We start from the raw sequence: 52885 nt of genomic DNA, 5'->3' as shown, positions 1-52885 counted from the left end.
GAGCATCTCCGGGTTCTGCGCCGGATACAGGAAGCTGATCAGGGTCTGGCCCTTGCCCATCAGCTCGACGCCATAGAAGCCGAGCTCCGGGTGCGGGCTCGGCGGGCGCACCTTCATCACGATGTCGGACGAGTGCCACAGCTCTTTCGGGTCCTCGACGACCTCGACGCCAGCGGCGCGGTACTGATCATCATCGAAGCTGGCCTCCAGGCCAGCACCGGATTCGATGGCGAGACTGAAGCCAAGCTTCTGCAGCTGGGTCGCCACCTCGGGCGTCAGCGCTACGCGCTTTTCGCCCTCGTCGATCTCCTTCGGGACGCCTATTCGCATCTTTTTGTTCTCCGAATTACAAGGGGTATTGATTCCGGCTTGCGTCGTCTCCTGCCGCAAGTGTCGGCAATCTAGCAGCTCGGACCATTTAACACAACATGTGTTATTATTTATGTTCCTTCTTGACCGAGTCGCGAGATACCCATGCACAAGCCCGGATCCGATAACATCAATGCCTTGCGCCGCGCTGGCGCGTGCAGCCAATTGACAATAGCCAGCGGTCGCGGCCGTCCAATAGGCGACCATGAAACGAAACGAGCAAGGCTGCTGTCGGCTGCCATAACCGTGCTGGCGCAGGAGGGTCATGTCGGCGCCTCGTTACGGAAGGTGGCGAAGCGCGCGGGGTGCACGACGGGAACCGTGACTTACTACTTCCGGAACAAGGAAGCGATGATCACGGCGATCGCTAAACGGCTGTTCGAGGAAATCGAGAAGCCACTGGAGGCAGGCCTGGAACCTGTCGACATCCGGGCCATCATCAACAGGTGCCTGAACTGGACCAGCAGCAACGATTCGGTCTCCTGGCTGGTACCCTTCCAACTGCTGGACTACGCTAGGCACGAACCCGTGTTTGCCGCCTATGTCCGAGAGCGGTACGGGCGGATTCGGGAACTTTTCACGTCCATTCTGACGCGGGCGCAGGCCCAGGGGCGGGTTCGCAACGACATACCCGCCGAGCTGCTCGCGGAGCAGCTCGGCGCGATCAGCGACGGCTGGATGATGATGTTTCCGATCGAGCCCGAAAGATTCCAGCCGACACGCATTCGCGCGTTGCTGGACGCCGCCATGGCCCTGATCGAGCCGCCATCGTCCAACAAGCCTGAAACGGGCGCCTCAGGGGAGTGACATCCCAAAATCTCGATATCACCTATCTCCCGCAGGAGCGACGCCTCGGTGCGAATGGTCTAGAGTTGTTCGCCGCGAGATGCGGCTCCTACAGGCGCTCGGAAGATCAGGGCGTAGAACACCGGCAGCACCACCATGGTGAGGACGGTCGCGAACAGCAGGCCGCCTATAATGGTGATCGCCATCGAAACGAAGAAGGCATCGAACACCAGTGGTATCATGCCCAGCCCGGTCGTCAGCGCCGCCATCGCCACAGGCCGCAGCCGGCTCGCTCCGGAGTCTAGGATCGCAGCGACCAGATCCTTGCCATTGCCGAGTTCGAGGTTGATCTCGTCGATCAGCACGATAGCGTTCTTGATCAGCATTCCGATCAGGCTCAGGAAGCCAAGCAGCGCCATGAAGCCGAACGGCTGGCCGGTGGCCAGCAGGCCCGCGGTCACGCCGATCACCGCCAGCGGAACACACAGCCAGATCACCAGCGGCTGACGCAATGAATTGAACATCATGACCGTGATCAGAATCATCGCGAAAATGAAGGCCGGAATGGTTGCCGCAAGACTGCCCTGGGCTTTACCGGAGTCTTCGTACTCGCCCCCCCACTCGAGCGTATAGCCCGGCGGCAACGGCAACGCCTCGACCCTTGGACGCAGACGCGCGAACAACTCACTGGCGGTGCCCTTGGCGGGGTCCGCAAAAACAGTGATCGTACGCTTGCGATCGCGACGCTGGACGATCTCGTCCTCGAACCGGGTATCGAACGATTGCACGACCTGGCGCAACGGGATCATCTGCTCGGCAACCGGACTCCACACCTGCAAATTCCCGAGGCTGTCGATACTATTACGCGACGCTTCGTCGGCCCGCACGACGATCGGCAGCAGAAGGTCGCCTTCACGATAAATCCCTGCCGTCACGCCCTGGAAGCCTTCCCTGATCGCCTCGGCAACCATCGGGCGGGTGATGCCGTTGACATTGGCCTGCTCCTCCGCCAACGTCGCCCGCACCACTTTCACCCGCTGTCTCCAATCGGTACGAATCGATTTGGCGCTGCTGTCGCTGCGATAGATCGCCTGCACCTCGTCGGCGAGCCGCCGCAGTTCATTCGGATCGGGTCCGCTCAACCGGGCCTGAATCTTCCCGGCTGTTCCGGTCCCGAGCTCGAACGGCGAAGCATAGACGAGCGCATCCGGAAACCGTTCGGTGATTTCGGCCTCGACCGCCGGCATCAGACCGGCAATATCCCGGTAATCATCCACACTCACCAGGAACTGCGCATAGCTGCTGTTGGGCTGCTCCGGCTGATAGGTCAACAGGAAGCGCAGCCCTCCCTGACCGATCGTGGTCGCGACCTGGCTGACTCCGTCCTGCCGCAGGAGTAATTGCTCCACTTTTTCGGCATCCCGGCGGGTGACGTCAAGATGAGTGCCCTGCGGCAGCCAGAGATCCACCATGAACTGCGGGCGTGTCGAACTCGGGAAGAAGCTCTGCTCCACCAACGTGAAACCCCATACCGCTACCGCGAACACCGCGGTAACCGTGGCCGTACTCAGGTAACGGTGGCGAATGCAGGCACGCAGCACCTGCTTGTAGCGACGATAAAAACCACCACTGAAGGGATCCGCATCCGACTCGCCAACCGGCGGGGATTTCAGGAACATAACGCACAGCAGCGGCGTCACGGTCACCGCCGTTACCCAGCTAAGCAGCAGGGATACCGCCACGACCTGAAACAGCGATCGGCAATACTCGCCGGTTGCATCACTCGAGGTGCCGATTGCGGCAAACGCGAGTATCGCGATCAGGGTCGCCCCCAGCAACGGCCAGGCCGACTGCTGGACAACGCCGCAGGCCGCCTGCTCGGCACTTTCGCCTTTTCGCATGCGGATCAAGACGCCGTCGACCACGACGATAGCGTTATCGACCAGCATACCCAGCGCGATGATCAGGGCGCCCAGCGATATCCGCTCGAGCGCGACGCCCATCGGATCCAGGAACAGAAACGACCCTATGATGGTCAGCACCAGCACGAAGCCGATCAACAACCCGCTGCGCAGCCCCATGAACAGCAGCAGCACGGCCACCACGATGGCAACGGCTTCCAGCAGGCTGTCGACGAACCCCGATATTGCCGTGGTAACCGCTTCCGACTGCAGTGATACGATGCCGAATTCCATGCCGACAGGGCGCCGACCCTCGAGCTCCGCCATTCGCGCCTGCAAGGCTTCGCCCATCCTGACGACGTTGCCGCCGGATACGGTGGAAATGCCAACGCCAATACCGGCCCGGCCGTCGAAGCGCATCTCGGCTTCCGGTGGATCGACGTAACCGCGCCGTACATTGGCGAGATCGCGCAGATAGAACTGCCGGCCGTCGTCACCACGTATCAGCAGCGATTCGAAGTCTGCAACCGACGCCAGTCCGCCCGACGGGGCCAGGGTGACGAACGCCGACCCCACACGGGCGCGGCCTGCATCCGCTACCACGCCTTTTTGTCTCAGCTCATCGATGATAAGGGATGAGGGGATACCGAGTTGCGACATCCGGTCACGGTTGAACTCGACATAAATCGCTTCTTTCCGTTCGCCGAACGTGGTGATCTTGCCGACGTCCTTCACCAACAACAGCTCGCGACGCAGGAAATCCACGTAATCCTTGATCTCCGCGTAGCTGTAGCCATCACCGGTGACCACGACGAAGACACTGTAGACATCGCCATAATCATCGATGACGATCGAAGGCCCGGCGCCGGGCGGCAGATCCTGCTGCGCATCTGCGACCTTTCGGCGCACCTCGTCCCAGACCTGGGGTAGCGTATCGCTGTCGTAGCGGTCCTTGACGGTAACCGTCAATGTCGACAGTCCACGCTCTGACTTGGAGCGCACGCGCTCCAGCTGCCCAAGTTGCTGCACGGCCGTTTCCAGACGGTCGCTGACCTCCTGTTCGACCTCGAACGCGGACGCACCGGCATAGGGGGTCACAACCAGCGCATCCTTGATGGTGAACTCGGGGTCTTCGAGACGGCTCATGCCGCTGAATGCCGACAACCCCGCGACGAACATCACGACCGTCAGTACCAGGGTGACCGTTCGATTCCTGATGGCAATGGCGGCAATATTCATTACTTAATTCTCCATCGGGTGCACGGAAAAGCCCTCGGTGAGGGTATGCACACCGGATACCGCGATACGTTCACCGGGCTCCAGTCCCTCCAGCACCTGGATACTGGCACCGGTCAGCTCACCGGTCGTGACCAAACGACGTGACACCACACCGGTCTGCTCGTCGTACACCCAGACGGAGGGCTTGTTATCGAATGTGGCGACGACGGCATCTGCGGGAATGAGCAAACCGGCTTCGGCGCCTTCCGCCGGCATCTTATAGACGACGCGCCCGGTCATGCCGGGACTGACGATCAAGCCATCCGGTGACTGGAAACCGACGGTCACCTCGAAGGTGCGCGTCACCGGGTCGGCCGTGCTGGCGAACTCAGTGATTCTGGCCGGTATCGGCTGGTCCGGCAGCGAGCTCAGTAAAACGCTGATATTGGCGTTGATCTCGATCTGAGCCGCGGAATCGACACGCTTGGCACGCACCCACTCGGACTCTGGCACGTTGACACGCATCTCCAGAGCCCCTTCGCTCTGGAGAATCATCACGGGTTGCTTGGCCTGTACATTGGCGAAGTCCTCCACCAGCATGCGCGCAACACGACCGGCAAAGGGCGCGCGCAGCACCGTATCGTCAACGGCCTTTTCCGCGCGCTGCAGCCCGGCCTCGGCGACCCGCAGGGCCCGCCGGGCACGGTCGAGTTCCTGGGCGGTGACGGCGTTCGCCTTGAACGCCCTGTTGTAGCGATTGAAATCGGCCCGTGCGGCACTGAGTTCCGCCAGGGCCCGATCCCGTTCTGCCTCGAAGTCTCGCGGATCAAGTCGGGCGAGAACCCTTCCCTCCTCGACCAGTTCGCCCTCGGTGACCGGCTTCTCGACAATTCTGCCGGAGACTTCAAACGCCATATCGGATTGCTGTGCCGCCATCACGCTGCCGGGAAACTCCAGCGTGCGAACCGATGCGGCTTCGCCCACCTTGAACAGTTTGACGGGACGCGAAACCGGGTCCGACATCGCTGGCGGCGTCTTATCACAACCGGACAGGCCCAGCGCCAACGTCAACAGGAGCAACGCCGGCGAGACGCGGCGAACGAGTCGGGTCATATGGGCATCCATAAAGGTATTCCGCAATTCTGGTTGAATGGAGCTAATGCTGTATTTTCGAAGTAGCTATCGCTGGAAGCCTGTTAGGCTCAAATCCAGCGACAGCGCCCTGCTGGGGACCGCGATGGGTCGTCAGAACAGAGCGCCCACCGCACCGAGCCTGTCGAAACCACCGGATCAACGGGCTGCAGGGGCAGCCTTGGCGCGAGCCAGCGCACCGTACGCGTAGTAAAGCTGGATCAAGGTGTAACCCCAGGTGGTCAGGGCGAAGATCATGAAGAGCATCTTGTCGTCGTCTCCCGGGATCGGAAAGAAGTCGTAGACAACGGCGATCGCCAGTCCGGCAGCGGCTCCCAGCGCCGTGAGCAACGCCTGGAACGATTCTTCTGCACGCAGCAACTGCCAAGTGAAGTAGACAAGATAGAGCGTGTAGCACGACCACATGATCAGGTAGAAGTATGGCAGCGGCCCTTGGACGAAGTCGGCCAGAACCAGCACGAAAGTGGAAGCAAACGTGATCCCGAAAATAACAAGGTCCTTGAAGACTGAGGGCTTGAAATTATGGCTGACGGCCATCAGACCAAGCACCGCCACAATCGGGATACCGAAACCGCGTGAAAATGCATCAAGAAAAAACGAAATGCTGTAGTTAACCTTCCAACCCGTAAAAAGGAATATCAGCAGGTTCGTGGCGGAAAAGGCGACGATCAGCCACTCGAAGCCAAGCAGGTAATTCTTCCTGTGCTTGACGAACTTGAAGCCATAAACAATGCCTGCGAGGATCAAAAACAGGCACGAAAGGATTCCGAAGATTTCTTTCATTTCCATGGTAGTACTCTCTGTCTGTTAGTTCTCGGCAGGGGCAAGTGCCGCGAGATAGTGGGCCAGCGCCCTGCGATCGTCCGCGGACAAGGTCGCGGCGATGGCGGACATCACGCCACCAGGGTCCTTGCGGCTCCCCTGTGCAAAGGCGTTCAGTTGCGCCAACAAATAGTCATGCCCCTGGCCGGCCAGTCGCGGAAACTGGTCATGCCCCATGAGATTGTCGCCGTGACAAGCTGCGCATCCGGCTGTCGCGGCAAGCTGTTCGCCCCGGGCAACCAGCGCGGCCTCCGGTTTGAAGGACCCGTTGCCGATGGCGGATTGCCTGGCGAAATACCCGGCCAGCTGCTGAATCTCATACTCGGTCAGCGTCATTGCCAGCGGCCCCATGTTCGGGTTGGAGCGCTCACCACTGGCAAAGCGCCTGAGCTGCGACGCGAGGTAGGGCGCCGGCTGGCCGGCCAGACTCGGATACCCCTGGTGCAGGGAGTGCCCCTGCCGGCCGTGACAGCCGATGCAGGCGTCTGTCAGACGCGGCCAGCTTCCGCTGTCAGCCTCCTTGGCTTCGGAAGAGGTGGCGATATGGTCCATCAGTCGATACAGTCCGAGGGCGTCACGACCGTAGCAAGCCAGCAACGCGACAAAACCTGCAACGACACCCAGCACGATCAGTTTCTTCATTTTCTTCTCCTACGCCTGTCGCAGGGCGTTCAGCACCTGCAGGGCACTCTGATGACCCGAGCGCACGGCACCGTCCATGTAACCGGCCCAGATATCGGCGGTTTCGGTGCCGGACCAGAACAGATTGCCGCAGGGCGGGTGCAGCGCCTCACCATGGGTGGACCAGAACCCCGGCGGAATGGCCGAAACACAGGTGAGCGACCAGGGATCGTGACGCCCCCAGTCCTGATCGTGGTAAGCCACTGGCTGCAAGGCTTCGTCGCCCCAGGCGCGGGCGAAGATGTCCATCAAGGTGCGCCTGGCGGTTTCATGATCCGAGGGCAGGTTGGCGTTGGAAATAAACGCATTGACGATGCCGATCTCGCCATCGGGCGGCGAATTGTCCCAGGCCCAGATGATGGGACCATCCAGCATCAGGATGTGACCGTTCAGTCCTTTCTCCCGCCAGAACGGGCGGGAATACACCATCGCAATCTTGCGCGCTGGGGAGTGCGCAGGCCAGGCACGCTGCAGCGCTGCACGCGCCGCCGGCAACGCCGGTTCGTACTCGATCTGGTTGCACAGCGCAGGATGGATAGCCATGATGACTTTGCGGGCGCGCACCCTTCCCTGGTCCGTATGCAGGGTGACGACCTCGCCATCCCAACCCGAAATCCTGCGGACCGGGCACTGCAGTCGAACCTGGTCACCCAGTACCCCGGCCATCTTGCTGCTGAGAATCTGCGAGCCGCCGATCAGGCGCGTGCCCTGGGCGCTATCCTTGATCGAATCGAGCTTTTCATAGTCGCAATCGGCCGAATTGATCATCGATAGATAATGCAGCAGGCCCATTTTGCTGACGGAAACTCCGCCAGTCAGTGTCAGGGCAGCATCCCAGCCGGACTGGTCCTCCGGCTGGACATTTTGTGTTGCCAACCAGTCACCGACCGAAAGCCGGTCCCACTCCGCGGCTTTCGGCGACTGCCAGGGCGCCCCGGAAGGCACTTCGTGGGACATCTCGCTCAGCTTGTCGGCGATGGTCATGTCGGTGCCGAAGGTGCCGCCGAGGTCGTACTCGAGTCGACCGTCGCCGCCCATGACGACGGTCCGCCCCTCGTAAAATTGCGGAAAAGTGCCGACGTCGAGCTGACGGGCAAGGTCTTGAACCGCTGTCTGACCAGGCCCGATCCACTGACCACCCACTTCCGAAACGTGGCCGTCGCCCACCTCGAAGTTGAGGGTACGTCCGCCGACTCGATCCCTGGCCTCCAGTACTAGAAACGAGCGGTTGCCCGCCAAATGCAGATCCCTGGCGGCCGTCAAACCGGCCAGACCTGCGCCGATAATAGCAACATCAAGGACATCCTCAGCATCATCGCCGGGCCGGGTGCTTTCGCTGGCACTTGCCAGTCCTGAGCACAGACCAAAGCCACCTATGGCCGCCGAGGCGCCAGCGAATTTCAGCATCTGCCGTCGTTTGAGATCGAGATAAGGTGTTGAGGTGCGTTTGCCAGCCATACTCCTAGCCTCCCACTGTCATTGTTGGCGTTGCGCCTGGCGGTCAAACGTCACGGTCGATTGCCGCTCCGGTATTGAGCTGGAATGCGCAACCGATACGCCGCCCGTTGGCGCGGGTGTATTTCTGCTTTATGTATTCAGGGCCGCGCGCTTGCGACGAAGCCTGGCCGCCTGCTCAGCAACTGGGTCCCGAACATGATCAGCCACAGCGGGAACACCAGCACGACGACGACCAGCAGCGCTCTGTTGACCTCGTCCAGTTGCGCAAAGAATCCCGTCACGAAAAAGAGGCCAAAACACCAGCCCACCAGCGTCAACGGCCAGAGAATGGATTTGCCCCAACCCGCCGCCTTGAGCTGTTTGCCGACGACCAAACCCCAGAACAGAACCACGGGGCCTTCGCACCACCAGAGCCCCTTCTGGCTGCCAATGGCAATGCTGCTCCAGGCCGCTTCAGCTGCCGCCCTGGCTGCCGCATCGCCGGCTGCGTGAAGGTCTGCCAGCGGGTGCAGCGTCGCCAGCTGCAGGCTCGCGCCAGTGACGCCCAGCATCACGTAAAGGAGAATCGCCAACACCGCCATATCCCCCAGGGGGCCGGCCTGTTCACGAAAACTGGCCCAGAAATAGCCGCCGATGACGACCATCGGCAGATAAAAACCCAGTACATCCGCAAACATCGAATAACGGAACAGTTCACGCGTCTCGGCCGGCAGACTCAGCATCGCGGCACCATCGAACGTCATTCGCATGTCGCCCTGGGTCACCATCAGCATGAAAGCCACATTCAGGTAGGCGAAGATGCCGCCCACAATTGCGGCCCAGGCCGTTAAACGCACTACTTCTATAGATCGGGTATTCATACTGTCTCCGCGAGCTGCCACGGCATAAAAGCCGAAACCATGGATGCGGGACGCACGCAAGAGGTCGCCCGCTTTTCAATTGCCAATATTCAGAGCCTGCGCCCGGCGATGCTTTTCGCCGGGTGTCAGGCCCGCTTCCGGACCTTGCGGTTGATGCGGTCGTCGAGCATGTTCGTCATCGCGAGCGCCGACTTGACGGCGCACCACTGCAATGGTTCGGGTAGCGTCGACGGCGTCTTGTGGCGCAGAGCCGACAGCAGCGGATGTTCGCTACCGCGAATCCGTTCGGCCAGCAGCAACCCCATGAGCGACTGGGTGGCGACGCCGTGCCCGCTGCAGCCGGCGGTATGGAGTATGTTTTGTTGGGCGCCGGTTTCGCCGACCACCGGCAGCGCGTCGTAGGCCATGCTGACATAGCCGCTCCAGCAGGCGCGGATGCCCAGTCCCCGCAGCGTCGGAAAGCGCTCGTTCAGCGCCCCGGCCAGCGCACCATAGGCGGCGGCGTCCGGCACGTTCGGCGTTTGCGAGCCGTAGGCGTAATCGAGCCGTTTGGTGGTGACGAGCAGCGTATTGCGGGCGGTCAGGCGATGGCTCTCCATGGTCCAGTGCGCGGTAATCAGGCCTTCCCGTCCAGGCCACCCCAGGGTGTCCAGCTGTGCCGCGGACAGCGGGTCGGTCTCGATGGCCGACACCCGCAGCGGTACTACCTTGTCGCGCAGCAGGCCGAGCTGCGGCGTGTAGGCGTTGGTGGCCAGCACCAGGTAGGGGGCGCTCACGCTGCCCCGTTCCGTGACGCACTTAACAATCGAGCCTTCGCTGTAAGACAGCAGCGGCGTGTTCTCATAAAGCTTCACGCCCGCGTCGAGCGCCGCCCGCCTGAGCCCCATCACGTATTTCCCGGGATCGAGCGTGCCACCGTGCTGCTGGGCATAGCCGAACAGAAACGCCGGTGGAATTCCACGCGCGCGCATCTCGGCCCGGTCCAGGAACTGCGTTTTGGACCCGAGCTCAAGGCCGAGCTGCATGGCTTTGCGGACTTTCTTCTCCTGGGACGGATGGACGCCGACGCGGATGTTCCCCGAGGCGTTGTAATCGCAGTCGATGCCAAGCTCCGCGAGCCGCCTTTCCACGTAGGTGACGCCCTCGTCGTAGAAGCTCACAATCTGCCTGGCTTTTTCGTGACCGACCCTTTTGTGGAAGAACTCGAACTCGATACCCAGGCTGCCGCCGAGGTAACCGGCATTACGCCCGCTGGCGCCGAAACCGGCGAAGTCGCGTTCGAGAACGACGACCTCCGCCCCGCCCGCGGCCAGTTCCAGCGCCGTGGACAGCCCGGCGAAACCGGCGCCGACCACGACGACATCGGCGCTGATGTCACCCTCGAGTGCGGGCTGAAGGTCGGTCGGCTTTTCCACCCAACCGCCGAGGGAGCGATAGGCCCCGGTCACGGTATCGACGTTAGCCTCAAGTACCTTGTTCATGACTTTCTACCTCAGACCTTGCTCAGTATATGGACCGCGACGGCCGCCTCCTCCACGCCCTGGAGCCCGCCGCCGTTTTCCTGGATGGCGTGGCGCGCACCCTCGACCTGGCGGGGGCCCGCCTCACCACGCAGCTGGGTGGTCAGCTCGAACAGCTGACCGATACCGGTGGCACCGAGCGGGTGACCCTTGGATTCGAGGCCGCCGGACGGATTGATCGGGATGCGGCCGCCGACGGTGAAGTCGCCGCGCTCGGCGCAGGGGCCACCCAGGCCGAGGGGGGCCAGCCCCAGGTTCTCCGCCTGGATGATTTCGCCCATGGCCGAGGCGTCATGCACCTCTGCGACGTCCATATCCTCCGGGGCGAGGCCGGAGATCTCGTACGCCTGCAGCGCCGCCTGGCGGCTGACGTGCAGCTGCGGCGCCTCGATACCGCGATGGGTGAAGCTGCGGATTACGCTGGCGGCGATCCGCACGCAACGCTTCGGGTCGGCACCGAGGCGTTTCAGACCCGCCTCGGTACAGAGGATCGCCGCCGCGGCGCCGTCGGTCATCGGCGCGCACATCGGCAACGTGATCGGATAGGTGATCGGCGGCGCCGCCAGCACTTCGTCGACAGTGAAGGCCTTGCGGAACTGCGAGTAAGGGTTGTGCACCGAGTGGCCGTGGTTCTTGGAGCAGACCGCCGCAATCTGCCGCTGGGTGGTGCCGTAGGTCTTCATGTGCCAGCGGCACATGGCGGCGTAGATGTCCATGAACTTGCTGTACGGACGGTCGGACCGCGACCCCGGCGGAGGCACGACGCCTTCCCCCATTTTCACCAGGGTTTCGTAGTTCTCCTCGGCGCTGGAAACGTCCCAGCCCGCCTCGAACAGCGCCAGGGTTTTCAGCTTGTCGTCGACCACCATCTTCTCGGCGCCCAGCGCCAGCGCCACGTCGGTCGTGCCGGCGCGCAGGCTCTGCACGGCCAGATTGACGGCAGAGCTGCCGGACGCACAGGCGTTTTCGACGTTGTAGATCGGCACCCCTTCGATGCCGATCTTGCTCATCACCACCTGGCCCGGGATCGACAGCTGCCCCTGCAGGTGCCCGTTGGTGATGCCGGAATAGAAGACGACGCCGATATCGGTGCGTTGGGCGCCGGCATCAGTCAGGGCGCCGTTGAGCGCCTCCTGTGCCAGATCCTGAAGACTGCGCCCGGGGTGACGCCCGAACTCGGTCATGGCGATACCGGCGATATAAATCGGTTCCATTGGCTAACTCCTCAGATCTGCCGGTTGGCGCCCTGCCAGTAGCGGGCGCGCAGGTCCTTCTTCAGCACCTTGCCGACGGGGCTGCGCGGCAGGGACTCGACGAAGTCGACGCTTTTCGGCGCCTTCACCGAGCCGAGCCGGTCCTTGCACAACGCGATCAGCGCCTGAGCGTCGGCGGTTTGGCCTTCGTTCAACTCGATGACCGCCTTGACCGCCTCGCCCCAGGTGTCGTCCGGCACGCCGATCACCGCGCAGTCGCGCACGGCGGGATGGCCCCAGAGCACCTGCTCGACCTCGCTCGGGTAGACGTTGAAACCGCCCGAGATGATCATGTCCTTCTTGCGGTCAGTGATGTGCAGGTAGCCGTCGGCATCGAGATGCCCGATATCGCCGGTGTGCAGCCAGCCGTCGATCAGGGTCTCGGCGGTTTTCTGCGGGTCCTTGTAGTACCCCTTCATGATCAGGTCACCGCGCACGCAGATCTCGCCGGTTTCGCCCCGGGCGAGAATCTCGTTGTCGTCGTTCATGATCTCGACGCGGATCAGCGGGTTGGGCCGCCCGACGGAGGACAGCCGCTCGTCACCGGCAAGCTGACCGTCCACGAAGTGCTCGCCCGGCGTCAGGTGGGCGATGGCGCCCGGCGCCTCGGTCTGGCCGTAGCCTTCCATCATCACCGGTCCGAACACCTCCACGGCCTGGCGCAGCTTCTCGACCGACATCGGCGCGGCACCGTAGAGGAAGTAATGCAGCGACGAGAAGTCGACCTTCTTGTTCAGGTCGGGAATATCGAGCAGCCGGTAGATGACGGTCGGCGGCAGGAAGAATTCCGTCACCCCGTAGGCGGGGATCGCCGCGAGCAGCAGCTGCGGGTCCGGCTTGGTGATGACGACCACCGTGCCGCCCCGGGCCGTGCAGGGCATCGACAGCATGCCGGCGGTATGGGTCATCGGCGCCGCCGCCAGGTTGACCGGCCGAACGTCGGACGGATAGGGCGTATTGATCATGAAGTGCGCAAAGCTGGTCTGCACGCTGCGGTGCGTGTTCATCACGCCCTTGGGCAGGCCGGTGGTTCCCCCGGTCGGGCCGAGCCAGATCACGTCGTCCGGGTCGACGACCACCTGCGGGTCCTTTGCCGGCTGCTGCGCGATAAAGCGTTCCAGCGACTCGGCGCCCTCGACCTCAGCGTCGATACAGACCCACTGGCGGACCTTGGGCAGCTGCGGTCGCAGCGCTTCCACGGTCTCGGCGAACTGGCGCTGGAAGAACAGCACCTCGCAGTCGAAGGCGTCCAGCACGTAGCGGTTGTCCTCGGGCGCGTTGAGGGCCCCTACCGGAATCCAGCACAGGTTGGCGCGCCACAGACCCAGCGCGCACAGCCAGGCGGTCACATCGTTGGTCGCCCAGACCGCGCCCTTGACGCCAGACGTGAAGCCCTTCGCCAGCAGCGCGTTGGCGATGCGGCAGGACATTTCCCCCGCCTCGGTAAAGGTCGTGACCTCGCCGTCCTGGATATAGGCCGCGCCATCAGGGTTGCTGCGCCAGCCGCGGTCGAAGAAATCGATAATCGCCATGTCCGCCTCCTCAGAGCTCTTTCACCGATGCGCGCGCCAGACCGCGCTGCTCCAGGAAGCCCAGCATGTAGTGGTGCCCGAACGCCTGCGACGACGACGCGAAACCCGCCTTGTTCAGGTCGTTGTCCAGCAGCTTCGCCACCGCCGCCGCGTGCAACGCCCCGGTCGCGATGTACGGCGTGATGCCGTGTACCGTCGCCCGCACCGACGTCAGCTGACCCCGGCCGATCGCGAAGTCCACCGTGCGCTGCAGCGTGCTGCGCTCGCGCGGCGGCATCGCCGGCGTCGTCGAGTCCACCAGGTTCTGGATCACCGCGTCCTGCTGCTCCTTCGGCAGGTGCTTGTACTCCGTCTCCCACTTCTCGCCCAGGCCATGGACCATCTTCATCACCGGGTTGTCGTAGAAGCCGACGCAGGACATGCAGCTGCGCACCCGACCGTCGCGCTCGAAGAACACCGGCAGCGAGGTGCCGCCCCAGGGAAGACAGAACACCGACTCCAGCAGGTCCGGACAGACGACGTTGAAGCTCGAGCTGGGCGCGTACGGCACCAATTCCTTCTCCCACAGGTAGGCGCCCGGGTGACGCATGCCCTCGAAGATGGTGGCGGTCGATCCGACGGTCACCCCGGCGGCGCCGACGCGCGGCCCACGGGTCAGGGTCGCCGTCTCCAGGGAATCTACCCCCGGGGTTTCCAGCGCCAGTTCCGCCGCGATTTCGGCGTAGGTGTACATGTAGGCCAGCGACGGCGACAGCAGCAGCCCCGCCTGACGATAGAGTTCGCCGAATTCATCGCGCAGCGCCTTGATGTGCGCCTGCTCCCCCGCCGGATCCAGGTAGTGGCAGCCCGCCTTCAGCGCCGCTTCCACCGCCGTCAGGCCGAAGTTGACGAAGGGGCCGACGGTGTTGCAGACCACCTTGGCGCCCTTGAACACCTCGACCAGCGCCTCGACCTCGTGCGCGCACTCGACGATCTCGTAGGTGGCGGACTCCAGCCCCACCACCCGCTGCGCCATCATTTCGCGGGCGCGGCCGGCGTTGCGGGCGACCGCGGTAAACGGAATGTGCTGGTCGATCAGCCAGTCCATGATCAGCATGCCGGTGTAGCCACTGGCGCCGTAAACAACAACTGGATATTTAGCCATCGAGTGCTCCTCGCTTCTTATTGATGATCGGTGTTGGGTGGATGCAATGGACGATCAAGGTCCCGTGAGCGAAGGCGGGTCTCCAGGGGAATCCTGTGAGGTCCGCCTCGGCGCTCTCGCGATTGGCTGCATCATAACAAGGCGTTTTTATTTTACGCAACACTTGTTATGTATTTATTTTTTGGCCTGTCCGGAAATGCTCTACGCCACAGCCCCGCTCAGGAGGCGAGGTGTCAGATGGCTAAGCCAATTTATCATAACATCTGTTGCGTTAATATTATCCAGCTGATAGGCTCAACGTCGATAGCGTGTTCAGCGGCGTGAAAACCCGGCAAAAGCAGCACATTGCGGGCGCTTTCACACAGGTCCGCGCTTCCCCACCCAGAACGCCCCCACCGGGAGAACAGGACAATGGCAATAGAACGTTTTTCGCTGGAAGGAAAAGTTGCGCTCGTCACAGGCGCATCAAGCGGTATCGGTTACCGTCTGGCCCAGGGCCTGGCGGCAGCCGGAGCCACCGTGGTGGCCGCGGCCCGTCGGGTCGAACGGCTAGAAGCACTGGTCAGCGGCATCAACGGCGCCGGTGGCCGCGCGATTGCCGTTGCGCTTGATGTGACTTCGCCCGAGAGCGTGCGCAGCGCCTTCGACGCCGCCAACGCCGAAGTCGGTCTGTGCGATATCATCGTCAACAATGCCGGCATCGCGGCCCCGCGCCCCTTTCTGGACATCGACGAAGCGTCGCTGGACAGCGTGCTGGATACGAACCTGAAGGGGGTCTGGCACGTGTCCCAGGAGGCCGCGCGCCGCCTGGTGGAAGCCCAGCGACCGGGGTCCATCGTCAATATCGCCTCAGTGCTTGGCCTCGGCGCCAAACCGAGCTACAGCACCTACGCCACCTCAAAGGGCGCAGTCCTTCAGTTGACGCGATCGCTCGCGAACGACCTGATGCGCTACGGCATTCGTGTCAACGCCGTCGCCCCCGGCTGGTTCGAAACCGAGATGAATGCGGACTTTTTCGCCAGCGAGAAAGGCCAGGCCTACATTCACACCATGCCCGCGCGACGCCTGGGCCAGCTCGACGAACTGATAGGGCCTGTCATGCTGCTCGCCAGCGACGCCGGCTCATTCGTAAACGGTGCGGTTTTACCCGTGGACGGCGCCCTTCACACCCGGCTGATCTAGGGAGCCCATGAATAAGCCCCTAGTAAGGGCGTACAGGACCAACACCGTCGCGCCGGATAGATTGGAAAACTATAATGAACCAGTACGCAACTATCGCTCTGAGTCATACACTCCCCAAAGAAATGGTCGCTCTGTTGGCGCCTCTCGGCCATACAAGGATCGTGCGCGGAGAGGTCTCACATGGAACTCGAATTTTTGTCTGCGGTACCGGGGATCCGATCGACGGAAGCCTGATCAGGCGATTACCCGCTTCGGTCCAGCTCATCGCGGTCGCCGGCTCCGAAACTGACCGTATCGATCTGGAGGCCGCCCGAGCCTGCGGTATCAAGGTCAGCAATACACCGTTGAATGCGCGCAGCGTTCCGTTGAGCCTGATAGCCAATATTGCGGCGTTCATCGACCGCGGCTTCCCACTCGATCGCGTCTGCTTGCATGCGCCACTTCGGCCCCCGCGCCAGGCACTAAGGAACGAAAACTCTCATTTGAATGTTATTACCCGAGAATAAACGTATTCACGACATGAATAATGTTGCGATCGGAGTCATTGCCCATGCGTCTCTCCCGGGTTGACCTGAACCTTTTTATCGTTTTCGACACCATTTATAACGTCCGCAACTTGACGCGTACGGCTGAAATATTGTCGATTACCCAACCCGCGGTCAGTAATGCGCTTTCGAGACTGCGCAAGACCTTTGACGACCAACTTTTCGTTCGCACACCCAAGGCCATGGTGCCTACACCGGTAGCCGACAATATCGCCGTTCAGGTTCGCGAAGCCTTGCAATTGCTGAACCTGAGCATCCAGGAAGGCAATCACTTCAGCCCGGGAACATCGGACAAGGTGTTTCGTCTCAGTATGAACGATCTGCCGGAAGCCTTATTGCTGCCGGCGCTCGAGGAGAAACTGCAGGCCAGCGCGCCAGGCCTGGGCATCCAAAGCCACTACCACAGCAGGAAGGAGTTCCCGGATGCACTCGCAAGCGGCACCCTCGACCTGGCGATCGATGTGCCACTGCTGAACGACCCCCAACTGTGCCATCAACCTTTGTTCACTGACGAGTATGTCTGCATGGTCCGCAACGACCACCCACTGGTGGGTGAGGAACTGACACTGGAAACCTACCTGGCACTGGGACATATATTGGTATCGAGCCGCCCAAGTGGAGTTGGGCAGGTTGATGCCGCCGTCAACAACCTTGGACTGGCCCGCAAAATCAAGCTACGCGTCAAGCACTATATGGTCGCTCCGTTGGTAGCACTGCGCACCGATTTGGCCCTGACCGTACCGTCGCGCCTCGCCAGACAGTATGACGCCCGCATACTCAAACTGCCGTTTGATATGCCTCCGCTTGAATGGCATCTGTACTGGCATAAAAGCGCAGACCTGGATCAGGCCAATCGCTGGTTTCGGGAACAGCTTCTGAAATGAAACCTTCAACCAGATTGACATACGAGCAGGCCATTATCGTCGATTATATATGCCTATAAATAAAATAAAGTTACGGATTCTTCTTAAATTATTTAAATTAATCCTGTCGCCAACCTCACCCCAAGGCGCACTCCAGGTTTCAGGAACGAAAGCTTGGATTCCCATCTTCAGCGGCCGCGATTTAAACTCCACCCTGCACCAAGTGATCACTTAAGGGCAGTTTACGCGGCCGTTTTTTTATTATTACTTTTGTAATCGCTGGGCTTGTTTTCATAAACGGATTTTACCGAACCAATCGCACTGCGGCCGGCCTTCCAGACGTAACCCTATGGACAAAAGCGCGTTCCAACCAACCCTGAGTTCAGAAGATGAAAAGAATTCGAAGGGAAAATCAAGAATCGAGAAGCAGGTGCACCTGTATTATAAGCCAAGAACAGACAGCAGAAATAATGCCTGATCGGGAATAACCATCAAGCACAGGAGGATTTTCTGAGAGCGGGTAGCGGGAATCGAACCCGCCTCGCAAGCTTGGGAAGCTCGAGTAATAACCACTATACGATACCCGCCGAGCGTTCCATTAATGTACCGCTGACATCCTTTGCCCGCAAGCCTTTGATATTGATCTCACGGGAATTTTTACCCGCCACCATTCTTGAGACGGGTGACGCACGCACAGCGGCCTCGAAGCTCTAATCCTGCTCGGCGAACGGTAGCCGTTCGGTCGTTTCCCGGCGTACCTCGAAGACATTCAGCGTCATCGCCACCAGGGCGTAATAACCGTAAATGCCGATCAGCTCGACCAGCGCGCTTTCGCCGAACTGATCTCGAGCCTGCGCATACAGCGCCCCGTCGACCCTGCGAGTCTCGTAGAGGCTGCGGCCTATGCGGTACACCAGGCGATCGGTCTCATCGTGGAATTCGGGCTCCTGGCCGAGCCGCAACGCCTCGATAACCGCCTCGCCGACTCCGGCATCGCGGGCGATCGGCTCATGGATCTGCCATTCGGCCTGCGACTGCCACCAGGCTGCGGTCACCAGTATCGCCAGCTCCGACAGGCGCAACGGCATCCGGGTGTGATAGCGGCAGAAAGCGCCGAGGGCCTGAGCGCGGTCCGCGAGTTCCGGGCTGTGAATCCAGGCCAGGAAAGGCCCGTCGAGGTTGCCCCGGGGACCACTCAGAATCGCATCCAGCACTCGTTGCTGTTCGGCACTCATCTCGCGGCGCTCGAGGGCGGTCAGTCGGGATTTCATCAGTTTCCTCCACAGACGGTTTTCAGCGCAGAGCCGATTGCCGTATCGAGCTTGTCGACCACCTCGTCCAGATGGAACTCTTCGAGGATGAACGGCGGCGCCAGCAGGATATGATCACCCCGCTGGCCGTCGATGGTTCCGCCCATCGGATAGCACATCAGACCATTAGCCATTGCCGCCTTCTTGATCACGGCATGGAGTTTCAGCGCCGGGTCGAACGCTACCCTGGTGTCGCGATCCCGTACCAGCTCGAGCCCGAGAAACAGTCCCCGCCCGCGGATATCGCCGATATGCGGATGCGCGCCGAAGCGCTCCCGCAGACGCGCCTCGAGACCCGCTCCAAGCTCGCGTACGCGCGCCAGCAGCTGTTTCTCTTCGATGGTGCGCTGTACCGCAAGCGCAGCGGCGCAGGCGGTGGCGTGACCAATATAGGTATGGCCATGCTGAAAGAAGCCGCTGCCTTCTTCAATGGCACGGTAAATCTTTCCGCTGACCAGGGTCGCGCCGATGGGCTGGTAGCCGGCGCCCAGCCCCTTGGCGATGGTGGTGATATCGGGACTGATCCCCTCCTGCTCCACCGCGAAAAGGGTACCGGTACGCCCCATGCCGCACATCACCTCATCGAGGATCAGCAGCACGCCGTAACGGTCGCAGACCTCGCGCACCTTGCGGAAGTACCCCGCAACCGGTGGAACCGCACCCAGGGTTGCGCCGACAACAGGCTCGGCAACGAAGGCCATGACTTCATCGGCCCCCAGGCGCAGAATCTCGTCCTCGAGCTCCTTTGCCAGCCGCGTGGAGAAGTCATCATCGCTTTCGCCGGTCAGACGTTCGCGGTAGGCATAGCAGGGACTGACGTGGCTGACACCGGTCAGCAGCGGCTCGAACTGAGCCCGCCGCCACAGGTTGCCGCCGGTTGCGAGCGCCCCCAGGGTATTACCGTGATAACTCTGGCGGCGCGCGATCAGGTGACGCCGCTGCGGCTGTCCGATTTCGGTGAAGTACTGGCGCGCCAGCTTGAGCGCCGCCTCCACGGCTTCCGAGCCACCGGACACGAAATACACCGACTCCAGCCCCTCAGGTGCGCGGTCGATGAGGAATTCCGCCAGTTGTTCCATCGGCTCGGTGGTAAAGAAAGAGCTGTGCGCATAAGCCAGCTGCTGCACCTGCTGCTGTACCGCCTCGATCACCTCCGTGGCGCTGTGGCCAAGGCAGGACACCGCCGCACCACCGCAGGCGTCCAGGTAGCGGCGCCCGTCGCTGTCAATGATATAGGGCCCCTCGCCGGCGACGGCGGTGGGATAGGATTGACGCAGGCTGCGATGAAATACCCTGGACATGCTGATGGGTTCCCGGCTGATTGCACTTGATGCAAATATATTTGCGCCTCTGTCTTTTAGCAAGTATTTTTGCATTTATGTTTAACAAGCGCCCGCAATGGCAAGCCGACGGGCATTTGACGATAATGGCCCCCGCGAACGACCGGAGCCTGAACGATGAGCCACACAGCACCCGAATCACTGGAATCCCTGCGCGCGCGCCTGGGAGGGGCCGAGCCGCCGGTGCGTCCGGGCAGTCACTCGCACCGGGTACTGACCGCAATGCTGCAGGAACCGGGCTTTGCCGCCATGGCCTCTATCACCGAGCTGGCGCAGCGGTTCGGCGTCAATGCCTCGACGCTGTCGCGACTCGCGAAGCGTCTGGGGTTCGACGGTTTCGGGGCTTTTCAGGCGCTGTTTCGCAATGCCGTCAGCGGTGCCGGCGGGCACTTTTACAGTGATCAGGCCAGCCTGCTGCTGGAAGCGGGTACCGGCCAGCCCGATCTGCTGCACCGGATCGGCCGCGAAGAAAGCAGCAATATCGCCAGCATGCTGGACGGCGTCGCCCCTGCCCTGTTCATGCAGGCTGCCGAACTGCTGGCCGGGTCGCGGCGGGTGCGTATCCACGGCCTGCGGCAATACCATGCGCTGGGTTATTTCATGGCATACGGACTGGGGATGATACGGGCCGATGTCTCGACCCTGGACAGCGGCGCCCGGGGACTCGCCGACGCGCTCGGCCAGCTGGAAGCGGGCGATCTGCTGGTGGTCGCCAGCAGCTTTCCCTATACCCCCGCGGTCATTACGGCGGCGCAGGCGGCAAAACGCCGAAACCTGAAAGTGATAGCGCTGACCGACTCGTCCACCTCGCCACTGGCGCCGGAGGCCGACTGCTGCTTTGCAGTGCCGAACCGCAGCAGCTTTTACAGCAACGGCATGGCAGGGTTCTTCGTGCTGGCGGAGTCTCTACTGGCGGAGACCGCACGACTCCTGGGCGAACAGGCGCTGGAGTCGCTGCGACGGCGCGAGGAACTGATCGGCGAGCTGGCACCGATCACCTGAACTAGTGGCGAACGAAATGTCCGCAGGACCCCACACCTTAATTTTGGTTCTTCGCGGATTAGAGTGAAGTCCGTATTCATCATGCAGTTGCCTTGTATCCTCTAGCGGCTCGATAGACTTGCCAGGTGACGAAGGTTTTCCAGTGAGCTTCAGCCGGCACCCGGGTCCCGTTTGAAGCCAACGAGCACTGGGAGGCTTTTCCGGTCAGGCCCGACAGGGGCGTGGCATGGATGCCGAGCCGCCGATCCGGCACAGGGATGTGCCGTAAGCGGCGCCCGGAAAAGGCTTCCAGCGCACAGTGATCAGGCTTCTTCGGGCGTGCTTTCTTTTACTTACTTTTCTTTTGCACGAGCAAAGAAATGTAAGTCGCCGCCAGGCGAAACCCGTGCTTTCAGGCCACGATAACGTTGGACTCCACACGAATGAACATCGGTGCGCTTCGTTACACTCAGGGCACCCTACACGTGTTTCCCGCTAAAGCGCGATTAACCTTAATTCTCCCAGCGCCGCAGTATCATCACCGAGCAGTGGGCGTGCTCGACGACGCGGGCCGAGCTCGAGCCGAGCAGCGCATGATCGATGCGGCCGCGATGATGCGCCGACATGATGATCAGATCGGCGTGGATTTTTTCCGCCTGCTCCACGATGCGCTTGGCCGGGTGCCCCTGATGCACGGTGAGATGGTGAGGGGTATCGGCGGGAAGCTCCTTGTGGGCAAAATCGAGCAGGTGCTGATCGACCGCCTCATGGGCCTTCTCGACCGTCGCCGGATCGAAATAGGACGCCACCAGCGGCGAGGCGAAACCGGGGATGACCGTCATCAGATGCACGCAGCCGCCGTCCGGATCGCGCTCCCGCAGCGCCACCTCGATGGCCGGACGCGCGAAATCCGGCTCCTCGAGATCCACGGGTATCAGTATGTTCTTGAACATGTTTAACCTCCGCTTGCTTCGGCCCGGACAGCCGGCTCTTCACTGCGCCGCCGGCGACGCTGCAGCGCCACCACCGGGACCAGCAGCAGCAACGCCGGAATGAAGATCAGTTCTTTCGGTGGCTGCCACTGCGGCACTTCGACGCGCTCGATCACCTGATCGAACATCAGGCCGGCGTCTTCGGCGCGGCTGCCGAAACCGACCATGTCCACCAGCACCTTGCCGTCGCTATCCAGCAACTCCAGGCCGGCATCCGCCAGTCGGTCAACGGTATTGTCGCCCTCGCCCAGGGTCAGCACCGCAACGAAGCTGCGCGGATTGCCGATATCGTCGACACCCTCGATATGCAGCCGCAGCCTTGAACCTGCGTCTATGTCACCCGAGCCGTCCAGCAGCACCTGTCCCGGTCTGGACTCGTAGGGCGGTACGATCATGTCCATCCAGAAGCCCGGCCGGAACAGCGAGAAGGCGATGAGCAGCAGCAGCAGCGTCTCGTACAGACGGTTGCGGGCAAAGAAGTAGCCCTGGGTGGCGGCGGTAAAGAGCAGAATGCCAATGGTCGAAATGACGAACACCGCAATTCCGTGCCACCAGTCGACATTGATCAGCAGCAAATCGGTATTGAAGATGAACAGGAACGGCAGGATGGCGGTTCTGAGACTGTAAAAGAAGGCAACGAAGCCGGTGCGAATGGGATCGCCGCCGGAAACCGCCGCGGCGGCGAAGGACGCCAGCCCGACCGGCGGCGTCACGTCGGCCATGATGCCGAAGTAGAACACGAACAGATGCACCGCAATCAGCGGTACGATCAGCCCGGATTCCTGCCCCAGGGTAACGATAACCGGCGCCAGCAACGATGACACCACGATATAGTTGGCGGTGGTCGGTAGCCCCATGCCGAGAATCAGGCTCAGCACGGCGGTCAGCAGCAGCATCAGCAGCAGGTTGCCGAAGGACAGCACCTCGACCAGGTCCGCCAGCACAGAACCGACCCCGGTCTGGGATACCGCGCCGACGATGATACCGGCGGTCGCGGTGGCGATACCGATGCCGATCATGTTGCGCGCACCGCTGATCAGGCCGTCGATCAGCTGTGCAAGCCCCAGCTTCCAGGCCTCTTGGAGATTGCCGCTGCGACGGAAAACCGCGAACAGCGGACGCTGGGTCAACAGTATCACGATCATCAGCACGCTGGCCCAGAACGCCGACAGCCCGGGCGACAGGCGCTCCACCATCAGGCACCAGACCAGCACCACCACCGGCAGAAGATAATGAAGCCCGGACTTGAATGTCGGTCCGGTTTCCGGCAACTCGATCACGTCGGCGTTGGGGTCATCGAGCTGAAGCTCCGGATAGCGTGCAGCAAAGGCGATCATGCCGACGTAAACGGCCCCCAGCAGCAACGAGATAACAGGTCCGGCGGCACCGCCGAGCAGCGGTTTCAGCCAGCCAAGACCATAATAAACGGCAAGCGCGATACCGGTGGTAATCAGGAAGCCCAGCAGGAAGCCCATCAGCCTTGCCTGCCAGGTCTTGGCGACGCCGCGCCGCGGCAGTCCCTGCATGCCCAGTTTCAGCGCCTCGAGATGGACGATGTATACCAGCGCGATATAGGAAATCAGCGCCGGCAGAAAGGCGTGGGTAATGACCTCGACATAGGACAGCCCGACATACTCGACCATCAGGAAGGCCGCGGCCCCCATGACCGGCGGCATGATCTGGCCGTTGACCGACGAGGCCACTTCCACCGCGCCCGCCTTCTCGGCGCTGAAGCCGACTTTTTTCATCATCGGCACGGTAAAGGTACCGGTGGTGACCACGTTGGCGATGGAGGAACCGGAAATCAGGCCGGTCATGCCCGAGGAGACAACCGCCGCCTTGGCCGGGCCGCCACGCAGGTGCCCGAGCAGCGAGAACGCCAGCTTGATGAAATAGTTGCCGGCGCCGGCCTTGTCGAGCAGCGCGCCAAACAGCACGAACAGAAACACGAAACTGGTCGAGACACCGAGTGCGATACCGAAGACCCCTTCAGTGGTCACCCACTGGTGATTGACCACCTGGGCCAGGCCCGCCCCCTTGTGCGCGATGATATCCGGCATATAGGGGCCGGCGAAGGTATAGACGAGAAACACCACCGCCACGATGACCAGGGGCGGTCCGAGCGCGCGACGGGTGGCTTCGAGCAGCAGCACCATGCCAACGCAGGCCACCACTATATCCTGGGTGATCGGCGCCCCGGGCCGTGTCGAAAGCTGCTCGTAGAAAATAAACAGGTAGGCCGCCGTGAAGGCCCCCACCAGCGCCAGCACCAGATCCAGTACCGGTACGCGGTCGCGCGGCGAGCCGCCGAGCGCCGGGTAGGCGAGGAATGCCAGGAATACCGCGAAGGCGAGATGGATCGAGCGCGCTTCGGTATCGTTGAAGACACCGAAACTGCCCACAACCGGCCAGTCGTAAAACGGCAGCGGCGACGCTATCCAGATCTGAAACAGCGACCAGCACAGAGCGGTACCGAGAAGCAGTACCTTCTGCCAGCCGGATGGATTTCGGGCACCACTGTCAGTGGCCGCCACCATGTCCTGCAATTCGGCATCGTCAACTTGTTTAGCGTGGTTTTTCGGCTCGCTCATGGGTCCTCCGGTCGTCTGGCAGCAGTCCGCGGATGGCGTCGGGACAACGCCTGTGCGGCGGCAAACGGGTGCCTCCCTGACACCCGCCCGCCGCAGCCGGGCTTACATCCAGCCACGTTCCTTGTAGTAGCGCACGGCGCCTTCATGCAGCGGCGCCGAGAGGTTGTTCTTGATCATCAGCGCCGGGTCGAGGTTCTCGAACGCCGGGTGCAGCCGCTTGAAGCGGTCGAAGTTGTCGAATACCGCCTTGACGATCTGATAGATCACCTCGGGGTCTGTCTTGGTCGACGAAACGAAGGTGGCACCGACACCGAAGGTCGGGGTGTCAGTATCGGTTCCCTGGTACATGCCCCCGGGAATGATCGCCTTGGCGTAGTAGCTGTTGTCCTGGATCAGCGCATCGATTTCAGGGCCATCGACCGGTACCAGCACCGCCTCGCAGGAGGTAGTCGCTTCCTTGATCGAGCCATTCGGGTGGCCGGCGGTGAAGATGATGGCGTCGACCTTGTTGTCGCACAGCGCCTGCGACTGCTCGGACGACTTGAGCTCCGACGCCAGCTTGAAATCATCCATGCTCCAGCCTTTCTTCTCCATCACCACTTCCATGGTGCCGCGCTGGCCGGAACCCGGGTTGCCGACATTGACGCGCTTGTCCTTGAGGTCGTCGAAGACCTTGATGCCGGAATCCGTCCGGGCCACCACGGTGAAGGGTTCCGGGTGTACCGAGAACACCGCACGCAGCTCGGTGTTGGGACCCTGCTCGGCGAACTGATCGGTGCCGTTGTAGGCATGGTACTGCCAGTCGGACTGCGCGACACCCATGTCCTGGTCGCCGGCACGAATGGCGTTGAGGTTGGCAACAGAGCCACCGGTGGAAGGCGCGGTACACTTGATGCCGTGTTCCTCGGCGCCGCGGTTAACGAGACGACATATCGATTGCCCGACGACGTAGTAGACACCTGTCTGACCACCGGTACCGATAGTGACGAAGGTTTGTTCAGCGGCGGCACTCTGGGTTGCCGGAGTCAGCGCCAGGGCAGAACCCAGCATGGCGGCGGAAAAGATGTTCTTGAGGTTCATCTTCATGGTTATTCCCTTGTTGTTGCCCAACGATCACCGGAGACGTTCCGCGCCGGAAGCAGCCGACTGCTCCTCCCGACCCGGGGCGGTCCTGCCCGGTGGGTGATTACAGCAGGGAGCCGCATCGCGTCTGCACCGCCGGAAGTCTGCCGGCCGGTTCCGGAAGCTCCGCGTCACAGCCGCGCGCGGCCATTTGCTGTTTACAGCATAGGCACAGACCGGACCAAGGGTGAAATAAGAGCTAAAAACTTCTAGGAATCAGGTGGATGGCGTCGACGCCAGCGCGGTTGTGGCGCCGTAGTGCAGCGCCGCATCCGGACATCAGGCAGCAACACCCGATTCAGCCCGCTTGAGCAGATCGAGCGTGCTTTCCACCCAGCTGCCGCGATCGCCGCGAATCCACAGATCCGCCAGCAACTGGCCGTATCGGTCGACCCAGTCATGGGCGGCCAGCCTTTCCGACGGGCGCAGCAAGCTATCGCAATGCGAGAGCAGAGAAAACTGCTCCGGCGCCAGATCTCCGCGGTCAAACAGCAACCGGGCTACCGCACGCAGCTGCTCTGCAGTGGCATTACGGGTACTCAACCCCAGCGTTCGGAACGCCTGGCTCGGCACGCCGTAGCCAGCCCGAAGGCGCGATCCGCCGATAGCCAGCAACAAAGGGTTCTGCCCTCGCGCAGCCAGCTCGCCGTACTCGAGCGCATTGAGACCCTGCAGATTCCAGGCCCACTTGAACACCAGGCCGGTATAAGCCTGAAGGTCCCCGGACTCGACGGCGGTCGCTCGCGTCTGCCCGGTCTCACGCTCGATTTCGCAGACACTGGCGGCCAGCGCCCAGGTTCTGGCCGGCCGGCACAAGCCTTCGACCCGCTCACGGGCGTCCGCAAGCCACTCGAGCATTCTCGTCTCGGCAAGCCAGAGCTGCCCGAAATGCAGGTCGCAGCACTCAAAGCGGCTCCAGTCCAGCTGCACTCCGCCGACCGTCACCCGAATATCGATCAGGCCGGCAATATCGAGCGTCTCCAGCTCCCGGTTCAGCTGCGCAGCGCCATCCATAAAGGTGCTACGGGCCTGCTCGGTGCGCGCGACTACCGCCTCGGGTTCGGATACTGCGGCCTGGTAATCATCGACCGGCCAGCATCCGAGCAGGACCTGCTCCAAAGCCGTTATCCCCGGCTCGGACGCATCCTGCGACAGCTCCTGGATGAGCGCGTCGGGAATGCCGGCGTGCTGCAGCATCCGGCCGAAACCGCGATCGAACCCGCCGTCGGTGACGGCATCCGCGCAAACGTCGGCAGCAGCGGCCTCGCGAAACTGCTGTTCAGACGCCATCATCGCGCTCCGATATCCGGCCCGGGGCCGTGCTGATCTGCATTATCCTGTTCAAGCCTTTGTGCCTCCTTGCTCTGTTCGCGTACTGTCCGACCGGCGTCCTCCGGTTCCCACAGGCAGGCGCGCTAACAGCCACACCCGTTCGATCCGATCAGTATAGACCGCCGCAACAGGACCGGCGTCTCCGGCCGTGCCCAATCAGATGCAGAATACCGCCCAATCGTCGCCATTTACAGACAAAATCACCGCAGCATGCATGACGCTTCCCAAGTTATAACTCATGCTGATACCCTTGCCGCATGGAACTTTCGCGCATCAATCTGAACCTGCTGCCGGCGCTTTACCGTCTGCTGCAAAGCCGCAGCGTCAGCCAGGCAGCCCGGGCTCTGCACGTCAGCCAGCCGGCGATGAGCCGCAATCTGGCGCAGCTGCGCGAACTGTTCGGAGACCCGCTGCTGGTGCGCGTCGGCAACGAAATGCAGCTGACGCCGAGGGCCGAAGCGCTGGCCGGCCAGCTGCCATCGCTGCTGGTGCAGATCGAGAGCTGTCTGGTACCGAGCCAGTTCGACCCGTCGCTCTACGACGGCCGGTTCAATATCGCCATTACCGACTATATCTCCGAGCACATACTGCCCCCGCTCGTGGCGGCACTGTATCGCACCGCCCCAGGCCTTCAGCTGCACTTCCACCTCTGGGAGCCGTCGATGATCCGGGACCTTCGCGAAGGTCGCATGGACCTGGCCGCCTGCGTGCTCGATGATACCTACGACGATATCCATGGCCGCGAAGTGGGTCAGGACGACTACTGCTGCCTGCTGCGTCGGGGACACCCGCTGCTGTCGGATGACGCGCTGTCGCTGGAAGACTATGTCGGCGCCGACCATATCAGTATCAGCGGTGGCGGCGACAAGAACCGGCCGCTTAACAGCGCCCTGGCCGCACTCGGGCGCCAGCGGCGCATCCATATCACCGTGCCGTTCTTTCAGTCTGCGCTCGCCTTCTGCGCCAGCAGCGACTGCCTGCTGACACTGCCGACGCACATGGCACACAACCTGCTTGGGCTGGATGAGGGCCTGGCGCTGGAACAGCGACCATTGCCGTTCGACGTTCCCAGGGTTCAGTATTCGCTGATCTGGCACCAGCGCCAGCAGCACGACCCTGCGCACCGCTTCCTGCGGCAGCAATTCTACGAGGCACTGCGCAGTTCGCCCTTCTCCCGATCCGGTTATAACCAAAGCTGATAACCGGAATCAGCATTCGGCATTCGGCTTCCGGACATCCGCGCCCTAAAATGCCCTCCAGCCGCAGGATGACTCAAGCGGGACACGGAGACGCACTGATGACCGAATGGATGCTGTTCGCCGGCATTTCACTGCTGGGCGCCATGTTGCCCGGCGCCAACATGGCAATCGTATTGCGCAATACCCTGAACGGCGGCCTGCGTAGCGGCTTCGTTACCGCCGCAGGCCTTGCCACCGCGCTGCTGATACATGCGTCACTGTCGCTGGTCGGCATTGCGGCCCTGATCAGCCAGTCGCCGGCGCTGTTTGGTGCCATCCGCTGGCTCGGCGGCGCCTACCTGCTGTACATGGGCGTCGTCTACCTGCTGAGCAGCCGCAAGAAGTCGCCGGACGCGGTATCCGATGTGCGCACAGGCGGCCGCAACGCCTTTGCCGAAGGCCTGCTGATCAGCCTGTTCAATCCCAAGGTGCTGCTGTTTTTCCTGGCGATGTTCTCGCAGGTGCTGGAACAGGACCTGAGCCAGGCCTGGCTGGCGCTCTACGGCCTGACACCGGTGACGGTCGAGTTCTGCTGGCTTGCCCTGGTGGTGGTGCTGTTGACGCGCCCGCCGGTGCAGGCCTGGCTCTCCCGGGTCCGTCACCGCATCGAAGGCACGGTGGGCGTTGCGCTCATGGCGCTGGGAATCAAGGTGGGGCTGGGCTGAGGAAACTCTAAGCACATCGCCTGGATACAGGAGCTCGCTCCGCGAGCGATAATCTTCGGTGCCGTCACAATTCGCCCACGGAGTGGGCTCCTACGATTCGAGCTGCTTCTTTTTTTATGTAGGAGCTCGCTCCGCGAGCGATAAGCCTCGGTGCCGTCACAATTCGCCCACGGAGTGGGCTCCTACGATTCGTAGCTGCTTCTTTTTTTATGTAGGAGCTCGCTCCGCGAGCGATCGCGACACCCCTTTACCAGGACGTTTCGCCCCGAGAACAGGGCTCCTGCGGGTCTAGTCCTGAAGTGATGAGAGCCGCCGGGCTTCTCGCTCGTTCATCTTCTGCAGCAGGCGCGACACCGCCACGAAGCCGAAACTGGCCGTCACGCATACGGAGGCGCCGAAACCGCCGTCGCAATCCAGCCGGGTGTTGCCGTCGCTCAGGGTTTTCTGCTGACAGACGCTGCCATCGGGCTGCGGATACACCAGCTGCTCGGTGGAGTAGACGCAGTCGACGCCGAATTTCTTCGATTTGCTGAAACCATAGTGGCGACGCAGGAAGGAGCGCACCTTGGCCGCCAGCGGGTCCTGCGATGTCTTGCTCAGATCCGCGATCGCGATACGGGTCGGATCGGTCTGGCCGCCGGCGCCACCGACGGTGATCAGCGGTATCTTGTTGCGTTTGCAGTGTGCAATCAGCGCCGCTTTCTCGCGCAGACTGTCGATGGCATCGACCACGTAGTCGTACTCCCGGCTGATCAGCTCCGGGATGTTGTCGCGGGTGATGAACTCCTCGATCGGCTGCACCCGACACTCCGGATTGATCGCCTCGATGCGCTCGGCCATCACCAGGGCCTTGGAGCGACCGACGGTCGAACTCAGCGCATGGATCTGGCGGTTGGTGTTGGTCACGCAGACATCGTCCAGGTCGATCAGGGTGATACGACCGATGCCTGTGCGCGCCAGTCCTTCGGCGACCCAGGACCCCACGCCGCCGATGCCGATCACGCAGACATGGCTGCGGCGATAGAGCTCGACCGCATCCTGACCATAGAGCCGGCGACTGCCGCCGAAGCGAAGGTCGAAATCGTTGGACACCTGGGTCAAGCTCCTTCAGAAGTCGTCATCGGTGAGTTCGGTCAGCACCGGCTGCCCGCAGCGCCGGCAGCGCCCCTCGATAAACACGATGCCCTTCAGCTCGTATTCCACCGGATCGGTCATGCCGAGGTTTGCCTGCTGACAGTTGTCGCACCAGGTCTGTTCCAGAAATGCCGCTTTATCGGCCTCGTCGCGGGCATCGAAATCCCGCGGTTGTCGCTCATCCGTCATCTTTTACTGCCTTGTTGCCTTGTGATGCGTCCTGTGAGGCCGGTGTGTGCGCCGATGGCACCCGCGGCCAGGGCAGCGACCAGGGATCCTGCCAGGCCTCCAGCGCAGACTGCAGCGCCTCGGTCTGAAAACGCTCGCCGATCTGAGGATCGCTGCGGTAGCGATAGCGGCGCCCGTTGAGTTCGAACCCCAGCATCCAGGCGTGCAGGTATCCGCGAGTCTCCGGCGCGGCACTGCGCTCATGGTAGGCCGGATCGCCGATGATGGGCGCACCGAGGCTCTTGAGCGCAACCCTCAGCTGATGGGTGCGACCGGTGAGCGGACGCAACAGAAACAGACGTTCGCCCTCGCCTACCGAGACGCTGAAAAACTGCGTAACGGCCGGATTGACCAGGGTTTTGGCCAGACGCCAGCCACCACGGCGGCCACGGGTCATGTCACCGCGCACCAGCCCCTGCTTGCGCGATGGCTTGCGATCCGACAACGCGAGATAGAACTTGTCGACCTGGCGGGCACGAAACAGCTCCCCGAGCTGCGCCGCGGTTTTCGCGTTGCGCGCGAACAGCATCAGACCGGAGGTCATGCGGTCGAGCCTGTGCACCAGATGCAGCGACTCGCCCCGGTCCCGCTCCAGCAGCATCGTCAGCCCTGCGTCGGTCTGATCCCGGTGCACCGCAATCCCCGGAGCCTTGTCGATGACCAGGAAATCCGGCTGTTCGTCGATCAGTCGATACATGGGCATCCTGTTGCACACGGAAGGTAGCGGGAAGCGGCAATCAAAGCCGTCGAAATCAGCATAGCAGTCGCCGCCGGCTCCGGCGCTACCAGCCCATCTCCTGCTTGATAAAGGGAATGGTGATCTTGCGCTTGGCGCTGAGAGACGCCCGGTCGAGTCGCTCGAGCAGCTGGAACAGATCGCCCATATCGCGGCTGGCATGGTGGATCAGATAGCGCACCACTTCGGACGAAAGCTGAAATCCACGGGCGCGGGCGCGCAGCTGCAGCGCCCGCTCCTTGTCTTCGTCCGGCAACGGGTGCAGCTGGAACACCATGCCCCAGCTCAGGCGCGACAGCAGGTCCGGCAGGTTGAGCCCGAGCTGACGCGGCGCCCGGTCCGCCGCCACCACCAGCCGGTTGTTCTGCGCCCGGATCCGGTTGAAGAAGTGGAACATCCCCTCTTCCCACAGACGGTTGCCGGCGATCAGCTGGATGTCGTCGATGCAGACCAGATCGAGGTGTTCCATACCCTCGAGAATGCCGGGGCCCAGATGCATCAGCTCGGCCAGCGGCAGATAGACCGCTGTGCGACGCGCAGGCTCCGCCGTGTGGCAGGCTGCCTGCAAAAGATGGGTACAGCCGACGCCCTGGGTTCCCCAGAGAAACAGCAGCAGCTCACCCTGCCCCTGGGCTGCCTGCTGCAGCATGGCGCAGGCCAGGCCGTTGGCGCCGGTCAGGTAATTCTCGAAGCGTGCGTCATCGCGGAGCGAAACGCCCAGCGGTAACTGAAAAGGTGCCGTGTTATTCATCCGGTTCTGTATTGCGCAAATCCACCTCGGCAACGGTTGCCGAACCATACAGCGTACTGCTCTTGTACCCCCGGTGAAGATGGCGCAGCAGCACCATGATCACCGCCGCCACAGGCAACGCCAGCAACACGCCGACAAAGCCGAACAGCTGCCCGCCCGCCATGATGGCGAAAATCACCGCCACCGGGTGCAACCCGATGCGATCGCCCACCAGCAGAGGCGTCAGCACCATCCCCTCGAGCGCCTGCCCGATGCCGAAAACCACGGCTACCCATACCAGTATCGTCGGATCCTGGAACTGGATAAAGGCCGCGACACTGGCCGCAACAATGCCGACGATAAAGCCCAGGTAGGGTACGATACTGGCAAGGCCGGCCAGCATACCAATCAACAGCGCAATATCAAGCCCCACCAGCCAGAGACCGATTGCATAAATCGCGCCGAGGGCCAGCATCACCAGCAGTTGCCCCTTGATAAACGCCCCCAGCACCTCGTCGCATTCCCGCGCCCAGAGCGACACCCGGGGTTCGAGATAGAGCGGCAGCAGCACCCGGATGCGCGCCATGACGATGTCCCAGTCCCGCAGCAGATAGAACATCACCACCGGTATCAGCACCATATTGGCAGCCCAGGCGGCGACTGCGAGTCCCGATTTGGTGATGCCTCCGGCCAGTTTCGCCATCAGATTGCCGGTTTCCTGCCAGTTGCCCAGCATCAGCGTTTTCAGACTGCCAAAATCCAGCGCCGAGGTGTCGACACCGAGAAACGCCTCGACCTGCGGCAGCAGGCGCTGTTCGAACAGTTCGATCACCACCGGCACGCGATCGATCATCACCTGAACCTGGCGCCCAAGCTGGGGCAGCAGCAACAGCACCGACACGACCATGAGGGTGGTCAGCAGCACGAACACCAGCACCACCCCTCCGGTACGGCTCATGCGCCGCTCTTCGAGCCGGTCGACGAGCGGATCGAACAGATACGCCAGCAGCCCGGCTATCAGAAAGGGCGACAGGATCGGCGCCAGCAGGTAGACCAGCCCCCCCAGCACCAAAGTGCAGATCAGCAGGAACCAGCGCTGCGATTCCGTCATTGCGCCGCCTCCCCCAGCCCGCTCCAGCGATACTGCAGCAGCCCGGTGTCACCGGGCTGTGCGCTGCCGAACTGCGGAATCTCCTGCAGTCGCGGCTCCAGCTCCAGGGTCTGCTGCAGCCGCGCCACACTGGTCTCCAGCTGAACGCGCAGTTGCAGTCTTCCCTGACTGAAGCGTTCGGGAAAGACTGCTGACACCCCCTCGGTGCCGCGCAACAGACTGATCAGCTGCAGATAGGCCGACTGCGAATCGACGCCCTCAATATCCAGCACCAGCCCCCTCGGGCGGTAGCTGAACGCCTGGCGCGGCGCACCGCCGAGCAACAGCAGATCGGCGGCGCTGTCCGCCGCCTCCGCCATCTGGGCCGCAAGGTCACCGTCGGGCGCAAGCGTGCGGCTTTCTCCCTGCGCCAACAGATTGAAACGGCTGTGCCAGACGCCGCCTTCGGCAAACACCCAACCCATCAGGATGGCGTCCGGCCGGTACCGAGCGGAGGCCTCGCGCACCGCCGCATCGGAGAGCTCCCGCAGCGCCTGTGGCGGCAGTGCCACCTGATCCTGAAGATCCAGCAGCGGCTGCTGCAACGGCAGACCACGCTGCCGCGCCCTGCGCTCCAGCGCCAGCAGTGCCGGGTGATCCGGCGGCGCATAATCGAGGCGGCCGCTGTCATCGACCGCCAGCCACAACAGCACCGCCGGCCGCTGCGTGCCGGGGCCGCGGATACCGGCTTCGCTCAGCAGCCGGTCAAGCGCCGGCGCGTCATACTTGAGCTCCAGCAACGCGCCATTTTCCTTTGGCCGGAAGCGATACTGGCTCAACAGCATCGGCGCCTGCTCGAGGATGCCCCGGTACCCCTCGCTGGAGGCGACGTCACGGCGGCCGCTGAGCTTGACCAGCACCTGCGCCAGACCGTCGAGCGTCTGCTGCGGCGTCGGTTCCGTCTCCAGCTGCGCGACTTCGAGCTCGGCACTGTGCAGCCCGACCACGGTCAGGGCCCGGGCCTGCCCGCCACAGAGCAGCAGCAATACCGGTATCAGCCACAGCAGCTGTTGCCGTTTGTGGAACAGGCCGAACCGGTCAATGCCGACAGCCCCTAACAGCCTTTTGACAGTCATGAGGTAATCCTTCGCGCTCATGTATCGGAACAGTATTCCGGCTGACTGTACCATAGTTCCGTCTGCCGTTAGGACCTCGCCTCCTGGCTTCGCAAGGGCCCTGAAGATGCACCGACGGCCGCACCAGGCCCGCCGTGCAATGCGCTCTTTCCCAGCGCCGGAATAAACGGGACTTGTTCGCAGGTTCCATAGCCGCCCCGGTAGCAACCTGATAGAATACCGCCTTATTTTTCCGCACCATTCCAGTTGCTTAAAGGTTACCTGATACATGTCTACCGGTTCCGACAAAACTTCCCTGAGCTACAAAGACGCCGGCGTCGATATCGATGCAGGCAATGCCCTGGTTGAGCGCATCAAGGGTGTTGCCAAACGGACGGCACGTCCAGAGGTCCTTGGCGGTCTCGGTGGCTTTGGTGCCCTGTGCGAAATTCCGGCGGGCTACCGCAAGCCGGTCCTGGTATCCGGTACCGACGGCGTCGGCACCAAGCTGCGCCTGGCGATGGACCTGGGCAAGCACGACAGCATCGGCATCGACCTGGTGGCCATGTGCGTTAACGACCTCGTCGTCGCCGGCGCCGAGCCGCTGTTCTTCCTCGACTACTACGCCACCGGCAAGCTGAACGTCGACACCGCCGCCGACGTCGTCACCGGCATCGGTCGCGGCTGCGAGCTGGCCGGCGCTGCTCTGGTTGGCGGCGAAACTGCCGAAATGCCGGGCATGTACGAGGGCGACGACTACGACCTGGCCGGCTTCTGCGTCGGCGTGGTGGAAAAGGACGAGATCATCGACGGCAGCCGCGTGCAGGCCGGCGACAGCCTGATCGCCCTCGCCTCCTCAGGCCCCCACTCCAACGGCTACTCGCTGATCCGCAAGATCATCGAAGTCAGCCAGGCCGAGCTCAGCCAGCCGATGGGTGACGCCACCCTGGCCGACGCCCTGATGGCGCCGACCCGTATCTACGTCAAGTCGCTGCTGCAGCTGATCAAGGAAAGCCGGGTCAACGCCCTGTCGCACATCACCGGCGGCGGTCTGCTGGAAAACATCCCGCGCGTGCTGCCGGAGTCGGCCAAGGCCGTCATCGACACCCAGTCCTGGGAACTGCCGCCTGTGTTCCAGTGGCTGCAGCAGCAGGGCAACGTCGATGCCCGCGAAATGTACCGCACCTTCAACTGCGGTGTCGGCATGGTTATCGCTGTCCCGGCCGAGCGCACCGACGAGGCTCTGGCACTGCTGGGCGGCGCCGGTGAGCAGGCCTGGGTCATCGGCCAGATCGAGAACGCAGCCGACGGCGAGGAGCAGGTCGAACTGCGCGGTCTGGAGGCCTGAGCATGGCCGCCAAGCGGATTGTCGTGCTGATTTCCGGCAGCGGCAGTAATCTGCAGGCGCTGATCGATTCGACGCTGAGCGGTCGCATCGACGGCCGCATCGTTTCGGTGATCAGCAATCGCCCCGACGCCTTCGGGCTGGAGCGAGCCCGCCGTGCCGGTATCCGGGCAGAGCCACTGGACCACAAGGCCTTCGACTCGCGCGAGACCTTCGATGCCGCACTGCAGGAGCTGATCGACAGCCACGAGCCGGATCTGGTGGTGCTGGCCGGCTTCATGCGCATCCTGACACCGGAGTTCGTCAGCCACTACCTCGGACGGATGTTCAACATCCACCCGTCGCTGCTGCCGAAGTACAAGGGGCTCAACACCCACCAGCGGGCGCTGGATGCGGGCGATACCGAGCACGGCTGTACGGTGCACTTCGTGACCCCGGAACTCGACGGCGGCCCGCTGGTCGTACAGGCGGCGGTTCCGGTCGAGGCCGGCGACGATGCCGACAGCCTGCAGCAGCGCGTTCACCGGCGCGAACACGAGATCTACCCGCTGGCGGTCGAGTGGTTCTGCGCCGACCGTCTGCGTCTTCTGCCTGAGGGTGTCGAGTTCGACGGCCAGCACCTGCCGCAGACCGGTCTCAGACTGGAGCCCTGATCATTTGCTGTCATCCCGGGCCCCGCCCGGGATACCCCATGCCGTCGGAGAGTATATGTACCGCTGGATTCGACAGTTACTCTGTTCAAGCCTGTTCGTCGCTGCCGGCCTGAGCCACACGGCCCAGGCTACCACCGAGCTCAAGCCCTTCCGTGCACTGTACGAGTCCCGTCTCGACATCGGAATGCCGCTGCAGGTGGATGCCGTGCGCGAGCTGCGCCAGCAGGCGGACGGCCACTGGCTGCTGACCAGCACCGCCGACGCCGGGATCGCCGGCGTCACCGAAAGCACGCGCTTTCGCGTCGACAGCAACCGCGTGGTGCCGCACACCTACCAGTACCACCGCAAGGTACTGGGCAAAACCCGCGATGCCATACTGAGCTTCGACTGGACCAACGCCCGGGTCACCAATGACGTCGAGGACAAACCCTGGCATATGGATATCCCGCCCGGCACCCTCGACAAGCTCGCCTACCAGATTCAGCTGCGCCTCGATCTGCCGGGCGGACAGCGCAAGCTGCTGTATGCCGTCGCCGACGGCGGCACGCTCAAGGAGTACGCCTTCGAGGTGCTGGGCAGAGAAACCGTCAGCACCCCCGCCGGCGACTTCAGCGCCATCAAGGTCCAGCGGGACCGCGGAGAAGATGCCGATCGCGAGACCTATATCTGGTTCGCTCCGGAGCTCGACTACATGATCGTCAAGCTCTGGCAGATCGAAAGCGACGGCAAGGAAGTCCAACTGCTATTGAAAAAACTGGAAGCTCTATGAACGTCAGCGCCTACAGCGACCACCTGCACCAGTATCTGCTGAGGCAGGAAGAAACCACCGAAGATGCCGACCGGCTGTTCTACAGCAGCTATCTGCTGGGCCATCTCAGTCTGGCTGCCGCCGCCGACCCCGAGACCCCGGAGCAGCTGCACCGGGGCGTCGACGCCAGCCTCGATGACGCCTTTGCCGTCGACCATCTGAGCGATGCCGACAAAGACGGCATCCGCTCACTCTGGCAGGAAGCCCTCGCCGCCTGCTGAGCCTCAGAGCGCGCCAACAGCATCGTAGCAGTAGTAGGATGGGTGAAGCCGCGCTGGCACCAGGGAACGCAGTACCACGGTGATTAGGCGGCGCAACCCATCAACCTACAACGACAAACTAACGCTATACGATGGGTTTCACGACGCCCTGAGCACACCACAACGTACGCTCCGTACCAAACGTCGTTGCACCCATCCTACGCTTGAGCCTGTTTTTGACGCAGCAATCGGCAACGCAGATAGATTTTCAACATCCTGCTAAGCCTCAGAGCGCGCCAACCGCGTAATAGAAGGTAAAGAAGCCGCGCCCCTGCCGGTCTCGCCCGCCCGAGATATGGCCAAGCGGTGCCCGGGCGTGGCGCTCGAGCAGCGCATCGAGCTCGCCGCCGTCGCAGCACAATCGTCCGGCCAGTGCCTGCAGCCGGGGTGCTGCATCCGACAGGCTTCGCCGGCACGGATAGAGATTGATGTCGTAGGAATAACGTCCGCCCTCCCCGCCGTCGACCTCAAGATACACCAGCTCACGATCCGGTACGGCAGCCGCAGCCCAGAGCACCAGGTCGGCGACGGCATCGCCGAGCTCACCGGCGCGCTCCCTTACCCGCCCGACAATATCCAGATGCCTGATCCGCGGCAGACAGAGATAAGAATCCAGCACGAGGTCCGCGGGCCGACCCGCCTGCCACTTGAAGCCAAGGTTCAGCAGCGCGGGCCCCTCATCACCACGCCCAAGTCGCTGCAGCAGGCGATCCCAGTACTCCAGATATACTTTGCACAGGACCCTGTCACCGTCCTGTTCGACCGCGAACTGCACCTCGCTGGCCCCGGGAAAGTGCTGATCGAAGAGTTGCCGGCCCCGGCTGTCCAGGCCAAACTCCGCCAGCAGGCTACCGAAGTCCTCCGGCGCCAGTTGCGACACCGGCACGCCGAGCAGAAAGCGTTCGGGCAGCACCCGCCCCTGGCGCAGCTTGCACGAGCGCTCGCCGACGGGTCGCAATCCGCGCCGGCGCAGTCCGCTGAGAAGGCGCGCCCCGGGTCCGGCGTTCAGGCACGGGTCTGCTGCGGGCGGCTGCACCGTCGTGCGCGCGCCCATCCTCTCTGGCCTAATCGGCTGCGACGGCATCGTTGAAGCTCAGCTTGCAGCGCAGGCCCGCCGGCAGACTTCTGTCGCTGTTGTCGAGATTGAGGCGCACACCAAAGGTGCCGCTGGGGGCATCGATCACCCGCTCCACCAGCGTTACCCGCGCCAGAAAGTCGCCGTTCACCGGGGCTTCGGGGTACACATGCGACATATCCCCCTCGTGAATCTCGCCGAACAGGCTGACCGGCACTATCGCCTCGACGAACAGCGGATCGATCTGCACGATGCTGAGAATCGGCCTGTCCTCCACGGACTCGCCGGCGGTGACATGAATCTTCGATACCACCCCCGATACCGGACTCTTGATGGTTCGCAGGTTCAGCAGGCTTTCGGCACGCGCCAGTCGCAGCTGCGCCAGCCGCCGGTTGTGTTGCGCCTCCTCGAGTTCAGCGGCGGCCAGTTCCACATCGGTCCGGGCCTCGTCCAGCTCCTGGGACGATATTGCCTTCGTCTTGGTGAGCTCGACCACACGCTGCAACCGTTTTTTGGCCAGGTTGAGGCGCGAGCGGCGGGCCTGGATCAGGTTCTGTGCCTCGGCCTCGGCCCGCGCCAGTTCGACGCTGGCCTGTTCGACGCTCGATTCGAGTCTTGCGACCTCGGCGCCCTTCTCGACCCAGTCTCCCCGTTTCACCAGGAGCTCGGACAGAATGCCGTTCGCGGCGCTGCTGACATCAGCGACCTCGCTTGGTTCGATGACACAGTCCAGCTGCTCGGCCCAGGCCCGAAGGGGCGACAGCACCAGTCCGCAGAGAAGCGCGATCGCCTGTACAACCAATAAAGAACGTCTCATTCCAGCCTTCCCGTAAACGCCAGTACATTTTCCAGATACTCGTCCATTTTCTGCATCCGCAACCGCATCCGGTAACTGCGCCGCTGCGCGCGGCGCTGCGCGAGTGTCAGCATCAGCAGCGATGCAGGCCGTCCCAGCGGCCGCATCAGCCCCCTCAACCATCCGGGGAGCTGACGCGCCACCAGTTCGTCCTCCAGTGACAGAATCTCCTCGCAACTGCCGGGATCCCCCTGCCGGGCACAGCGGCCGAACAGCTGGCGATCGATCCTGCGGGCCTCGTGACGCTCGGTGGCGATGACATGAAGCCCTCCCAGATCGGCCACTCCGGGGCCCAGGCAAATATCGGTGCCCCGTCCTGCCATGTTGGTCGCCACCGTTATCTGGCGCGGCTGCCCGGCAAGGGCGATGATCTCGGCCTCCGCAACATCCTGGCGGGCGTTGAGGATACGGTGCTCGAGCCCTGCCTGCGACAGCAGGCCACTGAGGTGCTCCGATGCCGCGACAGAGCGTGTGCCCACCAGCACCGGACGGCCGCTGTCATGCACGGTCGCTATGCGCTTGAGCACCCGCTGCCACTTTTGTGCTTCGGTGCGCACGACCGTTACCGGCAGATAACGGCGGCAATTGGGTCGATGCGGCCGTACCGCGGCAACCGAGAGTTCATAGACGGCGCGCAGTTCCGGCGCCACCTCGCGCAGGGTCCCGGACATGCCGCCGAGCATGCTGTAACGACGGAAAAAGCGCTGGTAGCTGATCCGGCCCAGGGTTTCCATCTCGCCGGTGATCTCGCAGCCCTCCTTCGCCTCGATCAACTGGTGCAGCCCCTGCTCCCAGGAGCGGTCCGGCATCACCCGTCCGGTAAATTCGTCGATGATCTGCACCTTGCCGTCATCGACAAGATAGTGACGGTCGCGCTGATAGAGATAAAGAGCGCGCAGCGCCTGCAGGATGAGGTATTCGCGATAACGGGTATTGCACCAGAGGCCGGCGGTGTCCTGCGCCCAGCGCGCCAGGAACTGCTGTCCGTCGGACAGCAGCTCCACCTGACGACGCTCGGCGTACAGACAGTAGTCGCGGCCGGCACGCAGCGACTCCGCGGTCGTCAGCGCCGTGTCGAGCATATCGGGTGTATAGACCGGCCGGCCGCGCCGGGAAATGATCAGCGGCGTCACCGCCTCGTCCACCAGCACGCTGTCCGCCTCGTCCACCAGAGCGAAGTGCAGGCCACGCAGCAGCAGCCCGTCCTGGTCCTGAGGCAGGAAGTGCAGGCCGATACGACTGTTGCGGTGGCGCAGGCGAATACGATCGCGCAGGTGGTCGAATGCCACCTGCTTGTTGGTGGTATAGGTCACGTCGCAGCCATAGGCGGCGCGGCGCTGGGCGTCGGACATGCCGGTCAGGGCAGCACCGACACTCAGACCCAGTGCCTCGTAGACCGGCCGCATCGCCTCGGCGTCACGCCCGGCAAGATAATCGTTGACGGTGATGACGTGCACCGGGATGCCCGACAGCGCCGCAGTGCCGGCGGCCAGCGTCGCCGTCAGCGTCTTGCCCTCGCCGGTCGCCATTTCCGCCACCATGCCATTGAGCATCGCCCAGCCACCGACCAGTTGCACATCGAAGTGACTCATGCCGAGTCGGCGGCGCGAGATCTCGCGAATCAGCGCAAAGGCCTCGCCGGCAACGGGCAGCGCCAGGCGCGAAGACTTGAGACGCCGGCGCAAATCGAGGCAGTGTCGGCGCAGCAGTTCATCCGGCATCGTCCGAAACGTCTCGGCGTGGGCCTGTACCGGCGGCAGAATCCTCGCCAGCCGGAGCCAGGAACGGTCGACCAGCCGCTGTGGCAACGCCAGCCGCTCGGATAACCGGTCCAGCAGCCCGGGCGGCGCGTCACTGCGCAGCGCATAGGCTTCTCCCGCCTGCAGGGTTCCGACACAACTGCGCACCTCAGCTCCTCCTCACCACAGCTCATATACCGAACTTGCCCAGGAACACCTGGCGCGCGCGCCGGAACCATTGCCAGCCAAGCGGCGTGCTGCCATGGTCGAAGCGCACGTATACCCGGGTGCCGGCCGGCGAGCGCGGCACCTCGGACGGCAACACCAGCTCGTACTGAAAGATGCGGGAAAAGGTGCGGGTACCATCCGGGTCCCGCGGGTCGGTCTCCAGACGGCCGCCACCGACCTTGCCGAGCACCGGGCTTGGCAGCCGGTCCGAGCCTCCCGGTATCTGGCGGGTCATCTCGGCACGCAGGCTCGACGCCGGGCGGTCCGCCAGACGCACCTGGATCTCGCCGCTGCGTGACGCCACCAGATCCGCATCGCGTTCGGGTACCGCCACCCGCACCCGCATCGGCACCGGCTCGACCACGTAGCCGAGCGTCTCCCCCTGCCGCACGAAACGGCCTTGCAGGTCCAGCGCCCGCGGCACCACGAAACGGCCGTCGGCGGGACTGAGAATATCCATGGCGTCCATGCGCTGCCGCACGTCGGCCAGGTCCGCCTCGACGGCGCGCATCTCTTCCCGCGTCACCCGCGCCGCGACCCTGTCGTCCCGCCACTGCGCCGACAACAGCGCCCGCAGTTCACGCAGCCTCGCGTGCAGTCCCTCGAGACGCGCCCGCAGCAACGGGTCCTGGCAGCGCACCAGCAAGGTTCCGCTGGTGACCTGGCTGTCCGTCGGTTGCTCGAGGCTGGTGACGAAACAGTCGGCGCCGGCCCGCACCGTCGCGCGCTCGGGCAACCAGACCACCCCTTCGGCCAGGGTGCGGTAAGGCACCGGCGCCAGGAACAGCAGTACGCCCAGCAACAGCAGCAGCGATACCGACACCAGCAGCGCCCGCGGCCGCTGCCCGCCCAGCTGGCCATCGGCGATCAGAAACTTCAGCGACTTGCCCATCGGTATCACCAGCAGCGTGGTCGAGGCCCAGAGAGCCAGCAAAATGCCCAGAACGAAAAACTCGCCCGATACGAACAGTATAATGGCCGCCGCGATGAACAGCCGGTAGATAAAGGACGCGATACCGTAGAAGACGAACCACTTTCGCTCGCTGCTGCTGGTCGCCGGAGACTGCTGCGACTCCATGCCGAACAGGTAACGCTTGAGCAGGTAGGCCAGGTATTTCTGCGACCGTTGCGCCAGGTTGGGGATTTCAATGGCGTCCGCCAGCACGTAGTATCCGTCGAACCGCAGCAGCGGGTTGCCATTGAAAAACAGCGTCGAGACGCCGCCGATCAGCATGGTGTTGTAGGCAATGGCGCGCACCAGCCCGAGTTCGGCGTTGAGCCACACCAGCAGTGCCACCGCCGCCAGGAACAGTTCGACCATGATGCCGGCGGCGCCGACGATGACACGACGATGCTTCTGTCGAAAAGCCGATGCCGCCGAGGCATCGACGTAGGGTACCGGCATGAACACCAGCAGCATGATGCCGATCTCGTGCACCTCGCCCCCCCAGACACGGGTGGCGTAGGCGTGTCCCAGCTCGTGGATCGCCTTGATGACCGGATACAACAGCCACAGCAGCATCAGGTTCTGCGGCGCCAGCACGCGATCGGCAAGGTCGCTGGTCAGTTCTCCCCAGTGCATCGCTGCCAGCACAGCGCCGGTCAACACCACTGCGAGCCACAGCAGAAAGCCGAACGGCCCGTACACAGGACGTATCAGGGGTAGCGTGCGTACCAGAAAGCGTTCGGGATCGAAAAGACGAAACCGCAACGCCAGCGGGCTCCAGACCCGCTGGCGCAGCTGCGCCCGCTGCTGCTGCCGGTAACGGCGGAAGATCTCGGCACTGTCCGGCGGCACCTCGCTCTGCAACACATCCGCCGCATGAAGTTGCGCCATCAGCCGGATCATCTCCTCCTGCGTCGGCGAGTCGTCTCCCAGCTCCTGCGCCGCCAGCTGCCAGATCTCGTCGACGGTTCGCTCGCCGTTCATCAGTCCGATCACGCAGTTGGCGGCCTCGGAAAAGCGGTGAAAGCGCCCGGACAGATGATCCTGCAGTACGAACCAGACCTCATCGCGGTAACTGTGCCGGTGCACCTGCACATGACCACGCAGCCGCGGTCGCAGTTCGGCGACCCGATACCAGGCAGGACTGAACAGCGACTCGGCCATACTCAGGGCCACCAGGACCAGACGCGCAGACGCAGCCAGTCGATCAGATCATGGGTCCAGATCCAGGCCAGCCGGCGTTCCTCGACCGCGATTCTGGCTGCGCCCTGCATGCCCGGCCGCAGGAATTCCGCCGACTCCAGGAGACTTGCATCGACGCGGAAGGTGTTCTGTCCGTCGGCCGCCGTGGATACCGGTGTGATGCCTTCGATGCGTATCGGCAAGGCGCGGTCGGGCATCGATGCCAGCACCAGCTGGCCGGTCTGGCCGCTGCGGATTTCACTGATGGCACCCTCCGGCACCTGCAGCGCCACGCGATAGGCGTCGAGCGGCGCGATCTCGAACAGGATCTGCCCCCGCTCCACCGGCGCGCCGAGCTGGTCGCTGAGATCGCCGGAGACGACGATACCGTCGAACGGGGCCATCACACGGGTTCGCTCGATCTGCTCACCCACCAGGCTGAGCTGGGCATTGGCCTGGTCGAGCTGGGCACGCAGAATGCTGACCTCGCTGCGCTCGTGCTGCGCCATGGCATCGCGCAGCTTGCGCTCCACCTGGGCCTTCTGGCTCGACCACTTGAGATATTCCAGGCGCAGATCGCGATCGTCGATACGAAACAGCAGCTCCCCCTGCGCGACCCTGTCGCCGGCGCGCACCCCGGCTTCGGCGATGAAGCCTGCGACCGGGGCCACGGCCACGCGCTCGATGGCACCCTCCAGTGTTGCCGCGGCACGTACCCGGTAGACATCGGTTGCCAGTGTCAGGAACAGCGCCAGCCCCAGCAGCGCCAGCGCCGCAAGCTTGCGGCCCAGATAACGCGGACCGAACAGACGCGACAGCTGCTCGCGCAACGAGCGCCACAGCTTGTAGCCGATCCAGCGATCCTCGCGGTAGCGGGTCGCCACCACCGGCGCCACGAAGGCGGCAGCACGCGCCATGGTGTCCCGCTGACGCTCGCTGAAGCCTGCGGCAGACGACGTATCGAAGGTCAGCGCACCGAACCAGCTCCCCTTATCGGCCATCGGAACGGTGCATATCTGCTGCCCGTTCCCGAGCCGGGACAGTTCCGCGTGGGCCCGGTCGACACAGGTTTCGCCAGCGTCCGGTTGCGGATACAGCAGCGTGGTTTGCTGGTCGATCGCTTCGTCCATCGCGCCGGCAATCGCCCTGGTCAGGTTGCCCGCCTTGCCGAACTGGGCACTGTGGGACAGTGCCAGCACCCGGGTATGGCGACCATCGCGAATACCGAAGCTGACCCGCTCGCAGCCAAGCCTGGTTGCCAGCTCGGTCACCAGCGCCGTCGCCGACTGCTGGAAGCGCTCGGCCTCCAGCACCTGTGCCGCCAGCTCGACCGCCAGCAGCGCATCGTCGCCGACGCCCTCCCCTGCAAGGTCGCCATGCCGGCGTAAATTCGCCTCCAGCCAGCCACAACCCCACTGCAGCTGACGCATCAGGCTGCGCAGCACGATTTCGTCGCGGGTGTCGACGTCTACGGCGGCAACACCGCGCATTCGGTCATCGATAAGTATGGGATAGGCGGCACAGGCACCGCTGTCGGTATGGGTGGCGACGCCTTTGCCGGCGGCCAGTGCCGATTCGGCGGCCGAGGCCAGCTCGGGCGACGCCTGCTTGCCGTCGGGCCAGCTGGCAACCGGCACGCAGGCACCGCCGTCCCGGTCGTTCAGAACCACCACGCCGGCACGTACCCCGGGCAGCATGGAACACTGCAGCGTCAGCCAGGCGGCGGCGAACTCCTTGGTGCTGCGGGCCTCGTGAAAGCGCTTCCAGAGAGCCTGATCGAGGTAGGCGAGCTCCCCCCTCTGGCCAGGCGACGATTGTGGGCTGTTATCCAGCATTTCCGGCATTCCAGGCTCCCAGAGTCTTATGCATCTGTTCGGTCGCCGGCGCCGGCCATCGCAGCCTTTCAGCCGCTCAGTTCCACCAGTCGCGCAACGGGCGAGCGACATGCATCAGCCAGCCCAGCAGCCCGGGTACCAGTGGCGACCGGTCCGTCACCTCCCGGTCGACGGCGGCGCCCCAGTTTATGCTGCGTCCCTGCAAAGCCATCGCTTCGCGACTGTAGTCACTATAGTCCCTATCGGCAGCGCCAGTGTCGCGGTGGACGATCCAGTCGCCGGTATCAGTCGATCCGGCCGGCTCTACCTGCGGCAAGCCCGCCCCGGAGCCTGCTATAGCCACGGACGGCGGTGTGACGAACTCACCCGAGACCGCATCGAAGACACGCAGCTCCCTCGCCGCTGCTTCCGGGACGCTGTGCACCCGAACCGGCGCCCTCAGGGTGGCGGTTTCCATTTCCGGTTCGAGCCAGTGATGCGTGCCGGGCAGCGCGGCAAGCGTCTCGAAGATGACATCCGGCTCGAAACGCTCATCGACCGCGGCCGTTTCGGTTTCCGGCATGCCCGACTCCAGCGTGACTTCGGTGCCGGCAGCGAGCGTTGCACTCATCACACCCAGATCGCCATGCTCAAGATCGAGCGCGTGTCCGAGCTCGTGGATGACCACCGAGATCAGGTCGATCTGGCCGGCGGAAAGCGACGTCGGCGCGTCGGGCCAGGCCAGCGGGTCCTGCAGGTACCAGCCATAACCCGCAGCGTCCACATCCAGGTAAAGGGTGCCGTTGTCGTAACGGCCCAGCACCTGGCCGGGCAGATCGCGGATGACGACGTCGATGGTATCGAGCCTTGCCAAAAGCTCGGCACTTACCAGCCCCGAGGCCTGCCACTGGGCAATGGCGGAATCCAGCACCGGCGACAGCCGGTACAGCGTGAGCGGGATGCGCAGCGCCGCAGGATCCGGCACCGCGGCATCGGCCAGCAGGTTGTTGCCGTCATCCACCGGCAGGTAAGCCGGATCGTTGGTCGCCAGCGTCACGCTGTCGAAACGGGAGTTCGCGGTATCGGAGAACAAGCCGAATTCGCCGTCCACCGTCACGGCATTGAAGGCGTGGCCGGCGACCGTCTGGCCGTTGAGAAGCACGCTGACGGTGCTGCCAGCGGCGGTAACGGTCAGGTCGTACCAGCTGCCGGCGCGAATTCCGAGATCCACCGAGACATCGACCGCCCAGCCGTCACGCGCGCTGTGGTGGCCGATCAGCAGATTGCCGCTGCCAGCATCGATGGCGGCGAACTTGAACTCGGTTTCGCCGTACTGATCGAAGACGACACCGGCAACACCGTCGGTCTGCAGTCGTGTATCGATACGCACCAGGTAGGCCGAATCGATCCGGATATTCGAGGTGCTGATCGCGTAACCGCGACCGGCATCCGGTGTCGGCACGTAGGCATCGCTGTTGTCTATGCTCCAGTCACCGACTCTGGTGCCGGTGAAGCGGTCGGCGATTCCGTCGGAGAAATCCTCGAGCGCTTCCAGGGTCAACTCCGGCGGCAGCACCTGAACCGCGACGTTGTCGATGCGTGCAGCCGAATTGTTGGCGCCAATGCCGACCAGACCTGCGTTGATGCCGTACATGAAGCCGTCGGCGTCGACCCGCGGCGCATAGGTGTAGATGAAGACATCCTGGTTGTCGATCACCAGCGTCACGGTGGTGCCATTGACCGCCAGCAGCACATCGTAGTCCTTGTCCGGCCTGAGCTGCGAATTGGTCTGCTGCACCACGTGCCAGCCGTCGGCGTCGCGGTACCCCATTTCCATCTTGTCGGTGGAGATATTGACGCCGGCGAACTTGAAGTCGGTGGCCGACTGGTAGTCGAAGATCAGGTAGGCGTTGGACTTGTAGCCCTTGATCGGTTTGCCGGCGTTGATGGTGGCGCGGATTTCGAAATAGTTGGGCAGGTACTGGTCGACGATGAATACCGCCGCCGCGTCGCCGCCGAGGGTGTCCGGCTCGACCTGCAGACGCCCGCTGATCGCGGTGAAGCTGCCGCTGTCGACGAGGAAGTTGTCGGTATTGCCGGTATTGAAGTTGGCGCCGCGCAGCACGTCGCGGGATCCGCCCGGAATGTTGCCGGCCTGCGGGTCATCCGGCGCACCGGTCTGATCCTGCCAGTCGGCATCCTTCTGCAGCACCAGACCGAGCTCGCCGTCGGGCTCACCGTTGCGCAGCGGGTCGTTGCCGGTGTCGTTGGCGCGCGTCGGGTCGGCACCGTCACTGGCGGACAGCGCGTACATGAACTCCATCAGCTGCGGCTGCAGCGTACGGCTGACGGTCGCGGCGCCGAAGGGCGCGTACGGCACGATATAGCTGTTGAACTCGCCGACATGGTCGATCAGGCGGTCGCCGCCGGTATTGGCGATCAGCACATCGCGACCGGCGCCGCCGTGGGCACGGTCCTCGTAGCTGAGCTGCGGGCCGTCCGGGATACGGTTGTCGTCCGGGTCATCGCCCTCGGTCTCCAGCTCATCGTCGGCCTGCAGGTAGTCGTTGCCGTAACCGCCGTAGAGGGTGTCATTGCCGGTACCGCCGAAGATAACGTCGTTGCCGAGGTCGCCGAAGATGCGGTCGGAGCCGTCGGTGGTGATCTCCCAGCCGGGATTGTTTACATCGACGGCGCTGTCGACAGCCCGCCCATCGCGGGCATCGAAGTTCATAAAGAACTCCAGCAGCGTGCGCTGACCGTCGTAGCGGCCATAGGTCGCATTTTCGGCGTCGACGTATATCTTGTCGAGCGGCCGGTATTCGTCATAGTGGGCGAACTCTTCGGCCTTGTAGGCCTCGAAGCCCAGCAGGCGGAACGAGAAGTTGAGTTCCGCCTCGGCCTTGGAAACCACCAGCGGACGGTCGTAGCCGAAGGTCAGCACCACGCCGTCATCGCGTTCGGCATTCGTGCCAGAGCCTTCAGGGAAGACCACCACCGCAGCCTCCGCCAGGGCCTCGGCGCCGGAAATCGCATCGTCGCCGGCGCCGCCGTGCAGGAAGTCGTCGTCCAGGCCGCCGTAAATAATATCGTCGGCATACTGCGGATCGAACAGCGGGTCCTGGAAGTCGTGGTTCGGGTCGACGTTGAACGGCGTCAGATTGACGGTTTTCTTCAGTTCACCCTCGACGTTGATCACCGTCTCCTGGGCACGTCCCGGGGTCGAGATAAGCGCGTTCAGCGAGTTCGGGTCCGCATTCCGGTTCCCCTTCAGATCGGTCTGTGCCGGTAACAGCGCGACGATGCCATAGAGGTCCTCTCCGAACTGGTCGCTGTTGCGGCTGGTGTAGATACGGCCGTCGTCGCCGAGAATACCGTCGCGGCCGGTGCCGCCGAGCAGGAAGTCGCGACCCCAACCGCCGATCAGGTCATCGTCCTGGCCCTCGCCGAAGATCACATCGTCGCCGACCTGACCATAGACCTGGTCGTCGCCCGATTCGCCGTGGATCTCGTCACCGGCGCCGTTGTCATCCAGCGCATCCGGATCGAAGTCCGGGCCGCCTTCGGTGTAATCGATCAGCTCGACGGCGCGGGGGATCAGCTTGATGTTGCCATACTCAGCGCCACCCGCCGGCGCGTTGGTATCGGCTACGTCCGGGTTGTCGTAGTTGAAGGTGAGGAAATCGGCGGTCGGCACGCCATTGACGCCCACCAGCCGGTAGATATTGGCATTGTCGCCGGCGATCACATCGGCATCTCGGGAGTGGCCGTTAACACCCGTATCACCCTCATTGTTGCGGTCCAGATCAGTACCGGCGCCACCGAAGATCAGATCCTCGCCGTCCGGGCGCAGGCTTTCGTCGCCAGCAAGGCCGAACAGCGTCGAACTGCCGCCGACGATATCGTCCTGACCGAGGTTGCCGAAGATCACATCGTCGCCGCCATTGCCCTCGATATAGTCGTCGCCGTCGCTTTCCCGCTCTTCCGAGGCTTCAACCTGGAGATAGCCTTCGCCATCACGGTAAGCACCGACCGGCGTCAGCAACTGATAGCTGTCCGCATCGAGCCGGATCACCACCTCACCGCTTGCAAGCACCTGGCCCATTTCGTAGCCATGATCCTGCGCTTCGACCGCAGCCGCCAGAACCATCAGGCCGTCGCCCTGGATGATATCGTCGCCGAGCTGGCCGAACAGCAGGTCGTCGTCGGCACCGCCGGCGATATAGTCGTCGCCGTGACTCGGGCTGGGGGTTGCCTCATCAGCGTCGGAATGGGCCAGCAGCTGCACCACCCGCGCGACCGCGCCGGTCGGGTTGAGCTGCGAATCCGCGGTGACCTGGACCAGGCCGTCGCTACTGCCAATGGTCTCGCCGTAGATCACGCTGCCCTCGAGCACGCGGATGCGCTCGCTTTGCGAGTCGGGACGGCGCTCGAAGCGGGCGTTGTCGCCAACCACCAGATCGTCGCCCGCACCGGCGTCAATAAAGTCGCCGTCGTCGTAGCCGTCCGCGACCATCGCCAGCACGGCGCTATCGACCGGGGTCAGCGTGCCGTCTGCTTCGATGCCGAAGCCGCCGAGCGCATGGCCGCCGGCGATATCGTCGTCATCCGCACCACCGAGGATGGCATCCGAGCCCTGGCCACCGATCAGGATATCGTCGCCCTCGTTGCCCTCGATATAGTCGTCGTCGCCGTAGAGATCACCATTAAACTCATCACAGTGATGATCGAAAACCTTCTCTTCGGTGCTGATCGAGGTGAAGCTGAACGCCGGCAAGAGCGCGGCAAGCGGCAGGCCGAAGCCGTTTTCGGGATCGAGATTGCCCTCCAGCCGCCCGTGGTCACCGAATATCAGGTCGTTGCCCGCGCCGCCGGTAATATAGTCGCGTCCGCCGCCGCCGACCAGGATATCGTTGCCGGTTCCGCCCTCAATATGATCGTCGCCCGGCGCGTAATCGCTGGCGATATAGTCGATAACACCGATATCGTCATCGGGATCCTCGAACACCAGCACGCCGTCGATCTCGGTGTCGGCATAGCCGATCACGCCATTGCCGCCAAGCACGATATCGTTGCCACCGTTGGTGTTGATGAAGTCGCCGCCGATACCGCCGAAGACGACATCATTTTCGTCGCCGGTGATGATCACTTCGCCATCGCCGTCGTCACAGCCGGTGCTCTGGATCAGGCCCAGGGTAAAGTCGTGCGCCGACCAGGTCTGCGGGTCGTCGGCCACCGCAGACGTCAGACGGCCGCTGTCGCCCATTATCAGGTTGACGCCGTTGCCGGCATGGATTTCATCGGCACCGGTGCCGGCGATAATGATGTCGTTGTCATCGCCGGTGTAGATCAGATCGTTGCCGCCCAACTCGGGCGCGTCCTCTTCAAGCGACCAGATACGGTCGATATCGCTGGCATCGCCGTCTTCGATGACATAGTCGATAAAGCCGTTGTCGCCGATAACCAGGTTGCGCTTGTCATCCGCGGCACCAGTCGGATCGACGACGACCTTGTCTTCGTCATCCAGCTTCGAACCGAAGGCGAAAATGCGGTCGTCACCGAAGCCGCCAAGGATGATGTCGCGACCGAGGCCGGTGCTGATGATGTCGTTGCCACCGCCGGTGTCGGGCTCGATGGTTTCGATCCGTCCCAGGGTGATCGGATGGCCGTCGAGCGGCGCATCGAGATCGCTGCTGCCCTGATAGGCGGCCGAGGCAATCAAACCGTGGTCGCCGATGACGATATTGTTCTCGCCCTGACCCGCATCGATAAGGTCGGTGCCGAAACCGCCGATAATGATGTCGCTGGATGCACCCGATACGATGGTATCGCCGCCGCCGATGTCGACGTCGGTGCTCCGGATCAGATCGATATCGTCGAGATCATCGGTATCGGCGGTCACGTAGTCGATAAAGCCGAGGTCACCGAGCACGATATTGCGGCCCTCGCCGGCATCTATCCAGTCGCCGCCGGCACCGCCGAGGATACGGTCGCCCTCTTCGGTATCGGCATGACCGGCATTGCCCTCGATGGTATCCATCTCGCCATTGGCGGGTTCGACGGTGCCGATATAGGTCACCAGGTAATTCTGCAGCAGCCGCGCGGCGCCGCCGTCGGCCTGCAGGATCTCGCCGTGGTCGCCGAAGATGATATCGGCGCCGGCATCGCCGTACAGATGATCCTCGCCTGCGAGGATAACCGTGGTGGTGGTTTCCTCGTCGCCGTCGATTTCGGTCACGGCATCGGCGGTCAGCTCGGGGCTGGCGTTCACCGTCGGTACCGTCAGCAGGCGGGCGACGACGGCGATATCGCTGTCGTCCTTGGTCACGGCGAAGTCGAGGTTGAAACCGGAGTCGCCATAGATGTGGTCGTTGCCGGCTTCGCCGTGGATGGTATCGTTGCCGGAACCGCCGGCCAGCTGATCGTCGTCCTGGCTGCCGTAAAGGGTGTCATCGCCCCGACCGCCGTAGATGGTGACCGAGAACTCCGACGCTGAGGCGTCGATGATGTCGTCGCCGTGGCGGTTGAAGAAGGTGGCGTTGCCGTTGTAGACGCCGAGGTCCGGACGCGAGTCGTAGCGCGCACCGTCCTGGGACGTATCGCCGTAGATCACCAGCGGCGAGTCGGCGCCGCCACCACCGTTAACGATGATATGGTCGCCACCGATAATCGGCAGACCGTCATCGTCTTCCAGCTCTTCGCCCTCGCTATCGGTCAGGTAGCGGTTGCCGCCGCCGTGCACCACCGTGACCACGTACTCCTCGGCCCCCGGCGTACCAGCGCTGGTGGCGTCGATGGTCAGGGTGTCGTTGCCCTGTCCCAGCATGATCTCGGTGATCTCGATATCGTCGAAGGTAATGCCGCCCGGGAACACGATCAGGCCGGAGCCGTCCTGTTCATCGCTGATATCCACTTCCAGCGGCCGCGACATGCCCTCCAGCAGGCTGTACTCCGCCGCCTCGTCGGCGCCCAGCAGGCTCATGCCGAGACCTGAGAGGTTCACCGCGTTGTCGAGCGATACCACCGAGTTGTCGAGCTCGACGCTTTGCAGCCAGCCGACATCGTCCACCACGCTGGAGTCGTTGAAGACACGCAGCTGGTCGGCCTGCTCCGATTCCACAGTGTCAATGTCGATATCGAGCGGCGGCAGGGTGTCGTCGTTGATCTCGCTCGGCAACATTACCGCCAGCTTCAGCGACCGGTCCTTGTTTGCAGCGACGCCGCCCTCGATGATCAGCGGTCCGGCGATGCGGTTGATCAGGTGCTCCCGTACCGGCTCGTTGCGCACGAACTGCTGGCTGGGATCGGCCACGAAGTCGGTATCGGCCTCGATCAGGATCTTGACCTCCAGCCACCAGTTGTCGGCGTCGAATTCGACGCCGTACGCCAGGCGCTGGAAGCTGTGGCTGCCATCGGAGATATCGAGGCCACTGGCCGAGAGGTCACCGGACAGGGTCAGGAACAGCACGGACTGCGTCACCGCATCGGTCAGGTCGTCGATCTCGTCGGCGATTCCGTTGACCTTGAGGAAGTCACTGCTGTCGGCAATGGTGAAGCTTTCGTTGTCGATAATGAAGTCGCTGCCGACCTTGAAGCCGTCCTCGTACCAGCTCTTGCCGTCGGTCCGCACCAGGGTGTAACGCGTGACATCCGTGCCTTCGTTGTCGGTGGTGTCGGTCCCGACCGTCACATCGACGGACACCGCATCGCCCAGCGCGGTGGCGATCAGGCGGTCGCTGCCGTCCTGTTCGGCGCTGATGACCCTTGTCTGGCCGTCGCCGAACAGGCTCACGGTGACCGGATCGCTCGGTTCGCTGACCAGCCGCAGGCTGTAGTCGTCGGTGCCGTCGGCCTGACCTTTCACCAGTTTGGTGCTGCCGAACGACTCGGTGACCAGCACACGCGGCGCGTCGTCATCGAGCAGGCGTACATCGAGTTCGACCGGGTTCGGGCCCTCGAGGTTGTTATCGAAGTTGGCGACACCGCTGAACAGCACCACGCCCGCACGACTGATGGTCATGTCGGTCGCGATATCGGTGATCAACCGGTCACCGGAGGACAGCGTCAGTACCTTCTCCGAGACCTCGAC

The 52885-nt window shown here is 63.2% G+C and carries 38 protein-coding genes, 1 tRNA gene and 2 pseudogenes (1 of these 41 only partly in view); 11 read left to right on the top strand and 30 right to left on the bottom strand.

Annotated elements, in window-relative coordinates; genetic code table 11:
- Window positions 1-330 (bottom strand): annotated as a pseudogene (gene pntA / locus IEX85_RS20745) (Re/Si-specific NAD(P)(+) transhydrogenase subunit alpha); the annotation flags it as partial.
- A 144-nt stretch (window positions 331-474) separates the two neighbouring features.
- On the opposite strand from pntA, the gene IEX85_RS20740 reads away from it, so the two are divergent.
- Window positions 475-1176, top strand: a complete 702-nt coding sequence (locus tag IEX85_RS20740) for a TetR/AcrR family transcriptional regulator (RefSeq protein ID WP_188862544.1) — start codon at window positions 475-477, stop codon at window positions 1174-1176.
- Window positions 1177-1235: 59 nt separating this feature from the next.
- On the opposite strand, the gene IEX85_RS20735 is transcribed toward IEX85_RS20740, so the two are convergent.
- From IEX85_RS20735 to IEX85_RS20690, 10 genes are all read right to left on the bottom strand, one after another.
- Window positions 1236-4295: an efflux RND transporter permease subunit gene (locus tag IEX85_RS20735; RefSeq protein ID WP_188862543.1), complete on the bottom strand. Its 3060-nt coding sequence runs from the start codon at window positions 4293-4295 to the stop codon at window positions 1236-1238.
- Between the two features lie 3 nt (window positions 4296-4298).
- Window positions 4299-5387, bottom strand: a complete 1089-nt coding sequence (locus tag IEX85_RS20730) for an efflux RND transporter periplasmic adaptor subunit (protein WP_188862542.1) — start codon at window positions 5385-5387, stop codon at window positions 4299-4301.
- A gap of 177 nt (window positions 5388-5564) precedes the next feature.
- Window positions 5565-6215, bottom strand: coding sequence for a hypothetical protein (locus tag IEX85_RS20725; protein ID WP_188862541.1), 651 nt, complete (start codon window positions 6213-6215; stop codon window positions 5565-5567).
- Window positions 6216-6233: 18 nt separating this feature from the next.
- Window positions 6234-6890, bottom strand: a complete 657-nt coding sequence (locus tag IEX85_RS20720; protein WP_188862540.1) for a c-type cytochrome — start codon at window positions 6888-6890, stop codon at window positions 6234-6236.
- A 9-nt stretch (window positions 6891-6899) separates the two neighbouring features.
- Window positions 6900-8387 carry a flavin monoamine oxidase family protein gene (locus tag IEX85_RS20715; protein WP_188862539.1) on the bottom strand — a complete coding sequence of 496 codons (1488 nt, stop codon included), beginning with the start codon at window positions 8385-8387 and terminating at the stop codon, window positions 6900-6902.
- Between the two features lie 137 nt (window positions 8388-8524).
- Entirely contained in the window at window positions 8525-9196 is a 672-nt protein-coding gene (locus IEX85_RS20710; protein ID WP_229722038.1) for a hypothetical protein, read from the bottom strand.
- Window positions 9197-9372: 176 nt separating this feature from the next.
- Window positions 9373-10728: an NAD(P)/FAD-dependent oxidoreductase gene (locus IEX85_RS20705; RefSeq protein WP_188862538.1), complete on the bottom strand. Its 1356-nt coding sequence runs from the start codon at window positions 10726-10728 to the stop codon at window positions 9373-9375.
- Window positions 10729-10739: 11 nt separating this feature from the next.
- Window positions 10740-11981 carry a thiolase family protein gene (locus tag IEX85_RS20700; protein WP_188862537.1) on the bottom strand — a complete coding sequence of 414 codons (1242 nt, stop codon included), beginning with the start codon at window positions 11979-11981 and terminating at the stop codon, window positions 10740-10742.
- Window positions 11982-11992: 11 nt separating this feature from the next.
- On the bottom strand, window positions 11993-13552 hold the full coding sequence (locus IEX85_RS20695; RefSeq protein WP_188862536.1) for an AMP-binding protein: 1560 nt from the start codon (window positions 13550-13552) through the stop codon (window positions 11993-11995).
- Window positions 13553-13562: 10 nt separating this feature from the next.
- Window positions 13563-14696 carry a saccharopine dehydrogenase family protein gene (locus IEX85_RS20690; protein ID WP_188862535.1) on the bottom strand — a complete coding sequence of 378 codons (1134 nt, stop codon included), beginning with the start codon at window positions 14694-14696 and terminating at the stop codon, window positions 13563-13565.
- Window positions 14697-15107: 411 nt separating this feature from the next.
- Here IEX85_RS20690 and IEX85_RS20685 point away from each other — a divergent pair, with 411 nt between their 5' ends.
- The 3 genes from IEX85_RS20685 to IEX85_RS20675 all read left to right on the top strand — a co-directional run bounded on the left by IEX85_RS20685 (window position 15108) and on the right by IEX85_RS20675 (window position 17307).
- Entirely contained in the window at window positions 15108-15878 is a 771-nt protein-coding gene (locus IEX85_RS20685) for an SDR family NAD(P)-dependent oxidoreductase (protein ID WP_188862534.1), read from the top strand.
- Between the two features lie 74 nt (window positions 15879-15952).
- Entirely contained in the window at window positions 15953-16384 is a 432-nt protein-coding gene (locus IEX85_RS20680; protein ID WP_188862533.1) for a Rossmann-fold NAD(P)-binding domain-containing protein, read from the top strand.
- 44 nt (window positions 16385-16428) lie between these two features.
- Entirely contained in the window at window positions 16429-17307 is an 879-nt protein-coding gene (locus tag IEX85_RS20675) for a LysR family transcriptional regulator (protein ID WP_188862532.1), read from the top strand.
- Between the two features lie 494 nt (window positions 17308-17801).
- On the opposite strand, the gene IEX85_RS20670 is transcribed toward IEX85_RS20675, so the two are convergent.
- The 3 genes from IEX85_RS20670 to IEX85_RS20660 form a co-directional block, all read right to left on the bottom strand.
- Window positions 17802-17873, bottom strand: a tRNA-Gly gene (locus IEX85_RS20670).
- Window positions 17874-17996: 123 nt separating this feature from the next.
- Window positions 17997-18557 (bottom strand): carboxymuconolactone decarboxylase family protein, encoded by a 561-nt coding sequence (locus IEX85_RS20665; RefSeq protein ID WP_188862531.1) that lies wholly within the window; start codon window positions 18555-18557, stop codon window positions 17997-17999.
- Window positions 18557-19897 carry an aspartate aminotransferase family protein gene (locus IEX85_RS20660; RefSeq protein WP_188862530.1) on the bottom strand — a complete coding sequence of 447 codons (1341 nt, stop codon included), beginning with the start codon at window positions 19895-19897 and terminating at the stop codon, window positions 18557-18559. The genes IEX85_RS20665 and IEX85_RS20660 overlap by 1 nt, the downstream gene beginning before the upstream one ends.
- Before the next feature lie 156 nt (window positions 19898-20053).
- Here IEX85_RS20660 and IEX85_RS20655 point away from each other — a divergent pair, with 156 nt between their 5' ends.
- Window positions 20054-20938, top strand: coding sequence for a MurR/RpiR family transcriptional regulator (locus IEX85_RS20655; RefSeq protein WP_188862529.1), 885 nt, complete (start codon window positions 20054-20056; stop codon window positions 20936-20938).
- A gap of 491 nt (window positions 20939-21429) precedes the next feature.
- Here the strand turns inward: IEX85_RS20655 and IEX85_RS20650 are convergent, their stop codons facing one another.
- The 4 genes from IEX85_RS20650 to IEX85_RS20635 all read right to left on the bottom strand — a co-directional run bounded on the left by IEX85_RS20650 (window position 21430) and on the right by IEX85_RS20635 (window position 26915).
- Complete coding sequence (locus IEX85_RS20650; RefSeq protein ID WP_188862528.1) at window positions 21430-21870, bottom strand: universal stress protein; 441 nt, start codon at window positions 21868-21870, stop codon at window positions 21430-21432.
- A gap of 2 nt (window positions 21871-21872) precedes the next feature.
- The gene (locus IEX85_RS20645; RefSeq protein ID WP_188862527.1) at window positions 21873-24500 is read right to left on the bottom strand and encodes a TRAP transporter permease; all 2628 of its coding nucleotides are present in this window, start codon (window positions 24498-24500) and stop codon (window positions 21873-21875) included.
- Between the two features lie 102 nt (window positions 24501-24602).
- Window positions 24603-25580, bottom strand: a complete 978-nt coding sequence (locus tag IEX85_RS20640) for a TAXI family TRAP transporter solute-binding subunit (RefSeq protein WP_229722041.1) — start codon at window positions 25578-25580, stop codon at window positions 24603-24605.
- A 321-nt stretch (window positions 25581-25901) separates the two neighbouring features.
- Entirely contained in the window at window positions 25902-26915 is a 1014-nt protein-coding gene (locus tag IEX85_RS20635) for a hypothetical protein (protein ID WP_229722037.1), read from the bottom strand.
- A gap of 296 nt (window positions 26916-27211) precedes the next feature.
- On the opposite strand from IEX85_RS20635, the gene IEX85_RS20630 reads away from it, so the two are divergent.
- On the top strand, window positions 27212-28153 hold the full coding sequence (locus IEX85_RS20630; protein WP_188862524.1) for a LysR family transcriptional regulator: 942 nt from the start codon (window positions 27212-27214) through the stop codon (window positions 28151-28153).
- A gap of 98 nt (window positions 28154-28251) precedes the next feature.
- Window positions 28252-28857 carry a LysE family translocator gene (locus tag IEX85_RS20625; RefSeq protein WP_188862523.1) on the top strand — a complete coding sequence of 202 codons (606 nt, stop codon included), beginning with the start codon at window positions 28252-28254 and terminating at the stop codon, window positions 28855-28857.
- Between the two features lie 288 nt (window positions 28858-29145).
- Here the strand turns inward: IEX85_RS20625 and tcdA are convergent, their stop codons facing one another.
- The 6 genes from tcdA to IEX85_RS20595 form a co-directional block, all read right to left on the bottom strand.
- Window positions 29146-29949 (bottom strand): tRNA cyclic N6-threonylcarbamoyladenosine(37) synthase TcdA, encoded by an 804-nt coding sequence (gene tcdA, locus IEX85_RS20620; RefSeq protein WP_188862522.1) that lies wholly within the window; start codon window positions 29947-29949, stop codon window positions 29146-29148.
- A 15-nt stretch (window positions 29950-29964) separates the two neighbouring features.
- Window positions 29965-30180 carry a hypothetical protein gene (locus IEX85_RS20615; RefSeq protein ID WP_188862521.1) on the bottom strand — a complete coding sequence of 72 codons (216 nt, stop codon included), beginning with the start codon at window positions 30178-30180 and terminating at the stop codon, window positions 29965-29967.
- On the bottom strand, window positions 30170-30916 hold the full coding sequence (locus IEX85_RS20610) for a TIGR01621 family pseudouridine synthase (RefSeq protein ID WP_188862520.1): 747 nt from the start codon (window positions 30914-30916) through the stop codon (window positions 30170-30172). Before IEX85_RS20610 ends, IEX85_RS20615 begins: the two co-directional genes overlap by 11 nt.
- Before the next feature lie 85 nt (window positions 30917-31001).
- Entirely contained in the window at window positions 31002-31706 is a 705-nt protein-coding gene (gene hda / locus IEX85_RS20605; RefSeq protein WP_188862519.1) for a DnaA regulatory inactivator Hda, read from the bottom strand.
- Window positions 31699-32796 (bottom strand): AI-2E family transporter, encoded by a 1098-nt coding sequence (locus IEX85_RS20600; protein ID WP_188862518.1) that lies wholly within the window; start codon window positions 32794-32796, stop codon window positions 31699-31701. The genes hda and IEX85_RS20600 overlap by 8 nt, the downstream gene beginning before the upstream one ends.
- Window positions 32793-33911, bottom strand: coding sequence for a DUF2066 domain-containing protein (locus IEX85_RS20595; RefSeq protein WP_188862517.1), 1119 nt, complete (start codon window positions 33909-33911; stop codon window positions 32793-32795). Before IEX85_RS20595 ends, IEX85_RS20600 begins: the two co-directional genes overlap by 4 nt.
- A 268-nt stretch (window positions 33912-34179) precedes the next feature.
- On the opposite strand from IEX85_RS20595, the gene purM reads away from it, so the two are divergent.
- Genes purM through IEX85_RS20575 form a run of 4 tightly spaced genes read left to right on the top strand, consistent with a single transcriptional unit; the run spans window position 34180 to window position 36917 of the window.
- Complete coding sequence (purM, locus tag IEX85_RS20590) at window positions 34180-35238, top strand: phosphoribosylformylglycinamidine cyclo-ligase (RefSeq protein ID WP_188862516.1); 1059 nt, start codon at window positions 34180-34182, stop codon at window positions 35236-35238.
- A gap of 2 nt (window positions 35239-35240) precedes the next feature.
- Window positions 35241-35888, top strand: a complete 648-nt coding sequence (purN, locus tag IEX85_RS20585; protein ID WP_188862515.1) for a phosphoribosylglycinamide formyltransferase — start codon at window positions 35241-35243, stop codon at window positions 35886-35888.
- 55 nt (window positions 35889-35943) lie between these two features.
- Window positions 35944-36657: a DUF3108 domain-containing protein gene (locus tag IEX85_RS20580; protein WP_188862514.1), complete on the top strand. Its 714-nt coding sequence runs from the start codon at window positions 35944-35946 to the stop codon at window positions 36655-36657.
- Complete coding sequence (locus tag IEX85_RS20575) at window positions 36654-36917, top strand: YfcL family protein (protein ID WP_188862513.1); 264 nt, start codon at window positions 36654-36656, stop codon at window positions 36915-36917. The genes IEX85_RS20580 and IEX85_RS20575 overlap by 4 nt, the downstream gene beginning before the upstream one ends.
- Before the next feature lie 265 nt (window positions 36918-37182).
- Here IEX85_RS20575 and IEX85_RS20570 read toward each other — a convergent pair whose 3' ends face one another.
- The 6 genes and pseudogenes from IEX85_RS20570 to IEX85_RS20545 all read right to left on the bottom strand — a co-directional run.
- On the bottom strand, window positions 37183-38010 hold the full coding sequence (locus tag IEX85_RS20570) for a hypothetical protein (protein WP_188862512.1): 828 nt from the start codon (window positions 38008-38010) through the stop codon (window positions 37183-37185).
- A gap of 10 nt (window positions 38011-38020) precedes the next feature.
- Window positions 38021-38848, bottom strand: a complete 828-nt coding sequence (locus IEX85_RS20565; protein ID WP_188862511.1) for an efflux RND transporter periplasmic adaptor subunit — start codon at window positions 38846-38848, stop codon at window positions 38021-38023.
- Entirely contained in the window at window positions 38845-40794 is a 1950-nt protein-coding gene (locus IEX85_RS20560; protein WP_188862510.1) for a preprotein translocase subunit SecA, read from the bottom strand. The genes IEX85_RS20565 and IEX85_RS20560 overlap by 4 nt, the downstream gene beginning before the upstream one ends.
- Before the next feature lie 22 nt (window positions 40795-40816).
- The gene (locus IEX85_RS20555; protein WP_188862509.1) at window positions 40817-42964 is read right to left on the bottom strand and encodes a hypothetical protein; all 2148 of its coding nucleotides are present in this window, start codon (window positions 42962-42964) and stop codon (window positions 40817-40819) included.
- A 2-nt stretch (window positions 42965-42966) separates the two neighbouring features.
- Window positions 42967-44826 carry an efflux RND transporter periplasmic adaptor subunit gene (locus IEX85_RS20550; protein ID WP_188862508.1) on the bottom strand — a complete coding sequence of 620 codons (1860 nt, stop codon included), beginning with the start codon at window positions 44824-44826 and terminating at the stop codon, window positions 42967-42969.
- 2539 nt (window positions 44827-47365) lie between these two features.
- Window positions 47366-52885: pseudogene (locus IEX85_RS20545) on the bottom strand (LEPR-XLL domain-containing protein); its annotated part runs 27132 nt beyond the window's last position; the annotation flags it as partial.

Source organism: Marinobacterium nitratireducens, from assembly GCF_014645375.1.
In the GTDB taxonomy this organism is placed as follows: domain Bacteria; phylum Pseudomonadota; class Gammaproteobacteria; order Pseudomonadales; family Balneatricaceae; genus Marinobacterium_A; species Marinobacterium_A nitratireducens.
The sequence above is the reverse complement of the archived record's forward strand: the minus strand, read 5'-3'. Positions and strand labels throughout refer to the sequence as shown.

Bases quoted from the DNA above. Each gene is read 5' to 3' on its own strand.
- IEX85_RS20740 (WP_188862544.1), top strand. From the start codon at position 475: ATGCACAAGCCCGGATCCGATAACATCAATGCCTTGCGCCGCGCTGGC.
- IEX85_RS20735 (WP_188862543.1), bottom strand. From the start codon at position 4,295: ATGAATATTGCCGCCATTGCCATCAGGAATCGAACGGTCACCCTGGTA.
- IEX85_RS20730 (WP_188862542.1), bottom strand. From the start codon at position 5,387: ATGACCCGACTCGTTCGCCGCGTCTCGCCGGCGTTGCTCCTGTTGACG.
- IEX85_RS20725 (WP_188862541.1), bottom strand. From the start codon at position 6,215: ATGGAAATGAAAGAAATCTTCGGAATCCTTTCGTGCCTGTTTTTGATC.
- IEX85_RS20720 (WP_188862540.1), bottom strand. From the start codon at position 6,890: ATGAAGAAACTGATCGTGCTGGGTGTCGTTGCAGGTTTTGTCGCGTTG.
- IEX85_RS20715 (WP_188862539.1), bottom strand. From the start codon at position 8,387: ATGGCTGGCAAACGCACCTCAACACCTTATCTCGATCTCAAACGACGG.
- IEX85_RS20705 (WP_188862538.1), bottom strand. From the start codon at position 10,728: ATGAACAAGGTACTTGAGGCTAACGTCGATACCGTGACCGGGGCCTAT.
- IEX85_RS20700 (WP_188862537.1), bottom strand. From the start codon at position 11,981: ATGGAACCGATTTATATCGCCGGTATCGCCATGACCGAGTTCGGGCGT.
- IEX85_RS20695 (WP_188862536.1), bottom strand. From the start codon at position 13,552: ATGGCGATTATCGATTTCTTCGACCGCGGCTGGCGCAGCAACCCTGAT.
- IEX85_RS20690 (WP_188862535.1), bottom strand. From the start codon at position 14,696: ATGGCTAAATATCCAGTTGTTGTTTACGGCGCCAGTGGCTACACCGGC.
- IEX85_RS20685 (WP_188862534.1), top strand. From the start codon at position 15,108: ATGGCAATAGAACGTTTTTCGCTGGAAGGAAAAGTTGCGCTCGTCACA.
- IEX85_RS20680 (WP_188862533.1), top strand. From the start codon at position 15,953: ATGAACCAGTACGCAACTATCGCTCTGAGTCATACACTCCCCAAAGAA.
- IEX85_RS20675 (WP_188862532.1), top strand. From the start codon at position 16,429: ATGCGTCTCTCCCGGGTTGACCTGAACCTTTTTATCGTTTTCGACACC.
- IEX85_RS20665 (WP_188862531.1), bottom strand. From the start codon at position 18,557: ATGAAATCCCGACTGACCGCCCTCGAGCGCCGCGAGATGAGTGCCGAA.
- IEX85_RS20660 (WP_188862530.1), bottom strand. From the start codon at position 19,897: ATGTCCAGGGTATTTCATCGCAGCCTGCGTCAATCCTATCCCACCGCC.
- IEX85_RS20655 (WP_188862529.1), top strand. From the start codon at position 20,054: ATGAGCCACACAGCACCCGAATCACTGGAATCCCTGCGCGCGCGCCTG.
- IEX85_RS20650 (WP_188862528.1), bottom strand. From the start codon at position 21,870: ATGTTCAAGAACATACTGATACCCGTGGATCTCGAGGAGCCGGATTTC.
- IEX85_RS20645 (WP_188862527.1), bottom strand. From the start codon at position 24,500: ATGAGCGAGCCGAAAAACCACGCTAAACAAGTTGACGATGCCGAATTG.
- IEX85_RS20640 (WP_229722041.1), bottom strand. From the start codon at position 25,580: ATGAACCTCAAGAACATCTTTTCCGCCGCCATGCTGGGTTCTGCCCTG.
- IEX85_RS20635 (WP_229722037.1), bottom strand. From the start codon at position 26,915: ATGATGGCGTCTGAACAGCAGTTTCGCGAGGCCGCTGCTGCCGACGTT.
- IEX85_RS20630 (WP_188862524.1), top strand. From the start codon at position 27,212: ATGGAACTTTCGCGCATCAATCTGAACCTGCTGCCGGCGCTTTACCGT.
- IEX85_RS20625 (WP_188862523.1), top strand. From the start codon at position 28,252: ATGACCGAATGGATGCTGTTCGCCGGCATTTCACTGCTGGGCGCCATG.
- IEX85_RS20615 (WP_188862521.1), bottom strand. From the start codon at position 30,180: ATGACGGATGAGCGACAACCGCGGGATTTCGATGCCCGCGACGAGGCC.
- IEX85_RS20610 (WP_188862520.1), bottom strand. From the start codon at position 30,916: ATGTATCGACTGATCGACGAACAGCCGGATTTCCTGGTCATCGACAAG.
- hda (WP_188862519.1), bottom strand. From the start codon at position 31,706: ATGAATAACACGGCACCTTTTCAGTTACCGCTGGGCGTTTCGCTCCGC.
- IEX85_RS20600 (WP_188862518.1), bottom strand. From the start codon at position 32,796: ATGACGGAATCGCAGCGCTGGTTCCTGCTGATCTGCACTTTGGTGCTG.
- IEX85_RS20595 (WP_188862517.1), bottom strand. From the start codon at position 33,911: ATGACTGTCAAAAGGCTGTTAGGGGCTGTCGGCATTGACCGGTTCGGC.
- purM (WP_188862516.1), top strand. From the start codon at position 34,180: ATGTCTACCGGTTCCGACAAAACTTCCCTGAGCTACAAAGACGCCGGC.
- purN (WP_188862515.1), top strand. From the start codon at position 35,241: ATGGCCGCCAAGCGGATTGTCGTGCTGATTTCCGGCAGCGGCAGTAAT.
- IEX85_RS20580 (WP_188862514.1), top strand. From the start codon at position 35,944: ATGTACCGCTGGATTCGACAGTTACTCTGTTCAAGCCTGTTCGTCGCT.
- IEX85_RS20575 (WP_188862513.1), top strand. From the start codon at position 36,654: ATGAACGTCAGCGCCTACAGCGACCACCTGCACCAGTATCTGCTGAGG.
- IEX85_RS20570 (WP_188862512.1), bottom strand. From the start codon at position 38,010: ATGGGCGCGCGCACGACGGTGCAGCCGCCCGCAGCAGACCCGTGCCTG.
- IEX85_RS20565 (WP_188862511.1), bottom strand. From the start codon at position 38,848: ATGAGACGTTCTTTATTGGTTGTACAGGCGATCGCGCTTCTCTGCGGA.
- IEX85_RS20555 (WP_188862509.1), bottom strand. From the start codon at position 42,964: ATGGCCGAGTCGCTGTTCAGTCCTGCCTGGTATCGGGTCGCCGAACTG.
- IEX85_RS20550 (WP_188862508.1), bottom strand. From the start codon at position 44,826: ATGCCGGAAATGCTGGATAACAGCCCACAATCGTCGCCTGGCCAGAGG.